General features: G+C 58.1%; 47 protein-coding genes and 3 pseudogenes (1 of these 50 running past the window's edge). 17 read left to right on the top strand and 33 right to left on the bottom strand.

Annotation, left to right across the window (positions count from 1 at the left end):
• Together RFM41_RS31310 and RFM41_RS31305 are read left to right on the top strand one after the other, a co-directional pair.
• Window positions 1–691, top strand: partial view of a M16 family metallopeptidase gene (locus RFM41_RS31310; RefSeq protein ID WP_430691586.1) — the 3' portion only. Its footprint begins 680 nt before the window's first position; only the last 691 of its 1,371 coding nucleotides appear in the window; its start codon lies off the left edge, out of view; its stop codon occupies window positions 689–691.
• Window positions 691–2,070 (top strand): M16 family metallopeptidase, encoded by a 1,380-nt coding sequence (locus RFM41_RS31305; RefSeq protein WP_430691587.1) that lies wholly within the window; start codon window positions 691–693, stop codon window positions 2,068–2,070. Before RFM41_RS31310 ends, RFM41_RS31305 begins: the two co-directional genes overlap by 1 nt.
• Before the next feature lie 327 nt (window positions 2,071–2,397).
• Here the strand turns inward: RFM41_RS31305 and RFM41_RS31300 are convergent, their stop codons facing one another.
• The 3 genes from RFM41_RS31300 to RFM41_RS31290 all read right to left on the bottom strand — a co-directional run bounded on the left by RFM41_RS31300 (window position 2,398) and on the right by RFM41_RS31290 (window position 4,598).
• Window positions 2,398–2,643, bottom strand: coding sequence for a hypothetical protein (locus RFM41_RS31300; RefSeq protein ID WP_320265573.1), 246 nt, complete (start codon window positions 2,641–2,643; stop codon window positions 2,398–2,400).
• A gap of 161 nt (window positions 2,644–2,804) precedes the next feature.
• Window positions 2,805–3,971 carry an alanine racemase gene (alr, locus tag RFM41_RS31295; protein ID WP_320229394.1) on the bottom strand — a complete coding sequence of 389 codons (1,167 nt, stop codon included), beginning with the start codon at window positions 3,969–3,971 and terminating at the stop codon, window positions 2,805–2,807.
• Window positions 3,972–4,190: 219 nt separating this feature from the next.
• On the bottom strand, window positions 4,191–4,598 hold the full coding sequence (locus tag RFM41_RS31290) for a Ros/MucR family transcriptional regulator (RefSeq protein WP_320229393.1): 408 nt from the start codon (window positions 4,596–4,598) through the stop codon (window positions 4,191–4,193).
• Window positions 4,599–5,101: 503 nt separating this feature from the next.
• Between RFM41_RS31290 and RFM41_RS31280 the strand changes: the two are divergent.
• Window positions 5,102–5,282, top strand: a pseudogene (locus tag RFM41_RS31280) (cold-shock protein).
• On the opposite strand, the gene RFM41_RS31275 reads toward RFM41_RS31280, so the two are convergent.
• The 10 genes and pseudogenes from RFM41_RS31275 to RFM41_RS31235 all read right to left on the bottom strand — a co-directional run bounded on the left by RFM41_RS31275 (window position 5,257) and on the right by RFM41_RS31235 (window position 15,183).
• Entirely contained in the window at window positions 5,257–6,570 is a 1,314-nt protein-coding gene (locus RFM41_RS31275) for an HlyD family type I secretion periplasmic adaptor subunit (RefSeq protein WP_320229391.1), read from the bottom strand. The pseudogene RFM41_RS31280 and the gene RFM41_RS31275 overlap by 26 nt on opposite strands.
• A gap of 34 nt (window positions 6,571–6,604) precedes the next feature.
• The gene (locus tag RFM41_RS31270; protein WP_320229403.1) at window positions 6,605–8,338 is read right to left on the bottom strand and encodes a type I secretion system permease/ATPase; all 1,734 of its coding nucleotides are present in this window, start codon (window positions 8,336–8,338) and stop codon (window positions 6,605–6,607) included.
• Between the two features lie 276 nt (window positions 8,339–8,614).
• Entirely contained in the window at window positions 8,615–8,779 is a 165-nt protein-coding gene (locus tag RFM41_RS31265; protein ID WP_320253123.1) for a hypothetical protein, read from the bottom strand.
• A gap of 620 nt (window positions 8,780–9,399) precedes the next feature.
• The gene (locus tag RFM41_RS31260; protein WP_320229390.1) at window positions 9,400–10,608 is read right to left on the bottom strand and encodes a beta-ketoacyl-[acyl-carrier-protein] synthase family protein; all 1,209 of its coding nucleotides are present in this window, start codon (window positions 10,606–10,608) and stop codon (window positions 9,400–9,402) included.
• Between the two features lie 2 nt (window positions 10,609–10,610).
• Entirely contained in the window at window positions 10,611–10,859 is a 249-nt protein-coding gene (locus tag RFM41_RS31255) for an acyl carrier protein (protein ID WP_320216525.1), read from the bottom strand.
• A gap of 720 nt (window positions 10,860–11,579) precedes the next feature.
• The gene (locus RFM41_RS31250; RefSeq protein WP_320229389.1) at window positions 11,580–12,491 is read right to left on the bottom strand and encodes a LysR family transcriptional regulator; all 912 of its coding nucleotides are present in this window, start codon (window positions 12,489–12,491) and stop codon (window positions 11,580–11,582) included.
• 236 nt (window positions 12,492–12,727) lie between these two features.
• Window positions 12,728–13,600, bottom strand: a complete 873-nt coding sequence (locus RFM41_RS31245) for an ISAs1 family transposase (protein WP_320229388.1) — start codon at window positions 13,598–13,600, stop codon at window positions 12,728–12,730.
• Window positions 13,601–13,677: 77 nt separating this feature from the next.
• On the bottom strand, window positions 13,678–14,337 hold the full coding sequence (nodB, locus tag RFM41_RS31240) for a chitooligosaccharide deacetylase NodB (RefSeq protein WP_320229387.1): 660 nt from the start codon (window positions 14,335–14,337) through the stop codon (window positions 13,678–13,680).
• A 15-nt stretch (window positions 14,338–14,352) separates the two neighbouring features.
• A pseudogene (locus RFM41_RS34285) lies at window positions 14,353–14,517 on the bottom strand (hypothetical protein); the annotation flags it as partial.
• 438 nt (window positions 14,518–14,955) lie between these two features.
• Window positions 14,956–15,183, bottom strand: a complete 228-nt coding sequence (locus RFM41_RS31235) for a hypothetical protein (RefSeq protein WP_320253115.1) — start codon at window positions 15,181–15,183, stop codon at window positions 14,956–14,958.
• A gap of 415 nt (window positions 15,184–15,598) precedes the next feature.
• Between RFM41_RS31235 and RFM41_RS31230 the strand changes: the two genes are divergently transcribed.
• From RFM41_RS31230 to RFM41_RS31195, 8 genes are all read left to right on the top strand, one after another.
• Window positions 15,599–16,189 (top strand): NodA family N-acyltransferase, encoded by a 591-nt coding sequence (locus RFM41_RS31230; RefSeq protein ID WP_320216521.1) that lies wholly within the window; start codon window positions 15,599–15,601, stop codon window positions 16,187–16,189.
• Entirely contained in the window at window positions 16,186–16,845 is a 660-nt protein-coding gene (gene nodB / locus RFM41_RS31225) for a chitooligosaccharide deacetylase NodB (protein ID WP_320229386.1), read from the top strand. Before RFM41_RS31230 ends, nodB (RFM41_RS31225) begins: the two co-directional genes overlap by 4 nt.
• 16 nt (window positions 16,846–16,861) lie before the next feature.
• Entirely contained in the window at window positions 16,862–18,205 is a 1,344-nt protein-coding gene (nodC, locus tag RFM41_RS31220; protein ID WP_320229385.1) for a chitooligosaccharide synthase NodC, read from the top strand.
• A gap of 3 nt (window positions 18,206–18,208) precedes the next feature.
• The gene (gene nodS / locus RFM41_RS31215; protein WP_320229384.1) at window positions 18,209–18,862 is read left to right on the top strand and encodes a nodulation methyltransferase NodS; all 654 of its coding nucleotides are present in this window, start codon (window positions 18,209–18,211) and stop codon (window positions 18,860–18,862) included.
• 14 nt (window positions 18,863–18,876) lie between these two features.
• Entirely contained in the window at window positions 18,877–20,589 is a 1,713-nt protein-coding gene (gene nodU / locus RFM41_RS31210) for a nodulation protein NodU (RefSeq protein WP_320229383.1), read from the top strand.
• Between the two features lie 10 nt (window positions 20,590–20,599).
• Complete coding sequence (nodI, locus tag RFM41_RS31205) at window positions 20,600–21,508, top strand: nodulation factor ABC transporter ATP-binding protein NodI (protein ID WP_320229382.1); 909 nt, start codon at window positions 20,600–20,602, stop codon at window positions 21,506–21,508.
• A gap of 3 nt (window positions 21,509–21,511) precedes the next feature.
• Entirely contained in the window at window positions 21,512–22,300 is a 789-nt protein-coding gene (locus RFM41_RS31200; RefSeq protein ID WP_320216515.1) for an ABC transporter permease, read from the top strand.
• Window positions 22,301–22,513: 213 nt separating this feature from the next.
• Window positions 22,514–23,281: a sulfotransferase gene (locus RFM41_RS31195; RefSeq protein ID WP_320216514.1), complete on the top strand. Its 768-nt coding sequence runs from the start codon at window positions 22,514–22,516 to the stop codon at window positions 23,279–23,281.
• A 192-nt stretch (window positions 23,282–23,473) separates the two neighbouring features.
• Here the strand turns inward: RFM41_RS31195 and RFM41_RS31190 are convergent, their stop codons facing one another.
• The 9 genes from RFM41_RS31190 to RFM41_RS31155 form a co-directional block, all read right to left on the bottom strand.
• Window positions 23,474–25,474, bottom strand: coding sequence for a class I tRNA ligase family protein (locus tag RFM41_RS31190; protein WP_320216513.1), 2,001 nt, complete (start codon window positions 25,472–25,474; stop codon window positions 23,474–23,476).
• Window positions 25,471–26,826, bottom strand: a complete 1,356-nt coding sequence (locus tag RFM41_RS31185; protein WP_320229381.1) for a SidA/IucD/PvdA family monooxygenase — start codon at window positions 26,824–26,826, stop codon at window positions 25,471–25,473. Before RFM41_RS31185 ends, RFM41_RS31190 begins: the two co-directional genes overlap by 4 nt.
• Window positions 26,717–27,649: a saccharopine dehydrogenase family protein gene (locus RFM41_RS34280; RefSeq protein WP_320318912.1), complete on the bottom strand. Its 933-nt coding sequence runs from the start codon at window positions 27,647–27,649 to the stop codon at window positions 26,717–26,719. The genes RFM41_RS31185 and RFM41_RS34280 overlap by 110 nt, the downstream gene beginning before the upstream one ends.
• A gap of 351 nt (window positions 27,650–28,000) precedes the next feature.
• Window positions 28,001–29,239 (bottom strand): MFS transporter, encoded by a 1,239-nt coding sequence (locus RFM41_RS31180; RefSeq protein WP_320216511.1) that lies wholly within the window; start codon window positions 29,237–29,239, stop codon window positions 28,001–28,003.
• 990 nt (window positions 29,240–30,229) lie between these two features.
• Window positions 30,230–30,979, bottom strand: coding sequence for a carbonic anhydrase (locus RFM41_RS31175; protein ID WP_320216510.1), 750 nt, complete (start codon window positions 30,977–30,979; stop codon window positions 30,230–30,232).
• Window positions 30,980–31,169: 190 nt separating this feature from the next.
• The gene (locus tag RFM41_RS31170) at window positions 31,170–33,107 is read right to left on the bottom strand and encodes an acyltransferase family protein (protein WP_320216509.1); all 1,938 of its coding nucleotides are present in this window, start codon (window positions 33,105–33,107) and stop codon (window positions 31,170–31,172) included.
• 655 nt (window positions 33,108–33,762) lie between these two features.
• Complete coding sequence (locus tag RFM41_RS31165) at window positions 33,763–34,794, bottom strand: LacI family DNA-binding transcriptional regulator (RefSeq protein WP_320216508.1); 1,032 nt, start codon at window positions 34,792–34,794, stop codon at window positions 33,763–33,765.
• Between the two features lie 404 nt (window positions 34,795–35,198).
• Window positions 35,199–36,572 carry a sigma-54-dependent transcriptional regulator gene (locus tag RFM41_RS31160; protein WP_320216507.1) on the bottom strand — a complete coding sequence of 458 codons (1,374 nt, stop codon included), beginning with the start codon at window positions 36,570–36,572 and terminating at the stop codon, window positions 35,199–35,201.
• On the bottom strand, window positions 36,569–38,455 hold the full coding sequence (locus RFM41_RS31155) for a sensor histidine kinase (RefSeq protein WP_320216506.1): 1,887 nt from the start codon (window positions 38,453–38,455) through the stop codon (window positions 36,569–36,571). Before RFM41_RS31155 ends, RFM41_RS31160 begins: the two co-directional genes overlap by 4 nt.
• A 224-nt stretch (window positions 38,456–38,679) precedes the next feature.
• Here RFM41_RS31155 and RFM41_RS31150 point away from each other — a divergent pair, with 224 nt between their 5' ends.
• The 3 genes from RFM41_RS31150 (at window position 38,680) to RFM41_RS31140 (ending at window position 42,932) form a co-directional block, all read left to right on the top strand.
• Complete coding sequence (locus tag RFM41_RS31150) at window positions 38,680–40,110, top strand: dicarboxylate/amino acid:cation symporter (RefSeq protein WP_320216505.1); 1,431 nt, start codon at window positions 38,680–38,682, stop codon at window positions 40,108–40,110.
• Window positions 40,111–40,668: 558 nt separating this feature from the next.
• Window positions 40,669–41,769, top strand: a complete 1,101-nt coding sequence (hisC, locus tag RFM41_RS31145) for a histidinol-phosphate transaminase (RefSeq protein ID WP_320216504.1) — start codon at window positions 40,669–40,671, stop codon at window positions 41,767–41,769.
• A 134-nt stretch (window positions 41,770–41,903) separates the two neighbouring features.
• Entirely contained in the window at window positions 41,904–42,932 is a 1,029-nt protein-coding gene (locus RFM41_RS31140) for an LLM class flavin-dependent oxidoreductase (RefSeq protein ID WP_320229380.1), read from the top strand.
• Between the two features lie 274 nt (window positions 42,933–43,206).
• Here the strand turns inward: RFM41_RS31140 and RFM41_RS31135 are convergent, their stop codons facing one another.
• Both RFM41_RS31135 and RFM41_RS31130 read right to left on the bottom strand, forming a co-directional pair.
• Window positions 43,207–43,467, bottom strand: coding sequence for a DUF982 domain-containing protein (locus tag RFM41_RS31135; protein WP_320253124.1), 261 nt, complete (start codon window positions 43,465–43,467; stop codon window positions 43,207–43,209).
• A 314-nt stretch (window positions 43,468–43,781) separates the two neighbouring features.
• Window positions 43,782–44,468 (bottom strand): transposase, encoded by a 687-nt coding sequence (locus RFM41_RS31130; RefSeq protein ID WP_320253116.1) that lies wholly within the window; start codon window positions 44,466–44,468, stop codon window positions 43,782–43,784.
• Between the two features lie 513 nt (window positions 44,469–44,981).
• Here RFM41_RS31130 and RFM41_RS31125 point away from each other — a divergent pair.
• Window positions 44,982–46,610 carry an MFS transporter gene (locus tag RFM41_RS31125; protein WP_320253117.1) on the top strand — a complete coding sequence of 543 codons (1,629 nt, stop codon included), beginning with the start codon at window positions 44,982–44,984 and terminating at the stop codon, window positions 46,608–46,610.
• A gap of 420 nt (window positions 46,611–47,030) precedes the next feature.
• On the opposite strand, the gene RFM41_RS31120 is transcribed toward RFM41_RS31125, so the two are convergent.
• The 8 genes and pseudogenes from RFM41_RS31120 to RFM41_RS31085 form a co-directional block, all read right to left on the bottom strand.
• Window positions 47,031–48,935 (bottom strand): ABC transporter ATP-binding protein, encoded by a 1,905-nt coding sequence (locus tag RFM41_RS31120; protein WP_320253118.1) that lies wholly within the window; start codon window positions 48,933–48,935, stop codon window positions 47,031–47,033.
• Window positions 48,935–50,695, bottom strand: a complete 1,761-nt coding sequence (locus tag RFM41_RS31115; RefSeq protein WP_320229401.1) for an ABC transporter ATP-binding protein — start codon at window positions 50,693–50,695, stop codon at window positions 48,935–48,937. The genes RFM41_RS31120 and RFM41_RS31115 overlap by 1 nt, the downstream gene beginning before the upstream one ends.
• A 195-nt stretch (window positions 50,696–50,890) precedes the next feature.
• Window positions 50,891–51,775, bottom strand: a complete 885-nt coding sequence (locus RFM41_RS31110) for an SIR2 family protein (RefSeq protein WP_320229377.1) — start codon at window positions 51,773–51,775, stop codon at window positions 50,891–50,893.
• Between the two features lie 42 nt (window positions 51,776–51,817).
• Complete coding sequence (gene nifT / locus RFM41_RS31105; RefSeq protein WP_040971429.1) at window positions 51,818–52,030, bottom strand: putative nitrogen fixation protein NifT; 213 nt, start codon at window positions 52,028–52,030, stop codon at window positions 51,818–51,820.
• Window positions 52,027–52,351, bottom strand: a pseudogene (locus RFM41_RS31100) (nitrogen fixation protein NifZ). The gene nifT and the pseudogene RFM41_RS31100 overlap by 4 nt, the downstream one beginning before the upstream one ends.
• 97 nt (window positions 52,352–52,448) lie before the next feature.
• Window positions 52,449–52,643 carry a 4Fe-4S binding protein gene (locus RFM41_RS31095; RefSeq protein WP_320216494.1) on the bottom strand — a complete coding sequence of 65 codons (195 nt, stop codon included), beginning with the start codon at window positions 52,641–52,643 and terminating at the stop codon, window positions 52,449–52,451.
• A 33-nt stretch (window positions 52,644–52,676) separates the two neighbouring features.
• Entirely contained in the window at window positions 52,677–54,158 is a 1,482-nt protein-coding gene (gene nifB / locus RFM41_RS31090) for a nitrogenase cofactor biosynthesis protein NifB (protein WP_320253119.1), read from the bottom strand.
• 89 nt (window positions 54,159–54,247) lie between these two features.
• Entirely contained in the window at window positions 54,248–54,691 is a 444-nt protein-coding gene (locus tag RFM41_RS31085) for a homogentisate 1,2-dioxygenase (RefSeq protein ID WP_320253120.1), read from the bottom strand.
• A 47-nt stretch (window positions 54,692–54,738) separates the two neighbouring features.
• Between RFM41_RS31085 and RFM41_RS31080 the strand changes: the two genes are divergently transcribed.
• On the top strand, window positions 54,739–54,885 hold the full coding sequence (locus RFM41_RS31080) for a transposase (RefSeq protein WP_320216491.1): 147 nt from the start codon (window positions 54,739–54,741) through the stop codon (window positions 54,883–54,885).
• A 467-nt stretch (window positions 54,886–55,352) separates the two neighbouring features.
• On the opposite strand, the gene RFM41_RS31075 is transcribed toward RFM41_RS31080, so the two are convergent.
• Window positions 55,353–56,663, bottom strand: a complete 1,311-nt coding sequence (locus tag RFM41_RS31075) for a Fic family protein (RefSeq protein ID WP_320253121.1) — start codon at window positions 56,661–56,663, stop codon at window positions 55,353–55,355.
• Between the two features lie 120 nt (window positions 56,664–56,783).
• Here RFM41_RS31075 and RFM41_RS31070 point away from each other — a divergent pair, with 120 nt between their 5' ends.
• Window positions 56,784–57,059: a hypothetical protein gene (locus RFM41_RS31070; RefSeq protein WP_320253122.1), complete on the top strand. Its 276-nt coding sequence runs from the start codon at window positions 56,784–56,786 to the stop codon at window positions 57,057–57,059.
• Window positions 57,060–57,671 lie beyond the last annotated feature (612 nt).

Here is a 57,671-nt window from a genome sequence, read left to right as displayed (position 1 = left end):
CGATCCCGACGCCGTGAAGGCGATGGCCGAAAGGACCTACGGCAAGATCGCGCGTGGACCGGATCTGCCGCCGCGCATCCGTCCGGTCGAACCCGAGCAGAACACCAAGCGCACGGTGACGCTCGCCGACGCGCGGGTTTCGGTGCCGAGCTTTTCCACGCAATGGGTGGTGCCGTCCTATCACACGGCCAAGCCCGGCGAAGCGGAGGCGCTCGACCTGCTGGCCGAGATCCTGGGCGGCGACAACCACAGCCGGCTTTACCAGGAGCTCGTCGTCAAGCAGGGGATCGCCTCTGACGCGGCCGCCTACTTCCAGGGCACCATGCTCGATGCCACCAACTTCACCGTTTATGGCGCGCCGCGCGGCGACGCCAGGCTTGCCGATGTCGAGGCGGCCATCGATGCCGAGATCGCCCGCGTCGTCAAGGACGGCGTGACCGAAGACGAGCTGGAGCGGGCCAAGACCCGCTTTGTTCGTTCGATGATCTTCACCCGCGACAAGCAGGACGAAATGGCCAAGATGTACGGCTCGACGCTCGCCACCGGCGGCAATGTGAAGGATGTGCAGGAATGGCCCGACCGCATCCGCAAAGTGACAGCCGCAGAGGTCAAGGCGGTTGCCGCCCGCTACCTCGTGCTCGACCACTCGACCACCGGCTATCTTCTGCCGCAGCAACAGGCGGGGAACTGATGATGAGCCTGGTCCTTGAACGGATGAGCAGCGTTCTTTCCCCCGCAAGGGGAGAAGAAAAGGTGGCGCGCGCCATCGCCACTCTGTGCATTGCCCTGTTCTTCCTGTCGCTGCCGGCGCTTGACGCGCGCGCCGAGATGAACATCCAGGAGGTGAAGTCGAAGAAGGGCATCACCGCCTGGCTGGTGGAAGACCATTCGATCCCGCTGGCCGCCATCCGCTTTGTCTTCGACGGCGGCAGCGCGCAGGATCCCGCCGGCAAGGACGGTCTGGTCAATCTGATGACCGGCCTGTTCGACGAAGGCGCCGGCGACCTCGACAGCGATGCCTTCCAGCTGAAGCTCGACGATGCCGGCGCCGAGATGAGTTTTGAGGCGGCGCGCGACGGCACCTATGGCTCGATGCGCATGCTGTCCGACCAGATGGACGAGGCGTTCGGCCTGCTGAAGCTGGCGGTGAACAGCCCGCGCTTCGACCAGGCGCCGATCGATCGCATCCGCGCCCAGGTGCTCTCCGGCATCCTCGCCAACGAGCGCGACCCCCACACGGTGGCGCAGCAGCGCTGGCTGCGCGCGATCTATGGCGGGCATCCCTATGCGCGGCCGTACCAGGGCACCAAGGAGAGCCTCGCCACCATCACCGCTGACGACCTCAAGGCCTTCCGCAAGGCGACTTTCGCCCGCAGCGGCCTGCATGTGGCGGTGGTGGGCGATATCGACGCCGCGACGCTGAGCGGCAAGCTGGACGAGGTGTTTGGCGACCTGCCGGACAAGCAGACGCTGGCTCCCGTGGCCGACGTCAAACCCAAGCTCGGCCAGCAGCTCGAGATCAATTATGACCTGCCGCAGACCTCGCTGCAGCTTGCCTGGCCCGGCGTGAAACTGAACGCGCCAGATTTCTTCGCTGCCGCGCTGCTGAATGAGATCCTCGGCGGCTCGACCTTCACCTCACGTCTCTTCGAGGAGGTGCGCGAGAAGCGCGGCCTTGCCTATGGCGTCAGCTCGAAGCTCGTCGATCATGAGCATTCCAACGCGCTGCTGGTGACGACCGCGACGCGCTCCGATCGGGCCGCCGAGACGCTTTCGATCGTGCGCAAGGTGGTGAAGGAGATGGCTAAGAACGGGCCGACCGAGGAGGAGCTCGCGACGACCAAGAAATACCTGATCGGCTCGTTTGCGATTAAGTACCTCAAGTCTTCGGATTCGATTGCGGCGACACTGGTCAGGCTGCAGCGCGGCAATCTGGGCATTGACTATATCAAGCGCCGAGCCGCGCTGATCGACGCGGTGACTCTGGAGGATGTCAGCACGGAGGCGAGGAAGCTTCTGTCGGCTGATCCGACCGTCATGATCGTCGGGCCGCCGCTCAACCGATATTAAAGGATGAGCGGCAGCTTCCTTGCTGGTTAGCAAGGCATCGCTTCAGCTTGCATCACCTGCCTCCTGGCGCTAATGCCGCCCTCTTGCTGCGGCGTATGCCTACGACAAAAAATGCGGGCGCACGCGATCCGCGCGGCCCGCAATGATAAATCGAGCTGGGGCGTCTAAGCTGACGCCTCAACATCGTAGATCGGCCACTTCCCATTGCTAGGAACCGAGGCACAGCCGTCCCGGCGTCGGCTTGCCGCGCCAGCATTGACTGACTTTGAGATTCTGAGCGCGCTGATTCCTCCCCGGCCAGCCGCGCCAGCTTCTACGATCCCGAGATCAATCGCAGCTACGGCATGATGGCATCCCATTATGGCGTCGGCGTTCTTCCAGCACGGCCGCATTAACGCGACCCAGGATCAGACCGAAACTGGCCGCTTTCAAATCGGAACGGCGGCCGGAATGAAATCGGAATGACTGGCCGGCTTCAAATCGGAATCGATGGCCGGCTTCGTCGGAATACGCATCCAGGCCTGCCTTCGGCCCCATTTGGTCGATGAGCTTCAGCGCCGAATTGATTGTCAATTCCGGCAGGGACGACTCCTAGGCCGCTTTTTTGGATACCCACGATCGCGCGACGCCGCAGTGAGCCGCGCGACGTCGCGGTGTGCAAGGAGAGTTGGTCGGCGGGAGTGGATGCGTTGCTCTGGAATCAACCGCTCTCGATTGTTGTGCTCTTATGAATCTCAGACATAGACGCGTGGAACGTGGTCCCGGAGCTGAGCATACAGCCCGACGATGTCGGTGCCCCACCAGGTGGCGACCTCATGCTGTGTGATGGTCTGGTCTCCCTGCTGCCCGAGCAAGAGCACCTGATCGCCGAAACAAGCATCGGGGATGTCCGTGAGGTCGATACGGAGATGTTCTAAATGAACCGGCGGCAGCAGAGGCGCACGCCGGCCTCTCACCAGTGCCTCAGCGCCGGGCGGGAGCTGACGTGGCAGCCCGTCTCCCCAACCGATACCGAGCACTCCGACGACCATTCCTTGCTGGTAGCCAGGCAGGCTCGGCGCCGTCCCGAGCGAGGAGTCGGTCCGCTTGATTGAAACCAGAGAGCTCGAAATGGCTTTAAGAGCCGGCCGCAGGGCGACAGGCCGGGTGGAGTGATCCGTGTCGGAGACACCAATGAACAAGGCGCCGGGATCGACAGCATCGAAATCCATCTCAGGGTATCGAAGCACACCCACCGTGCTCGCCACCATCGCAATGGGAGGTCGTGTCCCAGAAGCATTGGCCGATTGAAGAATCTGCTGCAAACGGGAGCGCTGTTCGCTTACATGGAAGGGCGTCTCCGAAGGCAGTTCGCTGAGATGCGCATAAAGCCCTTCGACATCGACATCGTCATAAGCATGGCCGGCCGCGAGCAATGCGCTGACAGCCGACGGCGCTGCCCCCGACCTGTAAAAGCCAAGATCAACCTTTACAAAGACCCGCGTGCTGTCCATTGCGGCACGCCAGCGTTCCAGTTCCTCGAGGCTGGAGATCGTGACTGTAAGCCCGAGCCGTTCGATGATGTCGGCCGATGACGGCAGAGGTCCTGGATAGAGCAGGATTGGAAGCTCGACTCCCATATGCCTTATCGCGACCGCATCCGGCAGCGCAGCGACGCCGAAGCCGTCAACCCCCTCTGCAGCCAGAGCTGAAGCCACCGGTCCGGCGCCGCACCCATAACCGTTGCGCTTCAGGCACGCGAAAATCCGTACTGCCGCGGGCAGGTGTGCGCGAAGCTGGCGATAATTGTGCCTGATCGCGTCTAGGTCGATCTCGTACCAGCTGCCGCGCAGCGGCGTGCGGTGGGGGTCAGAGGCGGCGGGTGGACCGCAATTTGTCAGTGTCTGATAGTCAAGCTGCATGACAAAAAAACAATGAAAACAATCCCGAGAACCGTCGATTTATCAAGTTTTCCGATACCGTCCAAGTGTTGGTGATAGGTGGGTTCCTAACCGCGTTCGGGAGCATTCCACCCTCAAGGAGGCAATTTAACCATCAGAGGGCAAGGCCATCAGTGTTGGCAAGCCCGCATGCCCTCAGGGAGCTTGCGGGCCTCTCTTAGCGAGCGCCGCTTTTGCTTGTCAGGTAGCCTTGCGGCCAAGTCCCATTGACTTGGCAAGCGAAGAACGGGCGGCGGCGTAGTTCGGGGCCACCATCGGATAGTCAGCCGGCAGGCCCCATTTGGCGCGGTATTCGTCCGGCGTCAGGCCATAGTGAACGGAAAGATGCCGCTTCAGCGACTTGAACTTCTTCCCGTCCTCCAAGCTGATGATGTAGTCCGGCGTGACGGACTTCCTGATGGGCACCGCTGGCGTGAGAGCTTCCGGCTTTTCCGCCGCGTCGCCGCCGGCGCTCTTCAACGCTCCATGCACTCGATCGATCAGGGCCGGGAGATCTCCGACCGGGACTGGATTGTTCGAGACATAGGCTGAGACCACCTCGGCGGTCAGCTCGATAAGGGCGCTGGTGTTGTCGTCGGTTTCTTCCATCGCGGTGCACTCCTTGCCTGAAGCAATGTCGCCGAAGCTCTCGTTTTTAATGGTGGCGTGGCGTGAACGCAACGAAGTCCGCGGGTAACGGGGTCAAGTTGAAAGTCCACGGAGGCTTTTTGCCACCGACAGGTCCCGGAATCGCGGGACTATCGCCGCCCTCGCGGGCTCAACAAGGCCATGAAGTTTATCCGACCTCTAGGTCCGCTTGATCATGGTGTCGGGTTGCGCGATTGTCGGCGCTGTGGACACAGGTGAGCGATGCGCCAGACGAAGAAGGCATGCCTTTCGTGCCGAGCGAATTTCACACTTCGACAGTCAAGGATTCCACGTGATTGGCATTCTCTCGATTCACACCACGGAAGGCCTGTTGGATATCGCGCTCGACGCGCACGCTGCCTACGCGATCCTGAAGGCCATCCGTTCGAACCGGTCGAAACTGGGCCTGCATAAAAGGAGGCCCGGTCGTAAGCCGGGCCCAGGAGTTAAACGGGAACGTACCCGTGAAGTGGTTCCAACGGCACCAAGGGATTGGGATTTATCCAACCTGATAGCGGCGGCCATGACGTGTTTGTTCACATTTCCGCTGTCGGCGCAGGCCTAAAGAGCCTCATTGATGGCCAGAAGATCAACTATGAGATCGAGCAGGACCGCCGCACTATTCTTCGCGGAATGCGCGATTGATCTGGTCAGACAGTGGCTTGAGAAAATAGGAAAGCGCTGTCCGCTGGCCCGCCTGGATCATAGCTTCGGCCGGCATGCCTGGGATCAGTGTCAGATCCTTGATCTTCGTCAGTTCAACACGCGGAACTGACAGGCGCACCAGGTAGTAAGAAGTGCCGTTTTTTTCATTCGTCGTCAGATCGGCCGCTATCCAGCTTACATACCCGTTCAACTCAGGTGTGGTTCTCAAGTTGAAGGCCGACATCCGCAACACGGCTTGTTGACCAAGGCGTATCTGGTCGATGTCCTTCGGAGAGATCTGTACTTCCAGCAGAAGATCGTCGCCATCAGGAACAATCAGCATGATCGGATCGGCGGGTCTGATCACGCCACCAACCGTATGGACAGCAAGCTGTTGGATGATTCCTGAGTGCGGCGCGACGATATCGATTCGCCGAAGCTCATCCTCAGCAGCTACCTTGCGTTCTAGGAATTCCTCCACTTGGGCCTGGACCTGTGCGAGTTCCCTGCCGACTTCCGCCTTGAGATCTTGATCAATCTGCAGGATTTGCAGACGAGTTTCGGCAATACGGGCCGCCGTCTGTGCCTGGTTCGCGACCGTTTCACCACGTTGACCGCTTAAGGTGGCAACCTGCGACTTGAGGCTGTTTAAGCGTTGGTCCGAGACAATGCCTTGTTCGCGCAGCCTACTCAAAACAGCAATTTCATGTCCGAGAATGTCAATACCTTTCTCATATGCAATCTGCTGCGCTTTGAGGCCCTCGATCTCATGCTTGTATTGCGTGATCCGCTCGGCCAGCTGCGACTTTTTTCCTTCGCGGGATTGCCTGCGAAATTCGAATAACTTCCGCTCACCGAGTATCGCGGAGGCAGCCGATGGAATATCTCGGCGCTTGAGCAGCCATTCCGGCAAGACGATCTCTGCCAGATCGTCACGCTCGGCTTCGAGCCGTGTTAGCCGAGACGCCAACTCATCGAGTCGCTTAATGATGATGGCTAGATTGGCGCGTGGCTGAGTGGCATCAAGTCGCATGATAACGTCGCCTGTCTTGACTCTATCGCCCTCACGCACGAGGATTTCTTTCACCACCCCACCGGTCGGGTGCTGCACTTTTTTAATGTATGAATCGACGACAAAGTGTCCGGGCGCGACAACCGCACCAGACAGATTCGTCACTGAAGCCCAGGCTCCCGCCCCTCCGAGAACGGCGACGCTCAAAAAAAGTGCTGTCAGTAAGTTTCGGCGAATAGAACGGGAAGCGTCGGCTTTCGTGTCAATTTCGGACATCGCAATCCTCGAATCAGGGTAGCCCTAGGTCTTTTTATGTGGACACAGCGCCCTTGGACGCAGACTGGGCAATCCCCTGAGCAGACGTCTTCCCAACATCGATCGCAGACACATCCTTGGATTCAGCTCGTGGCGTCGTCGCTGCTCTCTGCAAGACAGTGGAAAGCACTTCATCACGCGGACCGAAGGCTCTCTGTCGCCCACCTTCGAGCATCAATATGCAATCGACGGCCGCGATGGCGCTGGGGCGATGTGCGACGACAACGGCAATGCCGTTGCGCTCACGAACGGAATTGATCGCCTCGACCACGGCGACCTCGCCTTCCGCATCGAGGTTGGCATTGGGTTCATCAAACACGACTAGGAAGGGATCGCGATAAAGAGCACGGGCAAGACCGATACGCTGACGCTGCCCGGCGGAAAGTGCCGAGCCAGCTTCACCGATCTGAGTTTCATAGCCATGTTCAAATCTGAGGATCAGTTCGTGTGCGCCCGCTGCTTTTGCCGCAGCCACGATAGCCTCAGAATCAGGATTGTCGTCAAAACGAGAGATGTTTTCGCCGATGGTTCCGTCAAACAATTCAACGCCCTGAGGCAAATAACCGAGATGGCGGCCCAGTGCTTCTCGGTTCCATTGATCGAGGCCCGCGCCGTCGATGCAAACCTTTCCGGCGGACGGCCCCCAGGCGCCGACGATGGCGCGTGCGAGAGTTGACTTGCCAGAACCCGATGGACCGATGACCCCGAGTGCGCTTCCCGCTCGAACGGCAAACGCAAGGCCCGCCACAGTCGGTTTCTTCTCGCCGGGTGGAACGATCATCACGCCTTCGACGCGCAGTTCGCGTTCAGGTGCGGGCAATGGCATGACTGGAGCGGTTTGAGGCATCTTGGCCATGAGGTCCTTCAGCCGTGCCCAACTCTGGCGCGCCAGAAACAAAGTTTTCCAGCTTGAAATCGCCAAATCGACTGGAGCCAAGGCACGGCCCATCATAATAGAGCTGGCAATCATCACCCCAGCGGTAGCTTCACGTGCGATCACGAGGTAGGCGGCAACGGCGAGGATCGCCGATTGCAGCATCATGCGTAGCGACTTTGAAATCCCGCCTAGCCCAGCTGCCACATCTCCGGCTTTGCGATTGGCAGCAAGATATTTGGTATTCACCTTGTGCCATCGGGACGCGATCTGGCTTCTGAGGCCGAGAGCCTCTATGATTTCGGCATTGCGGCGCGCTGCTTCCAGTAGGCCGTTGCGGACCATGTTGTGGTTGATGGCATCGCGTGTGGCCCGTCGGGAGCATGCGTTTGTTAGAGCCGTTAGGGAAACCAGGACGACCACCCCGACAAGCGCCGTCATGCCAATCCAGAAGTGAAAAAGGAAGCAAATGCCGAGATAAAGCGGCATCCATGGGAGATCGAAGAACGCCGTGGGGCCGTTTCCGGCTAGAAACCCGCGAATATTGTCGAGGTCGCGAAGCGGCTGCAAGCCGTCGCCCGGTCTGCGTGTTAAAAGGGGCAGGCGAACAATTGCCTCATGAACGCGTCCGGAAAACTCCCCGTCGAAACGCTCGCCGATCCGCAGCAGTACGCGTGCGCGCAGAATGTCGAGCAGGGATTGGAATGCATAAAGTCCCACAGTAAGCACGACGAGCCCCAGCAACGTCGGTACGCTGCCGCTCGCCAGAACGCGGTCATACACCTGCAGCATGAACAGTGGCGAAGTCAGCGCAAGCAAGTTGATCACGCCACTGATTGAGAAAATTGCCCAAATGGTGGCCGTTAGGGCGAAAGGCCTCGAGGGGGACTGCTCTTTGTTCGCTGAAATTTTCAAGAAGGGACCCCCTAGGAAAGGCCTTCGTTCATAAGCACCGTCGGGGCTGGGATCTGCCACTTTTTGGGCCCGCAAAACCGGCCTACGTCACCGGCGACACCAACTCCTGACACACGGCGACTGCTCAGCGCGGGAATGCTTAGTCCTGGCGTCTTGGAGGAGACGAAGGTGAAGTCGGACCCAGTCAGATGCGGCGCCTCAATGTCTGCTACACTGTTAACAGCGCTCGGTCGTCATGCTCCATGCGAAGTTCATTTCGACCGTCGCCGAAATGATAATTAAGCCCTCTCCACCGAAGACTTTGTCGTTGTCCGCGCCGCCGAAGGCTCGGTCGACGCCCCCATCGGCCGAGATGGAGTCTTTGCCAGCACGGCCGTCGATCCGAGTATTACCTTGGAGAAATCTAAGATTAAGTCGTCACCGCTACTGCCGTACGGGGTATTGGCTGCGGGCCCAGCTTCGATAGGCGTTGCCACCGCATATACTCCTCACGATTGATTTCATAGCACTCTTGTGTCGCTGCACGAATTTGTAAAATCGATTGATTGGATAGAATGCATTCACTCTCTGGATGTCCTCCGGGTAGCGCGCCGCATCACACCCTCGAAGCTGGATTGGCTCTACGCCCCGCTGCCCCGTGGGACACAACGGAACGGCAGCTTGTGATGAGCTTTGCCCCGAAAGCAGCCGCCCGCTTTCAGCCCTGGACTACGTCACTTAGCAATACCCACTTGTTTGCACTTTCATGATTCCTGCGCGAGGCGTCGTTTATCGATACCGCGCAAGAAATCGGCCGGGCATCCATGCGGACACCCGACCGAGTTGCCTGAGCTGATAAGCCCATTCGCAATCCAGGAAGCACAAAGCACTTTTCCCGGATCTGCTCTCCAGGGCTATTTCTTGACCGCTGCCGAGAGTTCCTGGTTTGCTCCAAGATCAAGGCAGCGACGACGACTCACTTCACGATTGGCCGCAACCAATATCGTCACTGATCCAAACAATCACGCCGCCTTGATAGCCAACACCGCATTGGTGCCCGCGAACGCAAAACTATTGGAAAGCGTCACCTTGACTTTCCGCTCCCGCGCCACGTTGGGGGTAACGTCTAGATCGCAATCTGGATCTGGTTCGTCATAGTTGGCGGTAGGCGGTACGATCCCATGCCGAATTGCCATCACGCAGGCGATCAGCTCCAGTGCACCCGAGGCCCCGAGGCAGTGGGCATGCATCGATTTGGTCGAGGATACCGACATTCGATAGGCGTGGTCGCCGAACGCTCGCTTGATTGCTGCGGTCTCGATCTGATCGTTTGGCTTAGTGCCGGTGCCGTGAGCGTTCAGGTAATCGACCTCCTCCGGGACCAGACCCGCGTCGGCTAGACAAGCGCGGATCGCCGCCTCGGGACCCTCAATGGTCTGTGCCGCGATGTCGAAAGCGTCGGCTGAAAGGCCCGCACCGGCCAATTCCGCCAATATTTCAGCGCCTCTAGCGCGGGCATGGTCGTAACTTTCCAAGACTATCATGCCTGCGCCTTCGCCGAGAACAGCGCCCTGCCTGTTCGCGGAAAAAGGCCGGCAAGTGTCGGGCGATAGCACTCGCATAGCCTCCCACGATTTCACTACTCCCCAAACCAATGGCGCATCGGCGCCACCTGCCACCATCACATCAGCGCGGCCCCACCTAATCTGGTCGACGGCGGAGGCAATGGCATGGTTAGAGGAGGAACAAGCCGAAGTGATGCCGTAGACGGGACCGCGCAGTCCAAGGTCCATGCTGACATGTCCAGCAGCGGCGCCCGGCATGACCTTGGGCGCGGTGAAGGCCCCGGTCCTCTTTCTGCCGTGGAGCAACATAGCCCGGTAATCTTGCTCAATCGCCTCCCATCCGCAGACGCCCACACCGACCGTCGCACCCAGGCGATAGCGGTTTTTGTCAGACGCGGTCAGCCCTGCTTGCTGGACTGCTTCGCGAGCGGCAAGCACTGCAAGCACGCTGAACCGATCCATCGAAAGAACTTGCTTACGCTCGATCTCATGCTGAGGAAGATTGCGGATGGCGCATCCCGTGCGCGCGGTGATGTCGTGCAGCGAGGGACCGCTCAACACGCCGATTGCTGAACGGCCGTCGCACATGGCGGCCCAAATATCGGCAGCACAGCTGCCGAGCCCACAAATCCCGCCTATGCCGGTGATAACAACGCGCTTGTTCATTGTCAGTGCTCATTAAGCGCACGGACGGCTTCGACCACGCTGCCCACGTTCTGCAAATCGCTCCAGGCCTCAGTAATGTCCGTTTCGATCTGGATCCCGTATTTCGTCTCAAGATCAAACAGGATGTCCGCCATTTCCAGCGGATGGATGCCCAAATCAGTCAGCTTCGTCTCAAGAGTGATCGGATTCCCATCCGGTTCAGCGTGCTTGCAGATCTCCGCCAGGATTTCGGCCGTAAGCTGGTTAGTCATGCCTTTCACCTCCCGTCTGGCGGCCGACCATGAATCTCGGTGACGCGAAAGATTCACCGATCAGCATTGTTGTGATGCAAAATTTCGCGCTATTGGGGAAATTGATATTTTGGATAAGAATCATTCAAGCAATGGATGGTGTGCCTATAGCCCAGAGGCGGACTCCGAACTATTTGTTTGCGACCGGCGTCGGGTTGGAATAGCCGCCCAGCATCACCGGAATACTCATTTTGAAGGGCGTCGTTCACAAATCGCATTTTTCCTGTACATAGTGATGTGCTAGAATTTCAGGACGCCGGAAATAGCATCGCTAGTCGATCCGGGTACACGCAGTCATATTGCGCTTTCGCTTGAGCCGCCTTTGCACCCGGCTCAACGTACCCTTATCGACGTCGCGGTCGACCCGAATGCACAGCGACCAACCAGCTCGATCTCGATTCCGGCCATCCCGCGCCGGCAGGCGTGCCGACGGCAGTTCCCCGATCTGCTCGTCGCTGGCCTCACAGGCAGCAACGGCAGCAGGACTGGCTCCATTCGGCGGGAGGGCTCTTACGCCAGCGAAACGGCTGGCTCGTACTGATCTGCGGCCCGCGCCGGGCAGGGAACCGGAGTGTCCAGTTGCGCCTCCTGGCGGAGATGACAGGCGGCCACTCGCCGCAAAGCACACCGCCGAAACGCTGAGCAGATCCAAAGTTGTGCAAATCATACCGCAGCCTTCGGCTATGGCACCAGGCGAGATGCCTCCTCCAACAAAATCTTCCGCATCCAGATGCTTGCCGGATCGCCATTCTGAAGCGCAGGCCACTGCATCGCCAGAGTGAACACCGGCAACGAGAGCGGAAGTTCGACGACGCGCAGCGGTAGTGTTTTTGCGAAATGCTCAACCAGCCTCAAGGGCATGGTCCCAATGCGACTGGTGCCCGGTAGCATCAGAGGGATCATGCTGAACCCCTGCACGACCACCTCGGCCCGCCTCTTGAGGCCATGCTCGATCAAAAACCACTCGTCAATGGATGGCTTGAGCGAACGTCCAAATCTGGCCATTACGTGACCCATTGACATATATTTTTCGAACGTGAGCTTTCTCGACAGTTCCTTGTTTGTCCGACAGCCCACACAGGCGAGTGTATCGTCGAAAAGCTTCGCTTTTGGATGCCCGCTTAACAGGAACATTTCAGGGAGTATCAGAAAATCGGCGTCACCGCGCCGGAAAATTTCTTCCATATCGTCAGCGAGAGGCAGGAGTTCGAAGCTGACGAAAGGGGCTTCTCGCGCAACACGGTCAATGACCCCCTGAAAGAAAACGATCGTCATGTAATCGGAAAGGATGACCCTAAAACAGCGATCGGATTTCCGCGGATTAAATTCCTCCCAGGAAATAACCGAGAGCTGTATATGCAGCAGCGCCTCGCGGACCGGCGAGGCGAGCGCCTCGGCTCGCGGTGTCGGGATGAGTTCACGGCCTTTCATTGTAAAAAGCTCATCACCAAAATAGCCGCGCAGCCGGGCGACAGCCGCGCTCATGGCTGGTTGGCTAAGGTGGATACTGCGAGCCGCCGCTGTGAGGTTACGCTCAATCATCAAAGCGTCGAGCGCGACGAGGAGATTCAGATCAAGGCCTTTAAACCGCATTTCAATTCCAATCTAGCGCATGGATGCATTTCATCCGAGCAATAGATTTCACCAATGTCACGAGACACCACATTTGAAAAGTGTCTTTATATGCAAATCGGGGAGGCAAAATGAAGCAGCCGACCGCCCGGGAGCTCATTAGCTCTGGCCCGAGATGTGCTGCAAGAGTCCTGCGCCCCAGCGGCCGCGTCAGGATCGGGACGGCACGTCTTTGAGCAAAGGGCTTTGAATCCAGGTTAACGAGCGAGTTCTCCGATGATTGAGGCGAGATAGTCGGGGTTCCATCCGGCGACTTTTCGTCGACGCTTGATGGATCGCTTGTCGGAGAGGGCTCTGACCAGATTGAGGGCGAAGTGGCGAACGACGGCGCTGTTGTGTGCGCCATGGCCTTTCGGAGCCGCGATTGATCGTCGTTGAAGACGACGTCGAGGGTCCAGTGCAGGGCGTTCTCGATCAGCCAGTGACCACCACGCACGGCCGAGGCGGCCTGCTCGGCGCCGAGCCGTGCTAAAGACATGAAGTATCTGGTCGTGGCGGCAGCGATCCTTAAGTTCGGTGCGGTTTTTCACGCGGATGATGGTTTTGGCCTCGGGCAAGCGCAGTTCGTCGGGAAAGCGGCGCGAGCCCGCCAGCCAGTCGGCCTCGCAAGAGACGGTGACGCGCCGTTCCTCGATGTCGGTGACGCGGTCGAGTTCAGCGGCAGGTGCATCAGCAAAGCAGGCTTCGACCTCAGCGCACAAGGTGGGCTGGTTAGCATTGATGGCGAGCAGATAGTCGGCGCCGACATTGCGGATTGCCGTGGCGATCGTTGCGTTGGTAGCGATGGCATCGATGGAGACGATCGCTCCCTTGAGGCCGTCATTTGCGCCCAGACGCTCCAGATGTGCCGCAAGTGCGGTGGTCTCGCCGCTCTTGTCGGGCACCGCCCCCTGGCCGGGCACCAGCCGAGACGTCGCGGCGAAGGCGGAGACTAGATGCAGCGGAGCCTTGTCGGCACTGCGGTCATGGCTGCGGCGCGAGGTGGCCACGAAGTCGGGCTTGTCCGGCGATGTCTGGCGCATCCAAGCGGTGAACGCATCGACAAACAGCGCAGGATTGATGCGGTTCATGAGGATGGTCGGCCATCCGCCGCAAATGCCCTCGTAGATAGCAGCGGTCAAAGCGCGGAGTTAGCCAGCGGTGCGTTTCAATCAAAATGCGGAAGCGAGCGGATTTGAAATCCGCGCTCAAGTAAAGCTGGGATTAGACGGGATACCGCCGTGACGGTCTGATCGCGCAGACCTGCACCAGATACGGCTAGCAACTCGTCGGGAGGAAACCCGTCATGCAAGCGGACGATTGCCCCGGGCTTGGCCGATTCCAGGACCGCATCGACGATCGTGTCCACCCCGGGGCGAGACCAGTCGCGCGGATCAACCGACCATTTGATAGCTGCCAGTTCAGCGATGGCGGACGCGGCAAAGACCTCTTCGGTCCAGTTCCCGTATGGCGCGCGCAAGTGCCGAACTGACGCTTGAGGGCAAGCCATCATAATAGCCGCATTAGCGTCAAATATTTCACGCTGCACCTCGTCGAACCCGCATCTAGACAGGTCCGGATGAGTCATCGTGTGGTTGCCTACCTCGTGCCCTTCCGCGACCATTCTTTGAATTAGCTCCGGCTGGCCCAAGGCATAGGCGCCAATGACGAAGAACGTCGCCGGGACCCGATGTTCCGCGAGCAGATTCAAGATCTGCGGTGTACAAAGCGGGTGAGGACCGTCGTCAAAAGTCAAATATATACTGCGGCGGCCGATGCAGTCGTCGCACTCACTGCGCAGGTCCCATAACCAGTCGGAATGTATCATTGGCTCTGGTCCGTTCCGGTCGATTGTCGCTCCGGCCGGCCAATCGGACGTTGAACATTCAACCGGTGTAACAGCGACAGCTGCGTTTTCCGTGCGCTTTGGGGCAAATCGGGTAGCGCATTGTGAAGGGTTGACCCCGACGTCGAATTGAGCGCCATCTTGTTCCAGGCGTGCCTGCATGGGGGTGCGATTATACTTCGGTCACAAGTGGGTCGAAGGCGCCAAACTTAGTGAAATGGCAAAGCAATCTGGTACATGTCAGTGTTGATGTGATTTGGCAAGGACTCTTAAGAGCCGCTTTTTTCCCAGGCTCCGGTTTGTACCTCGCTCAATTTGCGTTGATGTCCGATCATGAATGCAGGACTCAAGCAAATCAGTCAAATTGATTGATTGGATAAATCCCATCCGTATTGATACCACGCCCGGGGTCCAGTAAACCTCGCCTCGCACGGCGGTCGGCAGTTCTCCGAGACGTATTCCGGCGCGAGCGTAAACATCGGCGGCTCACTATTCTTGCGCGCTCCTGGGCTTGCGCGATAGCGGGTCGACCCGGTGCCTTTCACGGCAGAGACGCGGATCGGTTGAGAAGTCTTAGTCTAGCTTCCACCGCATAACCGCTCAGTGCTCGACCACCCCGGCAAAACCCAGGTCACGGCGTGTCACGGAGAGCAGGAACTCGTGTTCCGCCTCCTCATGGGACCACAACGGGCGCTCCTGCGGCCCCGGCACTGGAAGCCTCCTGTCGCATTTTCGGCGGGCGAGGCATGGATTCGCGAGCACAACGCACAGTGCCATCGGCATCGTGGCCATGCCCTCGGTGGCGGGGCTGAGCGTGTCGATTTCCACCGCCGGTTCAACGCGGTCTCGATCAAATCTGCTCTTCGCGCGCAGTCCTATTGGCTGCGGGGGAACCTGACCGCGACGGCGCACAGCACCAACTTCGGCCAGCCGATCATGAGCGGTCAGGACCCTTGGAACGCATAGATCCTAACATCCACCGATCGAATATCAACCATCCAAACAATCGATTTTACCAATCGATGGCGGTGCTGCATTAGGAACCCGAAATGAAGGGTTTGGCTCAGGAAGGACGGCAAGTTTGAGAGATCCCATCAGCGCTGGAACCCAGTCGTACGAGGTTCTGCCAGTTCAATTGGCTAGTATCGCGATCTCCGACGGCAGCGTCTGAACTCGCACCAGATCACGCGGCGTCGAACGCGTGATGCGTGCCCTCGGGAAGTATCAAAAAAGGAGTCTTTGTATGCGCTCTCAGGTGCGGTGGAAGCTGTGCTGGGAAAACGAGTTGCAACTTTCCGACCATATCGAACTCGCCGAATTCTTTCGAAGGACCTACGGACCGACCGGCGCCTTCAATGCCAAGCCGTTCGAAGGCAGCCGAAGTTGGGCCGGAGCTAGACCTGAGTTCCGTGCGATCGCGTATGACTCGAGCGGTATTGCGGCACACATGGGCATACTGCGTCGATTCATCAAAATCGATGGGGCTGATCTGCTAGTGGCTGAACTCGGATTGTACGGGATTCGTCGGGATCTCGAGGGGCTCGGAATCAGCAGTTCATTCCGCGTCGTGCTTCCCGTGTTGCAGGAACTCGCGGTTCCATTCGGCTTCGGCACGGTTCGGCCAGCGTTGCATAAACACGTTGCAAGATTGGGGCGAGGCGGTCTGCTGGTCGTCAAGTCGGGCGTTCGCGTGCGCTCCACCCTTAGAGACGCGCTTCTCGACAAACCGCCCACGCGCATAGACGACGCACTCGTCGTTGTCTTGCCAGTTGGGCGTCCGATAACCGATTGGCCCGCCGGCGAGATGATTGATCGGAACGGAGCAGAGCTTTGAGCCACCTCGACTGCTTGTCCGAAGTGTACAGCGAGTGCGCTAACGGTGCCGGCCAACCTAGCGTTTATTTGACGTTTGACGACGGCCCTCATCCGTTTTGCACACCGAAGGTGCTCGACGTGCTGGCGCAACACCGTGTGTCGGCGACTTTCTTCGTCATTGGCGCGTACGCGGCAGACCAGCCAGCACTAATCCAACGAATGATCACGGAAGGGCACGAGGTTGCTAACCATACGATGACCCACCCTGATCTGTCCGAATGCGAACCCGGCGTAGTGCAGCGTGAGATCTTCGAGGCGAACAGAGCCATCAAAGCGGCCTGCCCTGGAGCCTCGGTGCGGTACATGCGCGCTCCTTATGGCATCTGGACCGAACAAGTGATCGCCTCTGCGGCCAGTATTGGGCTGTCGGCTGTCCACTGGTCGGCAGATCCGCAAGACTGGTCTAGTCCCGGTGTCAATGCAATCGTCGATGCAGTGCTGGCCTCCGTCCGGCCGGGCGCAATCGTGCTCTTGCACGACGGGTGCCCTCCTAGCGAGATGAAGCCGGGCAGTGACGCCGGCTTGCGAAGCCAAACCATCCTGGCCCTCTCGCGCATAATTCCAGCATTGCACGACCGCGGCTTTGTAATGCGCTCGCTTCCCCAACAACACTAAACGAACCAAAGATCTCATGGACCTTCTTGGCACAGTCAGCACTGTCACCATCTCGTGTTATGCGCTGCTCTCGACCACATATAAGAGCATGCAAGCCGCTTATGCCGGCACGGCAAGCGTTTCATTGGTCTCGGACAACCTAGCCAGTCCCGATCTTTGGCCGAGCGTGGACGTCATCATTCCTTGCTACAACGAGGACCCCCGCACACTCTTCGAGTGCCTCACGTCGATTGCAAACCAGGACTACGCCGGAAGACTGCAAGTCTATGTAGTTGATGACGGTTCTGGAAACCGGGACGCCGTTGCGCCCGTTCACCAGAGCTTCGCGGGCCACCCGAACTTCAACTTCATTCTGCTCCCCAAAAATGCCGGAAAGCGCAAGGCACAGATCGCCGCGATACGCCGATCATCTGGAGATTTGGTGCTCAATGTCGACTCGGACACGATGCTAGCGTCCGATGTCGTCACAAAGCTTGCGCTGAAGATGCAAGATCCCGGGATCGGCGCAGCCATGGGTCAGTTGACAGCCAGCAACCGGAGCGACACTTGGCTGACCCGGTTGATCGATATGGAATACTGGCTGGCTTGCAACGAGGAACGCGCAGCGCAGGCTCGCTTCGGCGCCGTAATGTGCTGCTGCGGCCCGTGTGCCATGTACCGTCGATCCGCACTCCTTTTGCTGCTGGATCAGTATGAGACCCAAACATTTCGGGGAAAGCCAAGCGACTTCGGTGAAGATCGCCATCTTACGATCCTAATGCTGAAAGCAGGCCTTCGAACTGAGTACATCCCGGACGCCATCGCGGCAACAGTCGTTCCAGATAGCCTAGGGCCTTATCTGCGCCAACAACTCCGGTGGGCACGCAGCACTTTCCGGGACACCTGGCTTGCACTGAATCTGCTACCGGGCCTCAACCGCTTTCTAACATTGGACGTGGTGGGACAGAATCTCGGGCCGCTACTACTCGCCGTATCGGTGCTAACAGGCCTCGTGCAGTTCGCACTGATGGGCACCGTGCCATGGTGGACAATCCTGATGATTGTATTCATGACCATCGTTCGCTGCAGCGTGGTGGCGCTTCGTGCTCGCCAACTTCGATTTATAGGCTTCGCTGTCCACACATTCATCAACGTCTTTCTCTTGCTCCCCCTGAAAGCCTATGCGTTGTGTACGTTGAGCAACAGCGATTGGCTGTCGCGCAGCTTCGCTGCCACCGTGGCAGTCAATGATGGGAAACAGGCTCCCGTCCAGAACCTGACCACTGAATCAAGCACTACAAAATTGTCGGAAGATGCGGTGCCGAATCGTATGCGCCATCTTGCGCGGGACTGTTCGGTGCTGGTGACTTCCGATGAGTGATGGTTGCGTAATCGAGGTAGACGAATTTTGAAGTTGGACAATAATCATCGATTGTTGGATCGGGAATTGGCCGCCGACGATCCGTGGCTGCTCGATGCCAATTCGTTCGAGCGGGAGCGTCACACGCAAATGCTGCGGCTGTCGCTTTTGCATGGATCCATCACAAATGCACTTGAAGTCGGGTGTGCGGCAGGCGCGTTCACGGAAAGGCTAGCGCCCCATTGCCAACGGCTTACAGTAATCGATGTCGTGCCGCGCGCGATTGATCGAACGCGCAGACGGATGAAGGAGCTACCGCACATCACCTGGGTAGTCTCCGATGTTCAACAGTTCTCGACTGAGGAGCCGTTCGATCTGATCGTCGTGGCGGAGGTTCTTTATTACCTCAACGGCATAGCCGAGATGCGCGCTGCCATCCGCAACCTTGCGCGGATGCTTGCGCCAGGGGGGCACCTGGTATTCGGATCGGCGCGTGATGCCACTTGCCGGCGCTGGGGTCACGCCGCTGGTGCCGAGACTGTCATGGCAATGCTGAACGAGACGTTGATCGCTGTCGATCATCTGCAGTGCCAGGGTGAAACCCCCAACCAAGACTGCTTGCTCGCCCGTTTTCGGAGTCCGGTTCGGCCTCCGGATCTGTCGAATTGCCTGCGTTAGACGAGGAAAGTATTATGCGCATTTGTGGTATCAAGCTGACGCATGACGGGGCGGTCGCCCTTGTCGAGGACGGACAACTCGTCTTTTGCCTTGAACAGGAGAAGCGGGACAATAACCGACGATATCAAGCCATCGACCATCTGGAGTCAGTTGTCTCCGCCTTGGCGGAGCACGGTCTGGATCCGCGGGACGTAGATCAGTTCGTTATCGACGGCTGGGACGGTGATTTGGAGTCGCAGTTCCAGGTCCTTAGCGGGGCGGGTCCGATCACTCTCAAAGGGGCGCCCTACGTCGAACGCCATGCCGAGGGCCTCCTCACTTCGCTCGACGGCTCCGGCCTGATGCTCGGTGGCCGGCTTTTCTCTTATAGAAGCTACCCGCATGTTACCGGCCATGTGACCTCGGCGTACTGCACTAGCCCTTTCGCCAAAACCGGACAGCCCGCATTCTGCTTAATCTGGGACGGGTGCATCTTTCCACGCCTCTATTATGTAGAACGCCGCGGCGCCCGGTTCCTAGAATGCCTATTCCCAGTGATAGGCCATGTTTACGCAGCTGCGGGCCATCACTTCGGGCCTTATAAGCGGGCGGGTCGCGGCGACTGGGATCTAGGTGTTGCCGGCAAGCTGATGGCCTACATCGCACTCGGGTCGGTCGATGAAGACATCGTGGCAGTGTTTCAGGAACTCTACCAGGAGCGCTTTGCGGGCGACACAGAGCTAGCCAGGCATTACCGTGCGGATATCAACAGCGCGGAGCCCTTGCTTGCGCGCGTGCATGACTTCTTCGAAGCCAGTGCGCTCCGACTGGGGGATCAGGCACCCGAAGATGTGCTTGCATCCTTTCATCTTTTTCTCGAGCGTCTCCTTGTCAGCGAAACGGCGACCGCTGTGGAGCGGCACGCACATCTTTCCGGGGCGCGAAATTTGTGCATCGCCGGCGGCTGCGGTCTCAATATTAAATGGAACAGTGCCTTACGCGAGGCGGGTCTCTTCGATGCTGTCTGGGTGCCGCCATTTCCGAATGACAGCGGCTCGGCAATCGGTGCCGCTTGCAGCGCAATGGTTGTGCAAGATGGCTTCGTTCCTCTGGATTGGTCGGTTTACAGCGGCCCGGCCCTGCTAGATGGCCAACTGCCTTCGGGATGGAACTCCGAACCGTGCAGCATGCGAAAACTCGCTTCCATTCTCGCCAGCAATAAGCCCGTCATTTTCCTTACAGGGCGCGCCGAGCTCGGACCACGGGCACTGGGTGGCAGAAGCATTCTCGCGGCCGCGACTTCGCCCGAAATGAAGGATTATCTCAACGACGTCAAACTTCGCGAACACTTCCGCCCCGTGGCGCCGATCTGCCTTGAGGACCGCGCGCCGGAAATATTCAGCCCAGGAACGCCGGATCCTTACATGTTGTTCGACCATCAGACACGGGCGGAATGGCGGGACAAAGTCCCCGCTGTCGTGCATCTCGACGGTTCTGCGCGACTGCAGACCATTTCCAGAACCTCTGAGCACAAGGTGGCCGAGCTACTCATCGAATATGAAAAACTCACGGGCATTCCGCTGCTTTGCAATACGAGTGCCAACCACCATGGACGTGGGTTCTTTCCGGGTGCCGCCGCAGCCTGCGGCTGGGGAAAAATTGAACACATATGGTCCGATGGTGTGCTGTTGACCAAAATTCCCGAAACTGAACTATCGCCGGTCGACGGCGCCCTTACGCTGGTTTGAGTGCGCGACCATGGTGGCAATCGACTTTGTCGGCGTGACGAAATCATATGGCAAAAGGGTCGTTGTCGACGGCATGTCATTCACCGTTGCACCGGGAGAGTGCTTAGGGCTGCTGGGGCCGAACGGCGCGGGCAAAAGCACGATCACACGGCTGCTCCTCGGTATGGCAACGCCTAACGCAGGCAAGATCACGGTGTTCGGCGTGCCAGTGCCGGCACGTGCCCGTTTGGCACGTGGACGCATCGGCGTGGTCCCGCAGTTCGACAACCTTGATCATAGGTTCACGGTACGTGAAAACTTGCTGGTGTTCGGGCGATACTTTGGCATGAGCAAACGCGAGGTCGAAGCGGTCAGCCCATCGCTGCTCGAGTTCGCCCGCCTCGAGAACAAGGCGGATGCGCGCGTCGCCGAACTGTCCGGCGGCATGAAGCGACGCCTGACGATGGCCCGTGCGCTGATTAATGACCCGCAACTCTTGGTCATGGACGAGCCGACCACTGGCCTCGATCCACAGGCGCGCCACCTGATCTGGGAACGCCTGCGTTCCTTGTTGGCGCGGGGCAAGACGATACTTCTGACCACTCACTTCATGGAGGAGGCCGAGCGGTTGTGCGACCGGCTGTGTGTGCTCGAGCATGGGCGCAAGATCGCCGAAGGGCGACCACACGCGTTGATCGACGAGCAGATCGGCTGCCAGGTGGTCGAAGTCTATGGCGGCAATCCACAAGAACTGAGATCGCTGGTCAAGCCGTACGCGCAACGCATCGAGCTGAGCGGCGAAACCCTCTTTTGCTATGCGCCCGATCCCGAGCAGGTGCTCAGGCAGCTGCGTGGGGTTGCTGGTCTGCGCCTTTTGCAGCGTCCGCCGAATCTCGAGGATGTCTTCTTGCGGCTGACCGGGCGCGAGATGAAGGACTGAACAATGATCGAAGGTTATATGGCCGTTATGCCCGCCAATGCCTGGAATTGGGTTGCAGTGTGGCGCCGCAATTATTTGGCTTGGAAGAAAATTGCCCTTGCGGCGGTTCTCGGGAACCTCGCTGAGCCGATGATCTCGTTGTTCGCTCTCGGCTTTGGCCTCGGGATAATGATAGGTCGTGTTGAAGGCACTTCGTACGTAGCTTTTCTGGCGGCTGGCATGGCCGCGGTAAGCGCGATGACCTCGGCGACCTACGAAACGATCTACTCGACTTTTGCTCGCATGGGAGGCGAACGCACCTGGGAAGCGATGCTGTGCACTCAACTCACGCTCGGCGATATCGTACTTGGTGAACTAGCCTGGGCCGGCACCAAGTCTCTTCTGGCCGGTACGGCGATTACGCTAGTTGCTGCCACGCTCGGCTATGCCGCGTGGCCATCCCTTCTCTACGCGCTGCCAATCATCGCCCTAACTGGCCTTGCTTTCGCAAGTCTAGCCATGATCGTCACGGCGCTTGCGCCCAACTACGACTGTCTCGTATTTTATCAAACGCTTGTTCTCACGCCTATGCTGTTCCTGTCCGGGGCCGTCTTTCCGGTCAGCCAAATGCCAGGCGCTTTTCAGCAGGTATCGTCTCTCTTGCCTCTTGCTCACTCGGTCGACCTGATCCGCTCAGTCATGCTTGGCCGCCCGGCTGAAAGCCTCGGCCTGCATATTACGACACTTTGCGTCTACGCGGTTTTGCCGTTCTTCTTGTCGGCGGCGCTATTGCGTCGGCGCCTGATGCGCTGACGCTGCTGCGTCGGTGCCGAGGCTTTGGCACTCGCCCCCTGTCAGCGCAGACCGTGGTGCTATCCCTTCGATTGTACGGTTTGCTTGAGTGCGAGCTTAATCCGACCGGTTGCGAACATCGTCGAGCGAGGCAGTGTCGAAGATGGCAATCAGGCTTCTCGTCCGAAGCGCCACCCGAACTGCCGCGACTAATGCTGGTTAGGAACACACGCAATGACTGATAGCCACATACCGCCGCCTGCGCCATTCGTGATCCTGGCCATGCCAAGAACTGGGACGCACTACCTGGAAGAATTGCTGAACGCGCATCCGAATGTGCTGAGCAACGGTGAGCTGCTCAATCCATATGCCACGACTTGGCCCGATAAGCATCGTCTGCTTCGCAGCGATCGAGAGCTGCTTGAGCTTGCCTACTCGTGCTGTCCCGCGCAGAGCGACAAAAAGGCGACGCATGTCGGCTGCAAGGTCAACGAACCTCAATTTCATGATCGTCCGGGTTTTTTTGCCGAGCTGACACGCTGGCCGGGCCTCAGAGTCATCCTCGTGGTTCGCGAAAATACCTTGGAATCGCTGCGGTCACTGGTACAGGCGAGACAAACGCGCCAATGGCTGAAGTTCAGGTCGGACAATGATGCTCCGCCGCCGCAAGTTAGATTATCGACCGCCGACTGTGAGGCATACTTCAAGGCTGCCGACGATTTCCACGCTCGGGTCGCGCGATCCTTCACGAAGAGCAATATGCTTGAGATCGAGTACGAGTGCCTCCTGCGCGAACCTGCTACATGCTTGACAGCGATTTGGGAGTTCCTAGGCGTTCCGGCGCTTCGATTTTCCAGTACGGCGACACTTCAGCGCCAGGAAACGCGACCGCTAGAGCAAACGATCGAGAATTTTCATGAGTTGCGCCGCCACTTCTCGCACGGACCTTATGCGAGATTCTTTGACGTCGGCGAGAGGGGAAGGGCAGTGGCGATCGACTGACAGTCAAGGTTATCGAAAGATAAAGAAACTCACGCGAACACCGAAGGCCACATGCTGGGGAACGGATGGAGCGTATGGCCCGACCGGCATCGGCGTCCACATCAGACGTGTCGCCGACGTTTCCTGGCGCGCCTTCCCCCGCGCCCGCTCCTCGATGTGCGGCTCCGCGTAAGTCCGAAATCATTTTACCGGCTATTCACCGCCTCTGGCGCCTATGCTTTCAGGCAGACGCACTGGCTCGGCTATCCAGTCGCGGTCTAACCAGCTGAGCTTGGGGACCCCCAGCCCAAGACTCCCTGCGATGCGGACGGCGAAATCAGGTATGAGTGGGTAGGCCGCGACACAGAGTCCGACAAGCGCGAAGGTCACTGCGCGGGCCGCGGTCCTGTCAAGCGCCTCGTTTTCCTTCGCTGCAGCTGGAACGTGCAGCACTGAACATGAATAGCGGTCGATTGCGTCGACGAACGCCTCGATTGCATGTGTCAGCTGACGTACGTCCGGGTAATCCGCTTCGAAACGCGCTCGCACTTCTGCGTTGAAGCGTCTGCACTCCGCCAAGAACGCAATGTCGGTGGCTGACCACTGGCCAGGACAAGGGAGCTCGTCAGTTGCGACCCGCTCGATGACCTGGTTAGCCTTCCCGGTCGATCTTAACAGCCGTCCGTCCCAGAAATTCCGTTTCCAGCTTTCATAAGAACTCAGGGAGAAGTCCTCAACAGAACCGTCCGGCCGCCGGCGACACAGGTAGAAGCGAAGCGGCTCGCCCGTTTCTTTTGCAGTGATATCGTTCACCCAGATTGCGTGATTTCGTGATGTTGAGAACTTCTTCCCATCGAGAGTGAGCATCTGATTTACGAAGATCCGTCGAGGGAGCATCTCATGCAGATCAAGGGCCGAAAGTACGCCGGGAATGACCAACAAGCGTCCGAAGGCGTTGTCCGCCCCGAAAAGAATGTTCAGCTCCGGCATCTCGTCCCGCGGAATTTGGTACCACAAGGCAGGGCATCCGCTCTTTTCCCTTATCATTTCTAAGGCAAGCAAGTGCCGAGGCACGTGTTCGATGGTGATGTTGAACCGCTGACACTCAAATCCTGGGATTGGAATCCGGATTCCCTCTCGGTTTGGGTTAGAGATGCAGACTTCCGGAAGCCCCCGGCTCAGCCAGGATTCGATGTAGTGCTTGGCGTAAATGGGCAGGAAGGACCGCGAGGCGAAGGATTCGAGCGCGTCATGCATTGGAGCGAGGTTCAGGAAAAGGCGCTTCAGGGGGCGACGTTCCAGGGAACGCCCCTCGAGATCAACCGGATCCTGAAGTTCGGCATCGAGGACCAGCGCGCCGCAATCCTCGCATTCATGGCCGGAAGCATAGCCGCCGCAATAGGGACATTTGCCGTGGACGAAGGCGTCGACCCTGAAGCGCCCGCTTTCGACGTCATATGGGACCAAATGCTCTCTTTCAGCGATCAGGCCCTTGCTACAAAGTCGCTTGAAGACCTCGAGAACGACCGCCTTGCCGCGGCGGTCTGGCTCTGTCCCAAGGAAAATATCCGGGACTGCGTTGAGCCGATCCAGAGCCTCTTGGAAAGAAGCCGTATTTTTCTCCGCGAGCTGGTAGTATTCCAGTCCTGCAGCGTCGGCCGCAATTGCAATGTGCTCAAGATGACCGTGCGTGCCCTGCAGCACGAAGACCTCTCGGTCGCCTGTCTCAGCAATTCGGCGCAACACATCCGCGTGGAGGAACGGTCCTGAGGCATGACCTATGTGCATTTGCCCATTCGGGGTAAGCATGGCGGGGACCAGCAACAACGGTTTGTCTTTTGCTGTCGCTTCCTTCGTGGAAATCGCCTCTTCGAACGCTGCGCGGCTGTGCCACCACACCGTCTGCATGACTGCACCGCTGTCCAAAGCCTCAATTCTGTGCCTGCGCAGCGGGTCGATCCTAATGCTCTCTCCGCCAAGCAGCAGGAAGGTCTTTTCATCCAGGTGAATTCGAACGCCGCCAGAGATCACTGTCCAAAATTCGACTTCCCCGTGGTTGTGACGGCAAGTGGTCGCGCCTGAACTGAACTTCAACAGACGTACCGAAACGTTACCCCCTTCTGGGAAGGGATCATGCCTGACGATGCCGCCATCAATCGAGATAGGGACCGCACGTGCTTCATTTTTGAGATCTATTATTTGCGGATAGATCATTTCGTTTCCACTCTTGAATTTCGGGTTGGCCATGCCGCTGGCAAGGTCTCGGGGCGACCATGAGCAGGTTGAAGCACCTGCCAGTCTTGCAGCGCCTTCGCCACGACCGCCGCCCGCTCGGCCAGACCGCCGAGCGTGTGCTCCGTTGGGCCCCGAAGGCCAAAAGAGTGGTTCATGAGGAAAACGCGAGGTCGCGGACCGGAGCGGCGCAATGCCGTCTGACCGAGATCCACTTCGAACGACTCGTCGATAACGAGGGCGGCGTCTTCGATGACCGGTTGCAGCGGTTGGAGGAAGGATAAATGGCGACGGTTTGAAAAGCCCGTCGCGCAAACCAGAAGGTCGATTTCAAGCGTTGTCAGGTCTTGCCTGCTTCCGATTCCGCGAAGGTGAAGACGAAAGCTATCCTCAACACGCTCCGCCGCCGTGATTTCCGTATACGGAAACAGTCTGAGCCGATCGCGTCCACACACTTGGTCCTCGAAGCGAAGATCGTAGATGCTTTTGAGGACGTCCTTGGTGACGGTGGAGAAGTTCGTGTTCCTCGTGTCGGTAAGAAACCTATTGCGATCTTCGGGTGGCAGCTTCGCGAACTTTAGCGAGTGTGGATAGGTGTAGAAGTCATTTACAAACGGGTTGTCATCCGTCTGTTCAAAGAGGTGGCGCCGGCCAACGACGATAACCTCCGATACTTCCCGATGCTGAAGCAGGAATCTGACTATCTCGCCGGCGCTTTGCCCGGACCCGACGACTGCAACGCGAGCGTTCGCGTTGATCAGTCCCTCGTTCGCATGGGACAGGAAGAAGTTTGAATGCACCACGCGGCCGGGATCGACGGCCAGTTCTTCGGGAAGGTATGGTTCATGCCCAAGGCTCACGACCACGTCGTCAGCTTCGGTTTCCGAAACGTCCCCGCTCGACACATCCCGGACCGTGACGACAAGGGTTGGGATTCCCGATGGCCTCTCGCGGAACCTGACTTCCACCGCCTCCTTGCCGAAACGAATCTTATTCGCAAAAAACCCGCTTACCCAGACCAGATAGTCGGAGAACAGCTTCCTTGAGGGATATAGTTCGTTCGTATGAATAAAGTGATAGAGAAGCTCCCTGTCGTGCAAGAACGAGAAAAAAGTGAATGGGCTTGCCGGATTCCTCAGGAACGCCAGGTCCTTGAACAAGGAGACTTGGAGCCTTGAATCCTCGAAAGCAATGCCTGGGTGCCATTCTGCACTGTCGCGGCGCTCAAGGACTTCCAGCGTATCCAGAACTGAGGAACCCCATTCTTTCAGGCACGTCAGCAGTGCAAGGTTTGCTGGTCCGCTGCCCACGAGCAGTGTTTTCCGCTTTTGCATTACCGGCTCCAAAAATCGTGGTTGTTTCCAACAGCCCAGTTGCGCGCTCGGCTAAGACAGCCATCCGGCTTCCCCTCATTTTCCCGAGGGCCATCGAGGCGACTTCGGCGAGAGTGGCTTCACCGGGGTGGATGGCACCCCGCAACTGTTTGCGCATGACGCATTCCACGGCTGCGGCCACTGGAACCGCGGTCGCGATAGCCATGCTTGAGAAGCCTCGTTCCTGAAGTGCGGAGCGAAGGATGCACGTCCAGCGGCCAGGTTTGCGATGGCGATCCTCAATGGCCACATCAAGGATGACCTGGTCGTCATGTTCCTTTGGGCTCCGGCGAGTTAAAAGCGCTTCCGTGACGTGCTTGACCCGCAGGCGGGCGCTCCCGATCTCAACCTCCTCGTCGGACAGCAGCCCGAGGCGATGCAACATCCGAACGCCATCCGCAAAGCCCGGCCATCGCACAGTCAATTGCCGGATGGTCGGAATGCTTAGATGAGTGCTTGCGGCAGTCGACGGAACCATTGCGTCATCGTATGCCTCAAGAAGTCCGACACCCTCCACGAACAGCGAAGACACGCTTTCGAATCGATTTCGTGTTACGGCTCGGCCATTGACTCGAGCCAACGCGGGCCTCTGCCCTATGGGCAGCCGACGTCCAAAGGCGAGAGCATAGTTCAGTGGAGGTTCCGGAATTTTGGGAATCCCTCCGCAATGAGTTACGATGCTCTCTAAGCCGTCTAGTTCAGCTGCTGCCAGTGAGATTAACGATTCAACCAGTCCTGGTTCGAGACCCGCTCCCAAGACTACCGGCGGACCGTTAGGCGGCATCCGGGCGATGTCAGGATCCTCGGGGTCCGGCCTGCCCACGCAAATAATAGGGGTGTGTAGACCTGCCTCGTGCATTTGGTGCGCGAGTTTGCCGACCAGATTTCGGCAGTCATTCCAAGACGTAGCCATGATCAGCGATCGTGCTTGGATTGAGAGAGCGCATGGACCTAACGACCCGTCGAAGCGGACGTTTTTGAGGTCGCCCAGAAGCCCTTGCGCCGCAGCAAGCACAGAATGGCTCCTGTCAATCAGGACAACCAACGTGTCCGGCTGGCCCGCAAGTTGCAGGGCCACCGCCCGGCCGACTGGCCCGGCTCCGATGACGACGTGGGACCTCCCGCACATCGTGCTTTAGCCTTTGTTGCCGGCCACGGTCGAGGCGGGCTTGCGCCGGGTCATGCGATAGCCAAGAAGAGCAATAGCCGTTTGCAGCAGAGCCAAGCCGGCAATTAATAACGTCAGTGTATCGTACCCCAGGTGAACTGAGACGATGCCGGCAGCGAAAGGAAAGAAATACAAGCCGAGGAAATAGGAAAGACTGAAGATGATCTGCACCAAGGTTCGGGACTGCGGCGCAGTCACGCGGACAGCTTCTGCCTGCATCAGGGGATACGATAGCCCGTAGGTTATGCCGGTCGCTAGTGATCCCACCGCGTAAATAACAGGATGGCCCGGAGAGTAGTGGAAACCGAGAAGCGAAATAACCATCCCGCCCAGGAGTAGCGGCAAGATCCGATCGGCCGCACCGCGGCTCACGCGCGGACCAATTGCAAACCTAGAGCCGACTACTGCTATCGCCCAAGAGCCAAAAAATATTTCATACCGAAGACCTGAATTGTTCGCAAATGGAGCTTGGAAGTTTATCAACGTGGTGTAAATGCTTGCCGACAGCAGTACGAGTACAAAAAACATTGCAGAATTGCTAAAGAGGAGAGTGAAAAGGTCGCGTGCAAGCGAGGCGTTGTTGGGAATATCGGCGTTGCGGATGTTCGCCGCACGCTGCGCTGCCCAGGATGACAATGCGGAACCTGCCGTCGCCGCAAGCATTGCCAGAATGAACATGTCCAGCGTGCCCAAGCCGGTGAACCGGGTAAGGAGGCTGCTTAGCAGAGGTCCGCAGGTTACCCCTAAGGTTGAGAATGCAGAGTAGGCCATGAAGCTCGATGACCGGTCTGCATCGCTTGAGAGGGCGGCAATGCAGATCGAGCCCACGGTGAAGTGCAGCGCCCATCCACCCGATTGCAGCATGTAGCTCAGGAAGTAGGGGAGTGTCGCACGCACTCCCGAAAGCTCGTTTACGAGGATGGTCGCGCAGCCTGCTGCATAGAGAAGCCCGCCGATAGGTGCAAGCCTTCGCACGCCAAACCGCCGGGCGAGCGAAGGACTGATCAAGACTATTAAGATGGCGGTCGCCATGCCTGCTGCTGAGATCGAGCCAAAAAAGATCTCGTCTCGCCCAATCGACAACAGGTAAACTGGAAGCAGCGCAAAGATGCCCATCGAGAAGGAAATCAGGCATCTTTCAGCGATGAACATACGCCTATACCACAGAATACGAGTGCTGGCGATTGAAATAGCGGGGGCGTTCATTTCTCGTTCCATGAAGTTGTTCGCGGCTTCCGCGCGGAGCGATGTTGTATTTCAAGGCTAGTCGGCCGTTCTGTGCGCACATGTCTTAACGTGCTAAGAGCAACGCGTGCGCAACCGTAGAGCATCGCTTTGCTCCAACCCTCCATCGTTGCTACCCGTGACACTAACCACGACAGTCAGCTCCCGCCCGCCTGACAATGGAGATGCTCAAGATTCATGCCAGTTTGATCGATTGAGCCGAAGGAGGAATTTTGTGGTGTCTTTTCAGTCGATTAGCTGAAGAAAAGCTAGGGCTCGGCTAAAGAAGGCCCCTATCGTGAACTCGACAAACCCGACAGAAGATGTCGGGCGGCGCCGTGGAGACGGCTATGCCTGACTTCGGTGAGTCACAACTATCCTACAGGAGTTGAGAGGCGGGTAGGGCCTCAGGATGGCCGCCGCGAGGTGCGCTACGACACGATGCCGATGCTGCGGCGCGGCACGTGCCTGCGACCACGCCTTTATGTCGGTGGGGCGCAACAGCGATCGAACTCCCGAGGCTAAAAGCGGTCGGACGATACGCACGCTTCGACTACCGATCCAGAAGCGGGCCTCCACCGAAAAGCCAACTGCGCCGAGACTAGGCGCTGCCGCATCTGGGATGGGTGGTGGAGATCTGTAGCGGTTGCTCGATGCCGACCCGGTTTCAGCCGGGGCTCCCATCGCGGAGTGGCGGTGCCTTAACTAATAGAGCCTCGCCCCGTCTATCGGCAGGCGATCATGCCCGGAGCCGGAAGTCTGCGGTCCGAAAACTTTTATGGACGAAATGCGCTCGGTGCCGATGACACATCGCTGGCGCATTAACGAAGCCGGCCTGCATTGCGGTTATCTGGGCCGCAATGATCCGGCCGCTTTCATCTTCACCGCATGGGCATCAAAGGCGGTCGCCTTTCGTGTTCTGCGGCCGCCTCCTCTGCCGGTCAACATTCTTTACTGCCGCATTCTAAGGCCTCAGTTGAAGTCTAGGATGAACCGCCGATTAGGTGAACGGATAGGCCGTGCGTTCTGGGGATAGAGCGAGGTAAATCGAGCAATATCCGCAGCGTCGACCTCTACCGGTTCTTTTGCCAACATCCATTCAACGTTCTCGGTGCAGGGCGGCGTCGTCAATGATCCCTCATAGGTCCAGTAGCTGAGCGAGGCCGGGAGAAGCCCGCTGGGATCGATATCGGCGGCCATTGACGCGCCTGGCCACGCAGGGAAGACTGCTGCCAGGCTTGCAAAGCTGGCATTTGTCGCGCCTGGTATCAGAAAGACTCCCAGGACACCAAAGCTGTCGCTCTTTGTGTCCTTGTGGACGAAATGCACTTCCATCGGGAAACTCTTGCCAGCTATGCGATGCTCGCTTGGCGCATGAAAATGGAATTGGATCAATTCGAAAGTGCGATCGCCGCGGGTCAGCGTGCTGCCTTCCGGCATATTGATTTGAATGGTATGGCCGTTGTTCACCATCTTGCGGCGGCCCTTGTGCCAATCTACTGCGATACGCGGCATGTCGGCCTTGACGGCGTCGGTAATATCAACGGGTGATTGCTGCGTACCCGCCGAACAGACGAAATTCTTCCTGTCCAGATCGGCCCAGTGCTCGGGCCCCACCTGACCGGTGTATCCCCAATGGGCCCCATCCGCACGCGCGGCCGCGGCACAGATGAGGCAAGCGCCCTGTGCAACGAACCCTTTGATCAGGTGACGACGGTGCATATTGCTTTCCCTTCCTTACGCGAATTGATGCTTTTCCAATTGCAAAAAGGGGGCCGTTGCGAGGACAGACGCATTCGATCCAGCGAGTTGATCGGGTCCCGACATTGGGCCTAGCTTAGCTAACCAAGCTTCACCCTCCAGCTTTCGAATCATGGGACGAATCTGGCTGCTTCAAACCATCTCATCGGCTCTAACGAGCAGCCGCAATCAGCCTCTCGGCAAGTCTTGTCCGGCGAGCGATTATCTCTGATCCTTCATAGGAAAGGTGGCCGCTGTCCCGGTAAAGGAATTTGCCATCGATCTCCGTCTTGCATGCTGTGCCGTCGCACAGAAAGTCGTGATAAGAAATGACCTCTACGCCAGCCTTCAAGGCCACCTGGTTCAAGAGCTCGAGAGTGTCGGAATGGCTTCGACGGTACTGTGCGACGTATATTTTACAGTCACTGTAAAGCCCGACAATAACAATCCCACGTGCCTTCCTCTCAAGACATTCACCGATGTCGATATTCCCAACTGGTGGAGGAGCAAGAACGACCACTCGCTTGCCCAAGGCGCGGACGGCTTCGACGAGAGCCTTGATGCCATCAACGGCCTCATCAATAGAAAGATTGACCTCGGTGAAAGTATCTTTGGTCCTCTTAAGCAGCATGAATTCACCCGGCGCCGCGACGCCAAACGGGCTTGAAATGACAACGGTCTTTATTTCGGGTCGAGCTTTCAAGATACGCAAAACGCTGTCATTGAAGCGAATACAGCTCTCGCCGAAGGCGCGGGAATAGGGAGACGCTGTCGGCGGCTTCGAGAAACCAGCTATTCCGACAGCAGGGAGGCACGCGCTCATCGTGAGCTGAGCCAGTCCCGTTTCTCCGATTGTCTTGGCCAAGCCGGGAACCACCGCCATGGCAAATGAATCACCCCAGACCAGCAACTCGGGCTTGTCTGTCGTTTGGCAGTTCCGAGGGATTTCCTGAGGAGGCGATCCGGGCCTGAAATCACATGCTGGTCCCAAACCTTCGTTGATCCGTCGGATATAGGCAAAGTCAATGTTGCTCTGGGTCGCTGCAATGGCGAGCGAGGGCGAGAAGCCGAGCAGAACCGATACAGCAACAAGACCCGAAGCCAGCCGTACACGGGACGTCGCATATCCCCGCCGGAACGGCTCTTCCACGAAACGGTGAAGAACCCAGCTCGCGACAAATGAGAAAGCAACTGCCGCATAGATCGCAAGGGCAGGTGTATCTGCAAGCCAAGCGGCCCGCACAAAGACGAGCACCGGCCAATGGATCAGATAGAGCGAGTACGAGACATCTCCTATCCTCGCCATGCCTCGAACCGCCACATTATCTCTACTGGGCGCAAGCAGGAGGACCAGCGTTGCGAGACAAACCACAGCCGCATCCTCGACCGGATGAGGGGAGCCAGTGGGGACAACGGCAACAAAGAGAAGCAGTGTGAGCGCCGGGAGGCGCAGCCTCGAAACCTTGGCAGCCACGTTGGGGTTGATGGGAAGCAAGGCCCCGAATGACCCCAGGGCCATTTCCCAACATCGGGTCGGCAAAAGAAAAAATGCGGCGGATGGATCGCGGGAGGTTAAATAAAGGCATAGCGAGAAGCTGGCAACGAGGAGCACGCCTACTCCTGTCAGCCACCATCTCCTCGGAGCCAACGCCAAGAAGGCAGGGAGCAGCAAATAAAACTGCTCCTCGATAGCGAGCGACCAGAAATGCAGGAGGGGCTTCGTTTCGGCGGCGCCACCGAAGTAGTCGGACTGAAACCAGAGAACGATATTGCTGGTGAATGTGAGGGCCCCGAGAACCTGGTTTTGGAACCCTTTCAGCTCCACCTCCGACAGGAAGAAAGGCGCAGCGATCGTCGTGAGCGCAATGACGACATAGGCAGCCGGCAACAGGCGTTTAGCACGCCGGTAGTAGAACTCCCAAAAGCTGAACCGTGATTGTTCAACATGCGTCCTGACGAGGCCTGTGATCAGGAACCCCGAAATGACGAAAAAGATGTCAACGCCAAGATAAGCTGCGGCGCCCGGACCAAGACGGGCGTGATAAAGAACAACCAGAAGAACGGCCAAGCCTCGCAAGGCCTGAATATCGGTTCGCAAATATCGCGGCATAGACTACCTGATATAGAGGTGATTTTACTAAAGTGAGATGTCACAACAGTGACGAAGACGACCGTGGCCTTATCCTACCGGTTGAGTTCTTCGCGTCACCGAGTTCCCAAGTCTGGACGTCACTTCCATGCTTACGAGCGCCATTTGCATACGTGTGCTCGACGTGCTTTGAAACCAATCAGATCGAGATTTGCCTCATTTCAAAAAATTCGAAAAATCAATTGTTTCGATGGCACTTATCCACACCATGGATAGTAGGGCGGCTGCATAACGATTGAACGGCGACTTTTTCTCTCACCCATTGCAGAAGCGATTGCCTGGGCAGTTCGGAGGCTTTTGCATATCCAATCGTCTATTGCTGCATGCATTCGACCCCCCACCCGCCGAACCTCGGGTTGGGATCGTCTTTCTGATTTCCAGACAATCATATGGTCGTGGAGCGTCTTTGTGGGCAAGCTCCTCACATCAGCCTGGTGATGGGTCTGGTAGCGCAGTTATACGGCTCTCCAGTTTCATCTCGCAGAGGGTCATCGTCGAGACCGGAACGAGAAGAATACGGAAGCAGAGTCGATGAACGTTTTCCGGTGATGAGATAAATGGAATTCTGTCGTTATGCTCTGTCGTAGCGAACCGCTCAAAGAGAACGAATCTCGCCTCAAATGTTTTCCGGCAGATAAATCTCAAACGGCAAAAACGTCTGCCATGGCGCCTCCGCGGTGCCTGTCTCGATTGCCCTGGCCATCAACGTCATCAACTCTTGGCAAAGCGGGCGCAGGGGCGTGGCAACCGCCATCGTAATGAGGTCGTCCGCGAGTGCTGCCCGCGACTCTGGCGTGATCTCGTTGACGATCGCGAGGAGATTCCGACCATCGCCCTCTTCCCGGAGCGCAGCGATGGCGCCCTCCGTGCCTCCGCCGGCGACATACAAGCCGACAAGTTCGGATTCGCGTTGTATGACATCGAGCGTGGCCTCGTAGGTGGTTTGCCGCGTATCGAGATTCACGCGCGTGTCCAGCACCTCGAACATCGGCGCTTTCTCACGAAAGTATGAGCGAAAGCCGGTTTCTCGCAATTCGGGACCCTGAAAACGGTGGCTAACGACCAAGACCGCCACCTTGCCCGGCCTTTTTGCAACCTTGGAAAACATCCAGGCGGCCGTCCGTCCAACCTTGCGGTTGTTGAGGCCCAGATAGCCCTCGCGCACGCCGGCGGCAAAATCGGAAAGCAGCGAAAAAACCGGGGTTCCGTTCGATTTGAGTTCTTCGACAGCTGCCGTGACGGTTGGATGATCCGGTGCCATCATCGCTATCGCGTGGCAGCGTGCACCCATGTCCTCGAGCAGCTCGACCAGGTCGCCAGGCCTATGCGACGGCGCGAATTCAACGACTGGAATGCCCCGGAAGGACTGTGCCGCGCTGACAGCAGCTTTGATCTCTCGCGCGAAATCCTGATAGAAATGCTCGGCCGGCATTCCGAGAATAAAGCCTAATCGGTACTCCGGCAAAATCCGCTGCGCGCGCTGCTGCATCAGACCAGCTGCGTTGTAGCCGATGACGCGGGCCGCCTCGCAGACCCGTCGTGCGGTCTGTTCCCTCACCAGTCGACGGCCGTTCAAAACCCGATCGACGGTCGCTACGCTAACCCCGGCTTCGCGGGCGAGATCTGCAATTGTGGGGCGCTTAGTCATGATTCGAGTCTAACAGGAAGTCATGGGGAACATACAGGACGGGGTCACGGAATTTGACAGAATGTGTCAGTCTGCGGTTGATGCCGCGATGTCGCAGTAGATCCCTTCTTCGCCGGATTCGGCGATTACGGTGCGTGCTCGTTGGCAGTTCGACGCAACTGCATCGACACGCATCGACCGAAAGAACACATATGCAGCACGAGGTCTTTCAGGTCTCGGAGCCAAAAAGGACTGATCCCAAACGGCCCGATCATCAGGCGCGCCCCCCTCTCACGAGACGATCCGCACACCGCCAGAGCGCGCCCCTGACGTATCCGCACCGGAGAAGTGTATTGTTGGGTGCAAGCAGCTTTCATTTTCCCGGCGCCCACAAGCCCATAGCAGCCTTTCGGCGACGGGCGAGTTCAAGAAGATTTCGAACAATCGCGGCTGCTTCGATACGCGCCCGGAATTATTCCATAGCGTTTCAGCTTGTCGTAGAAGGTTTTGCGGGGCACCTGCAGAAACTCGGTCGTCCTCCTCACGTCGCCATCGCATTCCCGCAATGCGTTGCGGATAACGGTCGCCTCATAAAGACTAACCTTTTCGGAAAGAGAGAGACTTAATTCAGCGTCTCTTTTTCCAGGGGGCGAATTCGGCGCCCCTTCAAGTCCCAATACAACCCGATCCGCGAAATGCGCAAGTTCGCGGACATTGCCGGGCCAATCATGGCCCATGAGATGATTACGCACGGCCGCGGTTATCTCCCACACTGGCTTGCCGAAGCGTTTGCACGCGCGTTCCAAGAAATGCGCAAAGAGGATCGGGATGTCCTCGCGCCGCTCGCGAAGAGGCGGAATATTGACCGTCACGACGTTCAGACGGAAATATAGATCTTCCCTGAAGTCACCGCGGGCGGCCGGATCGCTCAGATCGACCTTCGTCGCAGCCACGACACGAACATTGATGCTGCGGGTTTCGTTGGTTCCGAGTGGCGTGACCTGGCGGGTCTCGAGTACCCTTAGGAGTTTAATCTGGAGTGCAGGCGGCATGGACTCAATTTCGTCGAGGAATAGCGTGCCGCCATTCGCGTATTCGAGGCGACCGATCCTACGCCTGTGCGCACCGGTAAACGCGCCTGCTTCGTGGCCGAAAAGTTCGCTTTCGATGACACTTTCGGGCAGCGCCCCGCAGTTCAAGGCCACGAACGGCTTGGTACTTCGTCTGCTCCAGCGGTGAAGCAGATCCGCGACCACCTCCTTACCCGTGCCGGTTTCACCCTCCACAAGGACGTCCACATCCGTATCGGCGATCTGGCGAATCGTTTCTCGCAGCCATGTCATACTCGGCGCGTTCCCTAGGAGAGGCATATCGCCCGCGGATCGGACGACCGCATCCCTAAGGCGCCTGTTTTCCAGGACTAGGTGCCGGTTTTCGGAAGCGCGATTCAGCGTCACCAAAAGCCGGTCGGTCTCATATGGCTTGGAGATGAAATCGTAAGCGCCGTCCTTGATGGCGGCAACGGCGAGTTCGACGTCGCCGTGCCCAGTGATAAGGACAAAAGGGATGTCCGTATCGATTGCTTTCACCCGGTCAAAGAGCTGAAGCCCGTTCATTCTGGGCATGCGGATGTCGCTGACGACGGGACCATTGAAGTTCTCGTCGATTCTGGCGAGTGCGGCCTCGGCGGAATTGACGACGATAGGGCTAAAGCCGGCAAGTTCCAGCATCTGCCCTGCAGCGGGCAGCAGATCATCGTCGTCGTCAACGAAGATGACAGGCCCTTTTTCGCCACTCATTCGGCACGCCTCAATTCGATGGTGAAGGAAGTCCCCCTCTCGTGGCTGGTATCGAGCCGCAACGAGCCGCCGAGTTCGCGAGCGATTTCCTCTGAAATAAGCAGGCCAAGGCCGAGCCCCTTTTCCTTGCTTGTGGTGAACGGCATGAAGAGGCTCTTGCGAATTTCAGGGGCGAGGCCGGCACCGTTGTCTCGAACCGAAATGGTGACTGTTTCCTTGTTCTTGGCAAGTGCTATCTCGATCCGCGGCTCCGGCAGGCCCTTCAGGGCATCGAGCGAATTCTGCAAGAGATTGACCAGGATTTGCTCCAGCCGAACGAAACTTGCCATCACCGTCGGAGACGGATCTGTCCGTTGCCGTTCGATCGTCACGCCGCATTCGCGGATGCGGCCCGAAAGGAGCGAAAGCGCCCCGTCGATCGCCTCCTCCGCCGATATTGGCCCCACGGAACCGGTTGCGCGGCGAGAGAACGACCGCAGCGTTTCGGTGATCGCCCCGATACGTCCCGTTATAGCGATGATCGATTTCAAATTCCCGGCGGTTTCTCGCGGCCTGTCGCCTTGGAGAAGACGTGAAGCATTCTCGGCATAGGTGCGAATTGCGTTCACCGGCTGGTTAATCTCGTGAGCAACTCCGGCTGCGATCTGTCCAAGAATTGAGAGGCGATTCGCCTGAGAGAGTTCTTCACATAACCGGCGCACCTTTGCCTCGGCATTCTCGCGCTCGGCTATCTGAGCTGCGAGCGCTTCGTTCGAGCGGCGGAGCTCTGCCGTACGCAAGTTGACGCGATGTTCCAGTTCCGCGTTCATGTGCGCAAGCGCGTCCTGCCGTTGTCGGATCGCCCGGCGCCGTCGAACAATAACGGAAACGGCAAATGCCACGAGCACGAGGGCAAGCAGTGCTGTCGCGCGGGCTGTCATCATCGCCGCGGAAATCTCTGCATCGGCAGGAATGAGCAGTGACAGCCGCCAACCTGGGACCACTTTGCCGAGATCCTGCGAAACCGTGACAAAGCCGGCTGCCTTGTCGGCGGTACTTGCGGTGACCAGGTTGCCGCCGCGGTGCGAAAGCGGAACGGGCTCGAACGCCGCGCCAGGCAGCTGCAGATGATCGCGGGCGATTTTTGCCTCTTTTTTGGAAAGCGGAGAGAGAGTGCCAAAACGCCATTGAGGCACGCTGGTCGAAAGGACGACGCCGCGCTCGTCGCTCGTGAAGACTACGAAACCGCTCTCGCGCCAGCTCGACTCCACACGGTCGAGCTCGACCTTCACCACGACGACACCGAGTGGCCCCTCCGGTCCATCGATCCGGCTCGACAAGAAGAGGCCGGGGCGCTTGCTAACGGTACCGAGTGCGTATTGCGTGGCCATGCCGCTCGCCATCGCTTCAACGAAGTAGTGACGGAAACGGTAATCGCGGCCGACAAAACTGGTGGGCTCGCCGGCATTGCTCGCAGCAACCGTCGTTCCCTCACTGTTGATGACGTAGATGACTGAAGAGGCGGCGTCGCGCGCGATGGCTCGAAGCTTTTCATCCAGCGCAGCTTCCCCACCGGTGCCCGGACTGCGAAGCATCTCCTGGACCGCACCATCACGAGCCAAGACGCGCGGAATTAATCGCTGCTTCTCGACGTCTCCTTTCAAAGTGTCGGCTGCAAGTGGGCGCGCGGCAAGAGCACGGTCGCGTAGGTCTGACTCAGCTTTGGTGCCGGCAATACGGCCGGCTGCAAAAACAAAAAAACCGAGCCCCGGACCAAGAAGTGCAAACAAAACCACAAGCCAGAGAAACCTGCCGGTGCCCAATCTGCCAGGGAAGTTGAACGGGGCCTTATGCAAGCCACCCTCGCTGATGCCGTCGTTTGCTACCGCGTTCTCCAGACTCAATCTTAGTGCCGGATTTCGCCAAATGGAACCACAGAGTGCGGAAATTCACACATGTGCGTGGCGCAACCTCCCTGAAAACATCCGAAATTGCGCGATCCGCTCGGCCTCTCCGGTTGGCATATGTCTTGCGACGAACAGCGCAGCAGCGTCCGACCGGAGCGCAGCGATCGGGAATAACCCGGGGAGGAGAGGCACTGCCGAGATCCGGTCTGGGAGAGAGATTTATGTTGACCGCAAAGGGCCCCAACGCAAACGCCGCGCCTCGCAAGCCTTTCTATGCACGGCTTTACGTGCAGGTGATTGCCGCCATCGCCCTGGGCGTCGCGCTCGGCCATTTCAACCCCGAAATCGGCGAAAACATGAAGCCGCTTGGTGACGCCTTCATCAAGCTCGTCAAGATGATCATCGCACCGGTGATCTTTTTGACCGTCGCGACCGGCATCGCCGGCATGCACAGCCTTCAAAAGGTCGGCCGGGTAGCCAGCAAGGCGATGGTCTATTTCCTCACCTTCTCGACGCTGGCACTGATCGTCGGCCTCATCGTGTCCAATGTCGTTCAACCGGGCGCCGGCCTCAACATTGATCCGGCCTCGCTCGATATCCAAGCCGTCAATCCCTATGCCGCAAAGGCCCACGAGCAGTCCGTGACGGGCTTTCTGATGAACATCATTCCGACCACGATTGTGGCCGCCTTTGCAGACGGCGACATCCTTCAGGTCCTTTTCTTCTCGGTCCTGTTTGGCATTGCGCTTGCGATGGTTGGAGAGATGGGCAAGCCGATCAGTTCCTTCCTCCAGGCGCTCACCGTGCCGATCTTTGCGCTCGTTGGTATCCTGATGAAGGCTGCCCCGATCGGCGCGTTCGGCGCCATGGCCTTCACAATCGGCAAATACGGCATCGGCTCCGTCGTCAATCTCGCAATGCTGGTCGGGACGTTCTACCTCACGGCTTTTCTCTTCGTGTTTATCGTTCTCGGCGCGGTCTGCCGTTTCAATGGCTTCTCGATCGTTTCTCTCATCCGGTACATCAAGGAAGAGCTGCTATTGGTTCTTGGAACGTCCTCCTCGGAGGCCGCGCTGCCCACTCTTATGGAGAAGATGGAGAAGGCTGGCGCCAAGCGTTCAGTCGTGGGCCTGGTCATTCCGACGGGATATTCCTTCAATCTGGACGGCACCAACATCTATATGACGCTCGCGGCCCTCTTTATCGCCCAGGCGACGAATACGGATCTCTCGATCGGCGATCAGATCCTATTGCTACTCGTTGCTATGCTTTCCTCTAAGGGAGCGGCGGGGGTCACCGGCGCCGGATTCGTCACGCTGGCCGCTACTCTTTCTGCGGTGCCGTCCGTTCCGGTGGCTGGCATGGCATTGATCCTCGGTATCGACCGTTTCATGTCCGAGTGCCGGGCCCTTACGAACATCATCGGCAATGCCGTGGCAACGCTCGTGATCGCCCGTTGGGAAGGCGAATTGGATCAGGCGCAGTTGGAAGCCGCGTTTGCAGGGCATCATCTTGCCGAGACATTGGCCGGCCAGCCACCCGTCCCGCAGCCGCCAAGTGAGGCCGCCTCGTTGCGACCCGTCCCTTCGCCGGATCGGTCACCACCACAGCACGGGCAAGCCGCAGACACCAAGCGAGGACTCGCGGATTGATGAAAACAAACGCGGCGACAGCAGCCCAATCGCGCTTGAGCAAACAACGTTCATCACTATGCGGGTTTTTGCCTGGAGCGCTGTTCACCGGCGCCGTGTCGACCATAGAGATTCAAACGAATCGACCCCGGGAAATCCAGCACGAGGATCGGGCGGTCCTGGCCGGCTATTGACGCGAGCGGTAGAAATACTGTGGCGCCTCATTAGCCGTGGTCGAAAAGCAATCTGGCGCAGATCAACGCCGCTTCGCAACCAGCCTCCAATATGTCGATGAACAAACGGCGAGCCATGCATACGCGAAGCATAGCCTCAGAAATAGACGTTTCGTCATGCCCCTTTAAAACCATCGCACGGAGGCAGATGAAGTCGATGAGGCAGTGTTGTTAGAAATAGGAACGAACATTAATTGGCTCTTACAAGAAAGCTAATCTGAGTTTGAAATGACCTCAGACAAAAAGGATTATTAGCACTTATACAGGAAGTAGTGAAATTGGTGGGGAGCTAAACATGAGCAAGTTGAGGGTGGATGATTGAGCCCTCGAGTCGACTGGAGAGGATATGTCGGGAACAAAACTAAAAAGCGTGCTTTCGTCGTTTTCGCAGGTGCCAAGGGAACTAAAGCCTTTGCCCTCCGATCGCCATTCGCTGGACGATAGCTGCGTCCGGTTGAATACGAACGAGAATCCATTTCCGATGCCGGAAGTCGTAATGCAAAGTGCAATTGCCGCCCTTGAGCAGCAGTATCTATATCCAGAACACGACAACATCGGTTTGAGGGAAGCGGCGGCTGATGCCTACGGCCTCACCAAGGATCAAGTGATTGCCGGAAACGGATCCTCCGAGCTGCTGGGACTCATCTACAGAGCCTTCCTCGCCCCTGGCGACAGCGTGGCGATGCTATCGCCGGGCTTTTCGTTCAACCGCAAACTCGCCATGTTGCAGGGGGCTCAATTTCTTGAAATCGAATGCGGTCAATCTGATGTCCTGCCGGTAAAGGAATTGCTCTCTGGTCCCGCAGAAGGCGCCAAATTCATTCTTCTAGCTAATCCGAACAATCCAACTGGAACATTCGTTTCGGTGGCCGAGATCGAACGCCTCGCGGCGCAGTCGGATCGCCTGATTGTTCTGGATGAGGCCTATGTCGACTTCGCCCCGGATAATGGCCTGCGCCTTATCGATCATTATCCCAATATTCTGCTCCTACGGACATTTTCAAAAAGCTACGCCGCCGCCGGTATCCGTATCGGTTTTGGATTGGGGCACCCCGAAATCATTGGAAGGCTGCGCAACATCCAAAATGTTTTCAACATGAACGTGATCGGCCATGCGGTTGGCGTCAGCATCCTTGCGCATCGCGACGCCTATGAAGAGAACCACAGATACATCAAGCAGGAACGGGAGCGCGTGTCCTTCGCGCTCTCGCAACTGGGATTTTCCGTAACGCCTTCGCATGCAAATTTCTTGCTAGCCCGCGTGCCGCCAGGACAAGACGGTAGGTGGTGGCAAAAAACGTTGAAGCGGCGGAAAGTACTGGTCGCGGCTTTTTCCGAGTCATTTTTGAAAGAACACATAAGAGTAAGCATAGGCACAAGAGAACAAATGGACATACTGCTGTCTGAGATGTCTGATATACTAAGAAGACTAAAGAAGCAAGTATAACACATCTGCCTATAGAAATCATATTTATATCCCCGCGGACAGGGGTTGCTTCGCAAAAATATGTCGTTGCTCTGAGCGTTTCGAGCGTCGTTCGAAGCAAGGACCTTCCGCGTCAAAACTCCGGAGACAATAGAGTGAAAAACGTCTTGCCTTCGAAGCCGACCTTCGGAATCTTCGATCACTTGGATGAGGACGGTCGCGACATCGGCCTACAATGCGCCGATCGTCTCAAGCTGGCGGAGGCCTGCGATCACCTCGGCTTTTATGCATATCATCTCGCAGAGCACCACTGCACCCCCCATGGGAGAGGTGTGTCGCCAAATCTCTTCTTATCGAGCGTCGCACAGCGCACCCGCCAGCTGCGTGTGGGTCCGCTTGTGATGCTCCTTACCCTTTACCATCCGCTTCGGGCGTTCGAAGAGATCTGTATGCTCGACCGGTTGAGCGGTGGTAGGGTGGAGCTCGGTATAGGGCGAGGCTCTCTGTCAGCCGAATTGGGTTATTTTGGGATTGGCGCGGACGCAGTGCCAGGCCGTTATTCGGAAGCCAGCGAAATCGTAATCGCCGCCCTGAAGGGCGGGAAGTTATCCTATCGGGGCCGCCACTTTGAGCTGAATAGCGTTCCCTTGACGCTTAGACCCCGTCAGCGCCCGCGTCCTCCGACATGGGTCGCCACCAATCGACCCGAATCGGCAGGTTGGGCAGCCGCGAATGGCGCAAATCTCGCGTGCGTGGGGCATAGCTCCTCCGTACGCAAAGTTACCGACGCCTTCCGCGCCAAGCGGGAGGAAACCACTGACAAAGGTAATCCGTTGCCGTTGCTAGGATTGCTGCGCATGATCGTGATTGGGCGTTCTGACACGCATGCCTATTCGATCGCGGCACCTGCTTATGAAACATGGCTCAAGAGCTTCAAGTTTCTTTACGACCTCAATGGCATTCCAACTCCACCAAACCTGCCGCTGACCCTCGAAGCGGCGATTGAAAGTGAACTGTGCATAGCGGGAACGGCAGCTTTTGTGCGGGACGCTCTTCTTGGTCAGTTGGAAGTGGCTGGGGCCAACTATCTTCTTTGCCAGCTCGCGTTTGGGGATTTGCCATTGGAAGCGTCTCTGTACACTGCAGTGACGATTCATTCTGAAATCATGACCCGATTTGACTGACCATGAATACGTGGCGTAGGGCGGCTCGAAGGAGTCGCCCGCGGCGTCTACCAGCAACCAGCCCGCTGCCAGACCATAGCCTTGCAGCGCGTGGCCGACGTGGGATTCCATCGCTATGCCTGCCTAGGTCGGACGCCGTTTCCGGACGATGGTTAGAACTGGTTTTCTGGACGCGACACTTCACGGGACCACATTGCCCCACGTTCCCAGCCCCCTCGCTCAACGTCGCTGTTCACACGGACCGTTTGCCACTGCCCGTCTTGCAGGCGGCAATTCACTGCATCGCCGAGGTTGGATCTTCCAATATGGCGGCCCGTTTCGCAAAGCCGCAAAAGGCAGCGCGGGCTGCGCTTAAGGGCTTGTTCCCATCATAAGCGTCAAAACATGCTTTAAAGGCAGTCTCGTGAATCAGGTCCCTGCGATCTTCGGGCCACTCATCGAGAAAATCGATGGCGTCCTCGAGGTCCGCAATCTCTTGCACGACATAGGCGGCACGCTTCACGAAAATCGGACTGCCGAAGGCCTGCGCCTTCATTTCGTTTCCTCCCGACCTGCTGACAGCCGACTTGCCAGGCGGCGTCATCGACACCCGCCGACCATTGCAGAATGTGTTGTCAGCCCGATGACGCTTCAAGAGAAAAGTCGGCAATTCATCCTCGGAAGGAAATGGATCGATCACCAGTCTACTGCCGCAAAATTGGCCACGTCGACAATGTCGATCGTTCTGGCCGCCGCCGATGAACGGTGAACCCAGTCACCCAACCCGGTCGTTCACCGCAACGCAGCGAAAGACAGCACGACATCGCCTTGGCAGCGCGCCGATATGGGAAGCCGCAAGCTCAGGCTGAATTAATCCAGCCCAAGCCTTTTCTTCAGTTCCGTATTTTCCTTGCGCAGACGATCCGCAAGCAGGCTCTTCAGCCGCTTGTTTTCTTCCTCGAGCGCGACGAGATCCTTCAGCTCGTCGCTGTCCGCTGCAGGCGTCGCCGCTTTCTTCCAAAGATAATATGTCTGTTCCGAGATGCCGGCCTGCTTCACCGCGCTCTTGAGAGTGGCGCCGCCGCCGATCAACGTCTCGATCTGAGCGAGCTTCTGGCCGCGCTCCTTTACGGAGTAGACCTTGCGGCCTGTCCGTGCCGATGGCGGTGCTTCAGTGGTCGCGGATGTCGGCTTGGCGCCGTTCTTACGGCCAGGCGCGCTCGGCTCAGCCTTTGGCTTCCTCGACCGCGGTGTTCTCGCCCTCGATTTTGACTTCTCCGCTTCGGCTGCCGGTTCGGTAGGAATTACTGCTGTTTCGGTTTCCAGGCGATTTGCCATGAAATTCTCCATTTGCGGTTTGTGCAAAGGTTCAGCATCAAGGGCCGCGACAGTAGAGTCAACAAGCTGACGATTGGACAGTTGAACCTTCTGGAGTTCCTCTAAAGTTTCGCCCATCGCCGCAGCGATGTCGAAATCGCCCCAGATGGAACGGGCGGCTTTTTTATAACGGCGCTTCTGTTTGACTTCCACGGTGAATGGTCGCGTTTGCCGCCTCATAGTTCCTTCCTGATGAGAAACGATTAGAAGAATGAAGTCGCCGCTCGGAACTCCTGGCGCTTCCTGGTTCGCGCGGAGCTTTATCGTAAAAGTCCCTCGACGAGCAAGTGATACCGGTCGCGCCAGTGTTCGCAAGCGGGCCGAGCGCAGGCCTCCGCGCGAGGAGAATGGAATGCAACGCTACGGGAGTGGGTGCATTCGGCTCGGAAACGCTTGAGCGTCCGAAGCTGCAGGGCGGTGCAGTATCGGATCAGATGTCGCATCTTGCCGTCGGGGAACTCGGGAACTCTTCTTGAAATTGAAAAACTGCTGCATCTCGATTGTGTTCAGTGCGCATGAAGAACTCGCCAGCAGATGATAACGGCCGATCTCGCCAGCGGTTTAGCGTCAGCCCACAACTATCTGCCTGGGTTAGCAGGCGCGCTCACTGTGGCAGCTTGGCTTGGGCCGCGAGGCCGTGGTTGAGTGAGCTGAAGAGATCCAGCCTCGCGGTCGATTCCGAAGCTTCCCACAATGGCGAAGAGAACATCTCCACTCGTACCCTTTCAGCACAAGACATTCCGTTCTCTGTGGTCGGCGGCCCTTGTTTCGAATCTTGGGACGCTAGTTGAAGGTGTGGCGGCTGCGTGGCTGATGACGAGTATTGCCAGCTCCCATGGAATGGTGGCGCTCGTACAGGCATCGACCACCTTGCCCTACATGATCTTCTCGCTCGCAGCCGGAGCGCTTGCGGATAACTTTGACCGTCGCCGGATCATGCTAATGGCGCAACTGCTGATGGTTTGCGTATCAGCGTCCCTGGCGCTCTTGACCTACGCCGGGGAAATCACACCCTGGACCCTTTTGGGTCTCACGTTCCTGATCGGCTGTGGTTGGGCATTGCACGATCCGTCGTGGCAAGCCTCGATGGGAGATATCCTGCCTCGCGAAGACCTCCCAAGCGCAGTTGCGCTCAACGGCATGAGCTACAACCTCATGCGCAGCATCGGACCGGCGATTGGCGGCATAATCGTGGCGACCGCCGGGGCGGCCTTCGCGTTTCTCTTCAATGTATTTTGCTACGTCGCCCTGATCGCCGCGCTGTTACGCTGGAAAACTGTACCGGCGCGACGAGCGCTGCCGCGGGAGGCTTTCGGAAGCGCGATAGCGGCAGGATTCCGCTATGTGCTTTTGTCGCCAAACCTTCTCAAACTGATGTGCCGGAGTTTCATTTTCGGCCTCACGGCAGTCGTCATTTTGGCTCTGCTGCCGTTGGTTGTTCGCGAACAGGTTAAGGGCACTGCGGTCACCTACGGGGTCATGCTTGGCTTTTTCGGTTTGGGAGCGATCTGTGGCGCGCTCCTCATCGGACGCGCCCGCGAGATTCTCTCCAACGAATGGGTCGTTCGCGGCGCGTTTTTTACACTGGCGATCAGCTGCTTGCTTCTGTCGTGGAGCGAGCACGTTTGGCTTAGCTGCCTCCTCGTCATGCCAGCCGGTGCGGCATGGATCCAGTCATTCTCGCTGTTTAACGTCACAGTTCAGCTTTCGGCGCCTCGGTGGGTGGTGGGACGAGCCCTCTCTCTCTATCAGACGGCCGCATATGGCGGCATGGCAGCGGGAAGCTGGCTCTGGGGCCAGTTAGCGGATCTGCAAGGCGTTTCGGGAGCCTTGCTCGTCGCAAGCTTGGTTCTTGTATTTGGCGGACTGCTCGGCGTTATTTTGCGTCTTCCGGATCTTGAAACGCTCAAACTCGATCCGACCAACACGTTCTGCGAGCCAACCCTGCAGCTTGACCTGCGACCACGAAGCGGTCCGATCATGATAATGGTCGATTATCGTATTCACCAGAAAGACGTTCCAGAATTTCTCAATGTGATGGCATCATGGCGAAAAGCCCGACTGCGAGATGGAGCCAGGCAATGGGCGCTGCTGCGTGACCTCGAAAAGCCCGAACTGTGGACCGAGTGTTATCATGTGCCAACTTGGGTCGAGTATGTTCGCCACAACAAGAGGCAGACCCAAGATGACGCCGAAATCGTTGCGCGCCTTGAAGCCCTGCACTGTGGCGACTGCCCGCCCAAAATTCACCACAAGATCGAACGGCAAACCGTGAGCGTACATGACGATATGCCGCTCCGGCCTCATTTGGACAGGACTTGAACGAAACCGCAAACCAATAACTTGGCTCAAGAGAAGGCGGCGTCGTCCGGAAGCCCGTTTACTCAAAACTTGGGGCAGATCTTGGGCCAGCTGTGCGCCAAGCGCGTAGCGTTTGCATCTTCGCCCATGAGGCTAACGCCACGTCAGATTTCGGCGATCTATGCTACGACAATGAATAACCGATCCTCGTCGGGCTTCAGCCAGTCCATGACGCGTGCTTTGGGAGACGCTGCGAGGCTTGGACAAAAAGTCACGGGACCTATCGCGAGCTTTTCGTGAAATCAAATGCTCGTCATGGGTGGTGGCGATCTCGGCATCGCACAGGCGCTTGATCTGCTTGTGTAAAGCCGGCGACGCGTCGGCTATCACCGCTCGGCAAAGCGCTTGCACGAATGCGCTGGCTCCTCGGAGCTTCGCGCCTCAGATCTGTAGTCCGCTGCTTCGGAGGTCGAGTTGCTCATCGGGCGTGTCGTCGAACGAGGCGTGGTTGAGCCTGTAGAGTTTGGAATAGAGACCGCCTCTGGCGATCAACTGGTCGTGCTTGCCGGTTTCGGCGACTTTGCCATTCTGGAGAACGATGAGACGGTCGGCGCCTCGGACCGTGACAAGGCGATGGGCGATGACGAGGCCCGTGCGGCCTTCGAGGAGCCTTACCAGTGCCTTTTGGATTAGCATTTCCGTGTAGCTGTCGACATTGGCCGTTGCCTCGTCGAGGACGAGGATCTTGGCATTTGCCACGAGAGCGCGCGCGAAGCTGATAAGCTGGCGTTGGCCCAGCGAGAGATTGCCACCGCGTTCACCTAGAGCGGCATCGTATGCACCAGGAAGGCGCACGATGAAGCCATGCGCGCCGACCGCCATGGCGGCCTCGATTACCTCTTCGCGCGTGGCTTCAGCCTTGTGGTAGCGGATGTTTTCGAAAACCGTGCCGGTAAAAAGGAACGGCTCCTGCAGCACCATGGCGACCTGACGGCCAAGCGATTCCTGGGTGAGATCGCGCACATCATATCCGCCGACCAGCACTTGGCCCTCCTGGACATCATAGAAGCGGCGGACGAGGGCCACTGCGCTCGATTTACCTGAACCGGTCGGGCCGACCAGGGCGACGGTTTCGCCGGGATTGACCCGAAACGACACGTCCTTCAATACCGGATGCTTGGCATCATAGCCGAAAGTAACGTTCCTGAACTCGATCGAGCCGTCCATCTCGGGCGAAAGCACCCTGGCGTTCGGTTTGTCCTGGACCTCAATCTTGACGTCAAGCACGTCGGTCAGGCGCTTTCCCGACGCCATCGCGCGTTGCATAATCGAATATTGCAAGGTGAGCGAGCGGATCGGATCGAAGAAGCGTTGGATGTAGAAGAGGAAAGCGACCATCGCACCCACGTCAATGCGGTCGTTCATGACCATCGAGCCGCCGATGACGATGACGACAGCCATGGCAACGCCCATAAGGCTATCGACGATCGGCACCATGATCTGAGCGTATTTGGCGGCGGTCAGATGTGTCATGAGACTGGCGTGAGCCTTGTCATCGTAAAGAATTAAGTTGACCTGCTGGCGGTCCATCGACTGCACTGCCCGTACGCCGTGAATGGCTTCAGCCAGCGCGCCATTGGAAACCGAATTGGCCTCATTGGCGGCCATGAAGGCGTCCCGGGCGCGCGGCAGCCAGAAGATGCGCACGATGAGGAGAACCGGCAGCACTGAGAGCGTAAGGAGCCCCAAGCGAACGTCGAGCCACAGCATGACGAAGATGATGCCAAAGAGAAGAGTGATGTCGCCCAGCGAAAAGACTGACGTCTCAAGGAATTCCTGCATAGAATTAACGTCGCCCTGCAGACGCGACATCAGCCGTCCCACCTCTGTCTTGTCCATGAAAGAAAGCGCCACGTCCTGCAGATGGCCGAACGTGGCGCGGCGCATATCGAACAGAACATTCTGCGCCATTTTGTAGACCACGATCTCTTGCGTATAGCTGACGGCAAAATTGACCGAAATGGTGAGAAGGAAGGCGCAGGCGGCTGCAAGCAGGGCCGACCGATCGCCACTTTCCGGGTGCAGGCCGTGGTCGATCGCAAAGCGGATGGTCAGCGGGACGAGAAGCTGCGTGCCGGTCAGGATCAACATCGCAGCAACCGAGATGATCAGTTTTGTGCGGTAGGGCCGGACGAACACCCAAATGCGTCGTACGATATTCTTATCAAACGCCCGCCCGAATATCTCCTCTTCGATGTGGTGCGAGCCGACGACCGCATGCGGCGGACGCCGGTCGTGGTCGCGGGCGTCGTTGCGTTCCGTCTCGACTTGTCCGGTTTGGAGCATCAGCTCGCCCCCTCTTGTTCGGGCAGCATGTCATCAAGTGGGCGCACCTGGAGATCGTAAAGGGCCTTATAGCGTCCACCCTTCGCCAGAAGGTCTTCATGAGTGCCACGCTCGACAATCTCGCCGTTCTCGATAAACAGGATGTGGTCGGCATGCATGAGCGAACTCAGCCGGTGGCCGATGATGATCGTCACGCGATCCTTGGCAAAGAGTCGCACGGCGCGCCGAATGCGCTGCTCTGTGGCTGCATCGATCGCGGCAGTCGAGTCGTCGAAGATGATGACCGACGGGCGCAGCATCATCGTGCGAGCGATCGCCAGGCGCTGACGCTGGCCGCCCGAAAGGGAAACGCCGCGCTCGCGCACCACCGTTTTGTAGCCGGCCGGCAGGTCGAGAATATAGTCGTGAAGCTGAGCTGACTCGCTCGCTCGCTCGATCCACTGTTCCTTGGCCCAGGGATCGCCATAGGCGATATTGTTTTCGATCGTCGTAGTGAAAAGGAATGCATCCTGCTGCACGACCGCGACCGCCCTGCGAAGCGTGGCGAGGGTGACCTCGCGGATATCCTGGCCGTCAAGCGTGATGACGCCGCCGGTAACGTCGTAAAAACGAGGGACCAGATGAGCCATCGTCGACTTGCCGGAGCCGGGCGGGCCGACAATAGCGATCGTTTCGCTCTTGCGGGCCTCGAAACTAATATTCTTCAGAAATGGGCGGTTCTCGGCGTCGGGATAGGCGAATGAAACATTGTCGAAGCGCAGGGTGCCTTCTCTAATTTCGAGCGGTTTAGCGTCTGCTGTGTCCTTGATCGCGATATCCAGATCGAGCAACCCGAACAGGCGCGAACCGCACGTCGAGGCGCGGGCGAAGCCGTCGACCATCAAGCCTATCTGGCGAACCGGCATCTGTAAGATGGTCATAAAGGTCAGGAACGTCGCAAGTTTGCCCACGCTGATTTCGCCCGCAATGACTTTGTTCCCGCCGATCCAAAGGACCAGTCCCATCGCTAAAAAGAAGGAGAAATTCATCGCGGAAATGTTGCGCACGTAAATCTCAACACGTTCGTGCATGAGGCCAAGCGCACTCTTTGATGCGCGGTCGAACTTCAGCATCTCGTAGGCCTGCGCCGCAAAGGCGCGAACAACCCGGATGCCGCCGAAATTCTCTTCCATGACGCGGCTGAGGACCGAAAGCCGCTCCTGCAGGTCAAGCCAGGTGGCGCGCAGCTTGAGCTGGGTGATTGATGAGAGCCACCCGACGAAGGGCACGAAGCTCAGCGCGAGGAGGCCAAGAACCACGTTGGTGGAAATCAACATATAGGCGCCGATCCCGATCAACATGACGAGCAGGACGGCTCGAACCAGAGCGGTAGAAAGATACGTCCGCACGCCGTCCACATCGAGCATGCCGATCGTAATCAGATCGCCCGAGTGCGCCTGGTCATGAAAAGAAAAGCTGAGCCGCTGGATCTTCTCATAACAAGCTACCCGCAGTTCATACGCGACGTGATGTCCGACCGCTTCGGCAAAATAGTTCTGAGCCAGCGTGAAAAGGCCGCGCAGCACGCTGACGGCAAGCAGCACGAAAGCCGAGGTCCGCAGCGCCTCTTGCGCTGCCGCCCCGCTGGCACCCCCGCTGACGGCGGTCTGGGTCTGGTCGATGGCCTGGCCGAGGAGCTCGGGGATTAGCAATTGGAGCGATGCCGCGACGAGTGTCGAGCCGATAGCGACGGCGACCTGCCAAGAATGCCGCAAATTCATCCGGGTAAGGCGCGCTATCGTGCTCAAGCCCCGGTCCGAAGCGGCCGCCTTTCCGTGCGCGAGCGAATTCCTGGGCTTCGTCACGCCCCGAATATCCTTACCGTTCGAGGGTGCATTCCAGATTGATCTTGGGGGGCCTTGAGCTGGATGACTCTCCCGTCAAATGAACCCTGATATGCAAAGCTGGCCACCCTGCTAGACGCCTGTCCCAACCAGTTGAGCCGCGGCTTCGCCTGCCGGCATGTCTATGACCGTGATTGCGTTTGCTGCAAGGAAGCGGCGTTCGTTTTTGGTCAGCGTTGCCGAATCCATAGCCGCGAAGTGCGGGCCGCTTGAGCGCTTAATGACCTGTCTGGCGTAGGTGCGCAGCATCTGGTCGTCGAACCGGCAGCCGAAGAAGAAGAAGCCGCGCTTGGTGCGCCGTTCCTTCACGGCTCGAGGGATCGGAGTCTGGATATCGATTTCAGTTAGGGCCTCGACGTAATCCGAATCTGCGATAAGGAAGTTTGCCGCCGGCTTGACGCTGCCGTGCGGCGTATAGAGGACCGTCGTTGCCGCCGAGTCTGGTTGGAGTTCCGTTCCAGACAAATCGTACGTTTTCGTCCAAACGTCGCCAATTGCGTGCGCCCGCGTGACGCCTTGAATTTCGACGACATCAGTGCGGCCGGTGTCTATGAGGGCCGCGCGCATGGCGCCGTCGTACCAGGTATCGACGATCAGCGAGAGGGGAAGTGTCGCGAGCCAGGCATGGAAAACGGTCGGCGCCACCGGCCCTGCGAATATCTCAGCCATCCAGGCTTGGAGCGTCCGCCGATGCCGGCGCTGCTCGATGAATTGAGCGACCGACCACATATTGGTGCGAATCTTGGAAGGAGCGGGCGCCCGCGCGTTGAATGCGGCGGCAACGGCTTGCGGCGTGTGCGGTACCGGTGGTTCCCCGTACCTAAGCCGAAGCAGGTCGGGACCCAGATACGGGATGATCTCATCGGCGCAGAGAGCCTTCTTCAGCAGGTTAAGCTGCTTTGCGGCATGACTGTCCCGATTGATCACAAGATGGCCCAAGGCCAGAATCTTATTCATGCTCGTTTCCCGTTGACGCTCTCAGGTTGCCGACCTGCGGCATCAATCCTCGTCGGAAATCTTTCTTGCCTCGACGGTGATTGGCAAAGGTGTATCTCGCGGAAGGTCGGGCAGAACGAGCCGCCAGCCGTTCCTGAGCGTTATAGACCCTCCCCATAGCTCTTCATTCTCGACGCCGATGATCGGCTCTTCGAGATCCTTCTTGGGCACATACGCCGATAGGCCGGCGTCGGTCTTGCGGATCATAACCTTCATCGGGCTGTTCCCTTGTTAGTGACCACAAGTGATTTCGGCACAAGGATCCCCGGATTTGTCGAGGCTGATGAGTTCGTGGGCGCGCATGCCAACGACGGTGCCGCGATCGAACCATTCGACCGCATAGATGTAGAACTGCTGGAGAAAGGTGCCGATGTCGCGCACATAGCCTTCATCGCCCTTCCGCACGAGGTTTGCGCCTATCTCGCTACCGGGATAGGTGCCGTCATTCTTTATGTGGCGTGTGGCACGGACCCGCTCGCCCGGCATAAATCGTGGAGGCTTGCGGATCTCGACCTCCTGTTCGCGTCCGAGGCCCATCCCCTTCCTTCCTTTCTCGCGGCTGCAGTTCGTTAACAAAGGAGGTCATGGCGTGCCCCGGAAGCGACCCCGACCGTGCCGCTGACCCGATTGGAGGTTAGGCGGGAATGCAGGTCCCCGGCACCGGGCATACCGAGGCGCATTGCTGGGTATCGAAGGCCTCCTTGCATTCGGTGCACTGCTCGGGATCGATCACGTAGGTCTCGCCCTTGAATTTGATCGCACTCGATGGACATTCGAACTCGCAGGCACCGCATTGCGTGCATTGCGAGGCGATGATCTTGAAGGCCATTTCTCAACTCCTGATTCGGTTGGGACGAGACACTCAAGCCGTCGCCGCCAGTGGTTCGCTCCCAAACTCGGCGGCGTAAAGCGCGCTGATAGCGGTCTCGATGTAGCCGTAGCCGTAAACATCCATTGCCCGGATTCCAGCTTCTGCGAGCTGATCTTTGGGGCAATCTCCGATTTTGGCGCACAGCACGATATCGATGCCTTTGAGCGCAGCTATGATGCTGTCGAGGGTGGCGTCCGCGCCTCGACCTCCGAGGCAATACTGCTCGACCTTGCGATGCCCGATAAAGCTGATCCCCCTCTGAGAGGCCTCATAAACCTGGAATTCCGTCGTATGGCCGAAATGTTCGTTGATCCGGCCGCCGCCCTTTGTCGCCACAGCAATGAGGAGCGATTTGCTGGAACCCGCTGCCTTGACCGTCGCGACCGCTTCGCTCTTGGCTACCACGTGATCGCCGCGCTCGCGCGCGACCACCTCACGATAGGCCTCGCGCTTGCTGGCGTCGTAGGTGATGTCGTCCGAAATCTGGTCGATCGTGAACTCCTTGCCACGATCCTCGCCAAGCAGGCCGACAGCATCGGCCCGGCACTGCCGGCAATGGCGCATCAGCTTGGCGCCACCTTCGAGGCGATCCTGAAGCGTCTTCAGTTCCAACGCCGTTGGGCCGCGCTGCCCGGTCAGGCCGAAATGCGTACCGTGCGCCGGGTCGGAAATCAGTGGCATGACATTGTGCAGGAACGCGCCGCGCTCCTTTACCCATTTATTGACCTCGATCAGGTGTTCGTCGTTGACGCTGGGGATCATCACCGAATTGATCTTGGTGAGGATGCCGCGCGCGGTCAGCATCTCCAGGCCCAACATCTGCCGCTTGTGCAGGATCCTGGCAGCGTCGATGCCGGTGTGGCGGCGATGGTTGTAAAAGATCCAAGGATAGATCTTTGCGCCGATTTCGGGGTCGACCATGTTGATGGTGATTGTCACGTGATCGACATTCATGTCGGCAAGCTCGGCAACATGATCCGCCAGCGCGAGCCCGTTGGTGGAGATGCACAGCTTGATGTCGCGGATTTCACTGGCGACGCGTTCGAAAGTTGCCTTTGTCTTCTTCCAGTCGTAACAGGCGTCGCCCGGTCCGGCGATCCCGAGCACGGAAAGCTGGGGCACTTCGTTGGCGACCGCGATTACCTTGCGTCGCGCCTGGTCTGGGGTCAGCTTTTCCGAGACGACCCCGGGCCGGCTTTCATTGGCACAGTCATATTTGCGATTGCAGTAGTTGCACTGGATGTTGCAGGCTGGCGCGACCGCCACATGCAGGCGCGCGAAATAATGGTGCGCCTCTTCGGAATAGCATGGATGGTCCTTGATCTTCTCCCAGACCGCGGAGTCCATCTCGTCCGGCTTTGCGGACGAGCCGCAGGATGAAGATGCGCAGCCGGCGGATTTCGCGATCGTCAGCAACTTGTCGAAGGATTTGCTGCTGACCAAACTCTCAAGCGAAATCGTCGGTAAAGACATGAACGGCTCCGTTCCTGGGTGGACGTCGCAGTTCAAAGCGCAAAAGTTGTGCCAGCTCAAAAAGCGGTTTTAGTTCAATATGTTGGCTTTCATGCGCGATTCCACCTGTTCGTTACGTCACATTTTTGTCGGACTTGCGACTTGAACAGGTCGGCTCGCTCGGCATCGGCCGGGTTCCAGCGATGCTCGTCGAGCGCCACCTCATGGTCGCCGAGATTGGGCGCGGTCTTCCCAAACAGATAGTGCCTTGAAGCGGCCGGTGTGCCGGAAGCTCGGCCGGATGCGGTAGAGCCAGGAACGCTTTTGGTGCCACGCGCCGCGATGAAGGGCGAGCCCGAAAGCTGCTCGGCATAGAGGCCGTAGGCCGGCCGCTGCGGCGAGTTGCGCCCCTGGGGCAGCGAGCCGGGCAGATGGGTATTCGGCTTGCGCAGGAGCGGATTTGCGAGCTCGTCGAAGGCATGCCCGATCTCGAAGAGATCATGGAGGCTGCTTGCCGCCCGGCGGCAGTACGCGCCGAATTGGCTCGCCTGCACAAAAAGTGCGCACGATAACCAGGAATAACGCGACCTGCCAGTGCTTGATGACGGTTCTCGGTGTTGGCGACGTGGTGGCGCTCGCCTATGCCGCGACGATCGACATTCTGCAGCGATTCAGAAGCTCCAAGGCGGTGGGGCCTATCCTGGGACTGACGCCGAAGCTCGACGAGTCCGGTGCGGGAAAGGCATGATGCGGACCTTCATCTATGAGCCTGCAAACGCTGATGACTCGCGTAACGAAATGGTCGTGATACAAGCACACGCTTTCTGCCGAAATGGAGAAAGGCGCACCCGAATATGCCACAAAGGGAGGGCGCGGTCCCAGGCATTTCGTCAGCGTCCGGCAGTGCCACGATGATGCTTTTGCACTCACTGCGTCGCAAGCCACTCAGTCCCTGCAGGCATGGTGTCCCGCCGATAGGGTAATCTGAAGCCCAGTTCTCCGTCGCAGCGGTAGTAGAACGCCCTGCCGATCTCGCCGAGGACAGCTTCCAATATCGCTTTACTAACTCGAAAGCGGTCTGCTCATTCGGATTGATGACGGAGACGGCGGACTCATTGGAAAGGCGTCAATTTATGCATCTTTCATGCAAAATTGCTTTTGCCGAAAAATATATCGTTATATCAAGTGTTTGCCGTTGCGATTTATGCAGGAGGCCTACGGTCCAACGTGTGCGCCTCCGCCGGGTTTCACCCTGTGATATTTTTCGACAAGGTCAGGCGCAACACTGTATGCGACGCAGTTCAACTCATTGATAGCCGCGATGATGTCCGCGAAGGACTGAACTATGACATCCAGGTCTTCTCCCTCGAGCTCCCTGAATGCGTCTCTCGCGAAATCGCTTGGCATCAAATCGGGACTGGCGACTGCCTGGCTGAGATACTCCGCGACGGCGTCGTCAAGGCGCCGTCGCATTCTGATCTCCACTGAGCGGGGCACTCTCTTGGTGGTGGTTGCCACAAGATAGGACGGCGCTGTGATTGCATAGCCTTCGGCGATCGCTTTACCGAGGTGGCTTGTATCAGCCAGTTCGTACCATGTCGTCATGCCGATCCCGTAAGCGGCTCTACCCACTCCGATGAAGGAGATGGGAGGCAGTCCTGCTTTCAGTAGCGGGATGTTGCTGAGCAGTCGCCCGGTCCTCTTGTTGCCGTCGATGAAGGGCTGCAGGTAAGCGATGCCTGCAAGCAAAGCGAAGGAGGCCTCGAACGGGTCTTTCGCTGTGGACGCCTTCCAGCAGAGCTCCGAAAGTCCCATTGATAACTCGGTGTGGTCGGACGACGGAACATATGAACTGGTCGTGATGCTAACCGGGTCGCGTCGAACCGCGCCGAGATTGTTCTGCCTGACCAGAGTGCGCATGAGCATCGCGTGCAGTCTCATCACCGTCTCCGGAGCGATCTCCACTGTCGCAATGTTGTCGATAACCCAGCCAATCGCCTGCTTGTGGTTCAAGATCATTTGGACTTCGATTTCAGACTTTCCGCCCGCGACCTCCGCGTATTTGATGAGCGCCTCAGTCTCAGGCAGGGAATAAGTATTTCCTTCAAGCGCCGAAGAAGCCCAGGACATCTCGATCAAGAATCTTTCGGCAATTTCACGCGTGTAGGTGGAAGGATCGAGCTCTAGGCTACCCTTTCCGACGGACTCGGACATGAGCGCGTGCGAAGCAGGATCAAGCCAGGGTGCAACGTTAGGGTCGTAGGATCCAAAGCGGTCTGGATCGTATTTCACCTGGGGTCGAATGTGGCCTGGAATTGCAAACCACTTCGCTTCCGCCGTTAGGCTGAACGACGCATCTCTCGTGGTTCCAGACTTCTCGACGAGCCCGGCTGCGCCGAGTTTGGCAAGAGCTCTTGAAACCGAAGACTGACTGGACGGGGCAAGCTCTAACAACTGGATTATCTTCGCCTGCGAAAGCCCATTGCCGCCACGCCGAACGAGGGTCTCATAGATTTTCTTTTCCAAGCCCTGGAGTTCCGGGACGCGAAGTACGGGATGCATAATAGCACTGCCTCTCATCATTTCATGCAAAATATGCATAAAAGCTGCATAATTTCAAGCACCGTGTCCTAGAAAGGGCGCTGAATGCCGGTTATGTTCCACAGTGGTTCGAGCGTCGGCCGCGATATCTCAAGGCTGCGTTTCATGGCGGAGAAAACGGTGGAGACAGCACAGGTACTCGCGCTCGACCGGGAGCAGATACTGGAGCAGCGCCATCATCAAATTGATCAGGTCAGCGAGCTAATGAGGACCCGGTCCTGCATGCGCACCGCGATCTCGGAATATTTTCAGGGGCCGAAGATCGCCCGGCGCCCAAGCCTTTCGGTCAAGGTTCTGGATTGGGCGTTCAGCAGGGGGTAAGGCTCGACGCTTTCGGGCCTGCTGCGACCATTGCAACCAAGCAGAGATCAAACGCCGTGGAATGTCGGGGTACGTCGCCCGCGTCATTGCTGGCTAGGTTTACGGAGCCGATGCGGGATCTGCAATTTTGGTGGGGTGAGGCGCTCTGCGGCCGAACAATTCAGAAAGGAAAAGAGATTCGCCATGATGAGCTCGCCGCACACTTGGTCATAGATGCAGCTTCACTCCGGAGAAAGTCACGTCCCCTCTGAGGATAGGAGTCTGGCGTTCCAAGCAGCTGGATTCCGTGTGCCTTACGGTCGCAGCCGGTCTAACGTACTCGCGTCGGCCATACCGTTCGCACGTCAGTTCAGCCGGCCATTGTCCCTTGGCCAAAAAGCAACGGTTTGCTCCGGCGGCTCTCAGATTCTGCTCAGCTCTCATGGCGCGTCAGTTTGTTGTCAGGTCAGCCAAGCTACGCTCCGCCTCAAGGAAGCAATGGTTGTTAGGTGATGTTGAAGGTGATTGCGACCTCCCGACTGCGAGCGAAAGGTATTCGAGCGTCGGCCCGGCCAAGGGCCTGCTCGATTTACCGATCGGACAAGGTGCTTCCTTCAGAGCTCCCGGGTTCGG

The organism is Mesorhizobium vachelliae (assembly GCF_033977325.1).
In the GTDB taxonomy this organism is placed as follows: Bacteria; Pseudomonadota; Alphaproteobacteria; order Rhizobiales; family Rhizobiaceae; genus Mesorhizobium; species Mesorhizobium vachelliae.
The sequence above is the reverse complement of the archived record's forward strand: the minus strand, read 5'-3'. Positions and strand labels throughout refer to the sequence as shown.

Excerpts from the sequence above, each read along its gene's own strand:
- RFM41_RS31305 (WP_430691587.1), top strand. The coding sequence starts at position 691 with ATGATGAGCCTGGTCCTTGAACGGATGAGCAGCGTTCTTTCCCCCGCA.
- alr (WP_320229394.1), bottom strand. The coding sequence starts at position 3,971 with ATGCAGCTTGACTATCAGACACTGACAAATTGCGGTCCACCCGCCGCC.
- RFM41_RS31290 (WP_320229393.1), bottom strand. The coding sequence starts at position 4,598 with ATGGAAGAAACCGACGACAACACCAGCGCCCTTATCGAGCTGACCGCC.
- RFM41_RS31275 (WP_320229391.1), bottom strand. The coding sequence starts at position 6,570 with ATGTCCGAAATTGACACGAAAGCCGACGCTTCCCGTTCTATTCGCCGA.
- RFM41_RS31260 (WP_320229390.1), bottom strand. The coding sequence starts at position 10,608 with ATGAACAAGCGCGTTGTTATCACCGGCATAGGCGGGATTTGTGGGCTC.
- RFM41_RS31255 (WP_320216525.1), bottom strand. The coding sequence starts at position 10,859 with ATGACTAACCAGCTTACGGCCGAAATCCTGGCGGAGATCTGCAAGCAC.
- RFM41_RS31250 (WP_320229389.1), bottom strand. The coding sequence starts at position 12,491 with ATGCGGTTTAAAGGCCTTGATCTGAATCTCCTCGTCGCGCTCGACGCT.
- RFM41_RS31245 (WP_320229388.1), bottom strand. The coding sequence starts at position 13,600 with ATGAACCGCATCAATCCTGCGCTGTTTGTCGATGCGTTCACCGCTTGG.
- nodB (WP_320229387.1), bottom strand. The coding sequence starts at position 14,337 with ATGATACATTCCGACTGGTTATGGGACCTGCGCAGTGAGTGCGACGAC.
- RFM41_RS31230 (WP_320216521.1), top strand. The coding sequence starts at position 15,599 with ATGCGCTCTCAGGTGCGGTGGAAGCTGTGCTGGGAAAACGAGTTGCAA.
- nodC (WP_320229385.1), top strand. The coding sequence starts at position 16,862 with ATGGACCTTCTTGGCACAGTCAGCACTGTCACCATCTCGTGTTATGCG.
- nodU (WP_320229383.1), top strand. The coding sequence starts at position 18,877 with ATGCGCATTTGTGGTATCAAGCTGACGCATGACGGGGCGGTCGCCCTT.
- nodI (WP_320229382.1), top strand. The coding sequence starts at position 20,600 with ATGGTGGCAATCGACTTTGTCGGCGTGACGAAATCATATGGCAAAAGG.
- RFM41_RS31200 (WP_320216515.1), top strand. The coding sequence starts at position 21,512 with ATGATCGAAGGTTATATGGCCGTTATGCCCGCCAATGCCTGGAATTGG.
- RFM41_RS31195 (WP_320216514.1), top strand. The coding sequence starts at position 22,514 with ATGACTGATAGCCACATACCGCCGCCTGCGCCATTCGTGATCCTGGCC.
- RFM41_RS31190 (WP_320216513.1), bottom strand. The coding sequence starts at position 25,474 with ATGATCTATCCGCAAATAATAGATCTCAAAAATGAAGCACGTGCGGTC.
- RFM41_RS31185 (WP_320229381.1), bottom strand. The coding sequence starts at position 26,826 with ATGCAAAAGCGGAAAACACTGCTCGTGGGCAGCGGACCAGCAAACCTT.
- RFM41_RS34280 (WP_320318912.1), bottom strand. The coding sequence starts at position 27,649 with ATGCCGCCTAACGGTCCGCCGGTAGTCTTGGGAGCGGGTCTCGAACCA.
- RFM41_RS31180 (WP_320216511.1), bottom strand. The coding sequence starts at position 29,239 with ATGAACGCCCCCGCTATTTCAATCGCCAGCACTCGTATTCTGTGGTAT.
- RFM41_RS31175 (WP_320216510.1), bottom strand. The coding sequence starts at position 30,979 with ATGCACCGTCGTCACCTGATCAAAGGGTTCGTTGCACAGGGCGCTTGC.
- RFM41_RS31170 (WP_320216509.1), bottom strand. The coding sequence starts at position 33,107 with ATGCCGCGATATTTGCGAACCGATATTCAGGCCTTGCGAGGCTTGGCC.
- RFM41_RS31165 (WP_320216508.1), bottom strand. The coding sequence starts at position 34,794 with ATGACTAAGCGCCCCACAATTGCAGATCTCGCCCGCGAAGCCGGGGTT.
- RFM41_RS31160 (WP_320216507.1), bottom strand. The coding sequence starts at position 36,572 with ATGAGTGGCGAAAAAGGGCCTGTCATCTTCGTTGACGACGACGATGAT.
- RFM41_RS31150 (WP_320216505.1), top strand. The coding sequence starts at position 38,680 with ATGTTGACCGCAAAGGGCCCCAACGCAAACGCCGCGCCTCGCAAGCCT.
- hisC (WP_320216504.1), top strand. The coding sequence starts at position 40,669 with ATGTCGGGAACAAAACTAAAAAGCGTGCTTTCGTCGTTTTCGCAGGTG.
- RFM41_RS31135 (WP_320253124.1), bottom strand. The coding sequence starts at position 43,467 with ATGAAGGCGCAGGCCTTCGGCAGTCCGATTTTCGTGAAGCGTGCCGCC.
- RFM41_RS31130 (WP_320253116.1), bottom strand. The coding sequence starts at position 44,468 with ATGAGGCGGCAAACGCGACCATTCACCGTGGAAGTCAAACAGAAGCGC.
- RFM41_RS31125 (WP_320253117.1), top strand. The coding sequence starts at position 44,982 with ATGGCGAAGAGAACATCTCCACTCGTACCCTTTCAGCACAAGACATTC.
- RFM41_RS31120 (WP_320253118.1), bottom strand. The coding sequence starts at position 48,935 with ATGCTCCAAACCGGACAAGTCGAGACGGAACGCAACGACGCCCGCGAC.
- RFM41_RS31115 (WP_320229401.1), bottom strand. The coding sequence starts at position 50,695 with ATGAATTTGCGGCATTCTTGGCAGGTCGCCGTCGCTATCGGCTCGACA.
- RFM41_RS31110 (WP_320229377.1), bottom strand. The coding sequence starts at position 51,775 with ATGAATAAGATTCTGGCCTTGGGCCATCTTGTGATCAATCGGGACAGT.
- nifT (WP_040971429.1), bottom strand. The coding sequence starts at position 52,030 with ATGAAGGTTATGATCCGCAAGACCGACGCCGGCCTATCGGCGTATGTG.
- RFM41_RS31095 (WP_320216494.1), bottom strand. The coding sequence starts at position 52,643 with ATGGCCTTCAAGATCATCGCCTCGCAATGCACGCAATGCGGTGCCTGC.
- nifB (WP_320253119.1), bottom strand. The coding sequence starts at position 54,158 with ATGTCTTTACCGACGATTTCGCTTGAGAGTTTGGTCAGCAGCAAATCC.
- RFM41_RS31080 (WP_320216491.1), top strand. The coding sequence starts at position 54,739 with ATGACGGTTCTCGGTGTTGGCGACGTGGTGGCGCTCGCCTATGCCGCG.
- RFM41_RS31070 (WP_320253122.1), top strand. The coding sequence starts at position 56,784 with ATGCCGGTTATGTTCCACAGTGGTTCGAGCGTCGGCCGCGATATCTCA.